The sequence below is a fragment of the Acidocella sp. genome, from assembly GCF_036489515.1.
GTDB lineage: Bacteria > Pseudomonadota > Alphaproteobacteria > Acetobacterales > Acetobacteraceae > Acidocella.
Map to the genome: position 1 here is coordinate 1 of NZ_DASXFO010000003.1, position 48,586 is coordinate 48,586.

A 48,586-nucleotide genomic window follows, 5' to 3' on the forward strand; every position below is an offset into this window, starting at 1 on the left:
TCGCTTGGACAACGCTAACGCGTTGCCCACATACCCACAGCCACAACAGCAGCAAGCAGCTTAATTTTTATGAAAGATGGAACGGCACCGACCCCACCTTAATCCCAGTCGGAAGTGGTCCTCACTACGGGGGCCAGCTCATTCCTCAGATCTAAGAAAGGCGGTGTTAGAATCGCTTTAATTGACTTTTACCAATTATGATAGTGTTGTGTTTTCCTGGGGAGTCACGCGCATTTCCACGTGAAGATCGGCTACTGCCAGCATATCCAAGCTAAAAAGCTCGATCTTGCCGCGCATAAGATCGGAAATCCGGGTCTGGGTGACGCCAAACGCCTTCGCCGCCTCGCTCTGGGTCAGCCCCCGGCGCGCGATATGGTCCTTGAGGGCCATCATCAGGGACGACCGCAGTTTCATATTTTCGGCCTGTGCGGGGGTATCCTCGATCGCGTCCCACACGCTCGAAAAACGATTGTTGGTCATAGCTTTAGCTCCTTCATCAATTCCTTGAAGCGACGCGTCGCCACTTCAAGGTCTCCTTTGCTGGTCTGCTGCGTCTTCTTCTGAAAGAAGTGCAGCACGTAAATCATGTCATCGAACTTCGCCACGTAGATCACCCGAAACGCATTCCTTATCTCTTTTCTCGTCCCAATCGTGATCTCATCCCTCATCTCTTTTTAAATCGCGGCTCTTTTGCCGGTCGTGGGGGGTGGAATCGGACGCTATCGGTGAAGCTGTTGGCCAATCGATATGTATTAAATTTGGCGGAAACCCTGCCCTTACCATTCGTAGCCAAAGCCTCAAAATCCTCGAGCCCTTATCGGCGATCCGGCGATATGCAAAGCCTAACCCACTGAAAAAACGGGGGAAGACGAGGTTTGTAGAAGTCTGCGAGTTTTGCAACACATTCTATACTGTCTCAGCGGCTGGGGTAAAAAGGGGGTGGGTTGATCCCAAATTGGGATCGCGCTACATAATGGCATGAGAATTATCGCCCGCAGGACCCTGATTGCCTATGTCGAAAGCCTCCAAGGTAACAAAGATCGAGCCGCGGTAAAGACTTCACTGGACGCCTGGTTCGCAGAAGCGAACAAAGCAAGCTGGGTGAATTCAGCGGAGGTGAAGCAATCCTACGCAACTGCGAGCATCGTCACTGCTTCTCGTGTTGTGTTCAATATCAAGGGAAATGACCATAGGCTCATTGTCGAAATCCATTACGCCAAGGGTCTTGTGTGGATTATCTGGATCGGGACGCACAAAGAGTACGATAATATTGATGCTGCTGGAGTAAAATATAATGGTTAATATCAAGCCAATTCACACTGAGGACGACTACAAAGAGGCTATGAAGACTCTTGCCACTCTCTGGGGATCTGCCGAAGGCAGTCCTGAGAGTGACCAGTTGGATATCCTTGCGACCCTCATTGAAAAATATGAGGAGGAGCACTTTCCGATGGATCTGCCAGACCCTGTTGATGCGATCTTGTTCCGAATGGATCAGCAGGGCCTATCTCGAAAGGATCTGGAGCCCATGCTAGGAACACGCAACCGGGTCTCTGAGGTGCTCAACCGCCGGCGTGGTATGTCCATCGAGATGATCCGAGCGCTGCACGACCGACTGCATATTCCAGCCGAGGTCTTGATCAAGCCATCAAAGATCTCTGCATAAAAGGGCAGCCGACCCATCAGCGGCTGGGGTATTCACTTGTGGTACAATATGCCGCTTCCGTAAGGCTTGATCGAGAGCTGGAACCCAGCGCTTTCGTCACCGCAGTTAGCGTTGAAAGGGTAGTGGCACAGCCGAAACGCGCGCCGGAGGCGATGACACGGTCGATCTCCTCAATCGCAATTTCCGGTTTTGTCAGCGTAGTCTGTTGATCCTTCGGCACACGGGCCCGCGCCATGCGCTCGGGATCGTCCGTCCAGGTCTCCGGCAGAAATAGTCGAAGCCCCACCATCACCGGCACCTCGCACGATGCGAGCGTCACCGAAACCAGAGACTGACAGTTGGCGGTCTTGCCAAGTGCCGAGGCGTATTGTGGCGCAACGCCGACCGAGTGGCGTCGCTTCTTCGGCAACGCCGTGTCATCGATGATCAACCATGCATCCTCGCCGCCAACCAACTTATTGGCTTCTGGAGGAGGCCATGGCACGCTTCGGCAAGCCGGAGATCTTCAACACCGACCACCGACCGCGATGGCCGCATGATATTTCGCAGCCAGGTTTTGGGTGCGACGCCGGTCGGGCTCCGCCCTCCCAGCCTCGCACCCAAAACCTGGCCCCCGCAACGAACGTAACCCGGCAGAAATCCACCTATCCTCCGCGGGGAACTGTTCAGACAACCGGGGCCAGCTCTAATTCTGCAGCAAAGCCATGCCGTGCTCCGGTCCATAGAAGCTGACGACGGATGCCTGGCTCTCCTTCATTATCGGTATGGTCGTCGAGCTGGCGTGAGGTCACCGCTTATGCAATCCAGCAGGCGGTATTTTCAAAAGCCAATCTGTCATTTAGTTAGCTGAACCGGTGGAACAATCAGGGTTCCCAAAACAGGCGGAACACATGGCATCTTTGCACGAACCAAACGGTAGGCTGCGGTCACGACATGCGGCACCGTTCGAGCTAGCTTTTGCTCTAGGTGTTTTCCTATGCAGTAGTTCCGTGTGCGCTGCCACACCGCCTGGCCAGGGTGGTATGACACAGGTTGGCCTGAATGGCGGTAACAGTGGCGATGGCGGCACCGATGGCATTGGCACTGCCGGGAGCGGCGGCAGCAATGGCGATGGGGGGGAGGGCGGTTCCAGCTCGGGGTCTCCCGTTGGCGGCAGTGGCGGTGGCGTGAGGTATGTCGCAGAAGGGACCAACTCCTTTGATGTGGTCGAAACCGGCGGCAACGGCAGCGCAGGCACCACTGCGGTTAGCAGTAGCACCATCAGCAGCGGCGGCGGTGGCGGCGGTGCCGCGGTTTTTGTGTCGACCGCAAACACCGAAGTGGCCAACGCGGGCACGCTGCAGGGTGGCAACGGCGGCAACGGCGGCTCGAGTGATTTCGGTGGCGGTGGCGGTGGCGGTGGCGGTGGCGACGGCATCATTTTTTCCAGTGGCGGCCTGTTTAACAATGCCGGTGGTGCTGTTGCCGGTGGCAATGGCGGCAATGGCGGCACCGGCCTCGGGCCTGGTCTTGGTGGTGGTGGCGGTGGTGGTGGTGCTGGTGTCGTCGGCGCAAACCTTACCATCTTCAACAGCGGCACTATCTCCGGCGGCAGCGGTGGCGCCGGCGACACACTCGAGGGCAGCCCGAGCGCAAATGGTGCCGCCATTCAATTTACCGGTGGGACCAACACGCTGATTCTGGAAAACGGTTCGGTGCTCATTGGCAATATTGAAATAGATGGCACCGGCAGCGTCTCCCTCGATCAATCGACCGCCCAGACCCTGAGCAACACCATCACCGGTGCCGGATCGGTGATCCAGGATGGTTCGGGCACGCTGACCTTGTCCGGCGCCAACACCTATTCTGGCGGCACGACGATTGAGGGCGGCAACACACTTAACGTTACCACCAGCACCGCGCTCGGCACGGGCGCCGTCACCTTCGAGGACGGGACACTGCAGGCAGGCGCGAACGGGCTCGACATTGCCAACGCCATGACCGTCGACAGCACCGGCACGATCGACAACAACGGCAACAGCACCACCCTGTCCGGTCCGATCGGGGGCACCGGCGCCCTAATTTTTACCGGTGCGGGCACAACCACCCTCGCCGGCAGCAACACCTATACCGGTGGCTCGACAATAGAAGGCGGCAGCACACTTAACGTTATCACCAATACCGCGCTCGGCACGGGCGCCGTCATCTTCGAGAACGGGACACTGCAGGTAGGCGTGAACGGGCTTAACATTGCCAACGCCATAACCGTCGACAGCACCGGCACGATCGACAACAACGGCAACAGCACCATCCTGTCCGGTCCGATCGCGGGCACCGGCAGCCTGGTCAAGCAGGGCAGTGGCTTGGCTATCCTGAACGGCAATTCTTCGGGTTTTGCGGGAACGACGACGATCGACGGCGGCACGCTTGAGGTGGGCGACGCCGCCGACCCCGGTGCGGTGCTGGGCGGCGACGTGGCGGTCAACGCCGGCGCGCAGCTGCGCGGCCACGGCACGATCGGCGGCAATGTCACCAATGACGGTGCGGTGTTCCCTGGCGGCACGATCGGCATTCTGACGGTTGATGGCAACTACACGCAAAACAGTGGCGGGACGCTGAACATCGAGATTACGCCGAACACGGTCGCCGGCACCGGCTACGACCAATTGCAGGTGACCGGCAGCGCGAACCTGGCCGGCACGCTCGCCGTGCAGGTCGACAGCGGCACCTACAGCGTCGGCAGCCAGTACGACATCCTGACCGCTTCCGGTGGCGTGACGGGCAAGTTCACGGCATACTCCTACACCCCGGCCTTCGCCGCCTATCTCACGCCGACGGTCAGCTATGGCGCGGACGACGTGACCCTGGAGCTGACGCCGACTCCGGCCTCGCAAAGCGCCGACCCATCGGCCGCCCTCGCTTTCGCGAGCGGGCGCATCTATGTGGCGAGCAACTTCGCGCAGGATGGCGCGCTGTTCGACGCGTTGAGTGCGCCCTTGAACGGGACGGAAGCGGCCGGCGACGGGACCGACCAGGGCTATTGGCTGCATGGCCTCGGCAGTTTCGGGCAGGCCAACGGCTACGACATCAACGCGCAGGGCTACGTGGTCGGCAAGGGATTTGGCGTCTCGCCCAACCTCGTGCTCGGCCTCGCGGTCTCCAACCTCTACACGGCGACGAATGGCGATGATTCCAGCGTCGACGGCACGTCCTTCGGGCTGCTGGGCTATGGCATCTATACCCGCGACCGGCTGACGGTCTCTGGCAGCGCCGGGGCCGGTCATCTGGCGGAGACTCTCAGCCGCGGTTTGCCAAGCCTTGGCGAGACGGCAACGGCCGCCAGCAACGGCGCCTACGAGGCGGCGGCGCTGCGGATGCAGTACGCCCTGCTCACCGGCCCGGGTTTCTTCGTGACGCCCTACGGATCGGCCGCCTACCTGCATACCAATCTGGGGAGCGCGACCGAGACGGGCGCCGGCATCCTGGACCTGCGCTACGACGCGATGACCACGAGCCTCGCCGAGCTGGGGGCGGGCGTGACGGCGGGCCTCGACCTGCCAGTGGCCTACGGCACGTTGACGCCTTGGGTCCAACTGGGCGGGGCGGGTACGCTCGGCAATCCCCATGTCCGGGATGTCGAGACCTTGGGAACCTTCACCGCCGGGGAAACCGCGCTCGCCGCACCAGTGGGCGCGTTCACGCCCGCGGTCGGCGTCGCGCTGACCGGGCACGGCCCCTGGCGTCTCGCCGCCATCTGGGGCGGGCAGTTCGGCAGCACCACCAGCGTAGAGAATTTTAATCTGGAGGGTAGATACGTCTGGTAGCATCCAGGGCCGCGGTGCTGTCGCACAATCACTGCGAAACACTGACCGAAGCAGCGTGGTGCATGATTCTTAATTGTTGGAACGAATATCACTGCCAGCGGCGCAGCTGCGCGTGTCGTTTGACCGCCTGAGGCGGAGTTGCCCAAATTGAGTGAATCACGCTCCTTTGGGCGTGCCTTCCGGGCTGATGGGCTCGGCTGTCATCGGCGGCTTGCCACCGTGCCGTACCGTAACCTTTTTAAAGGCCTCATCAGCCATGATTCCAAGGCTGTTCTGATCATCGGCCATTTCCAGAATGGCCGCAGCGAGGCGACTAGGTCTTTTCGTCGTCTTCATCGTCTATCTCCTGTATTGACCTCGTCACTGCGTACGTCCCCAGGCGTTCCAAGCCTCTGCAACAATGCTTTTGCCCGGGCTTTGGCCTGGGCCATGAAAGCAGGATCATCTCCCGCTAGTTCGGCGGCGGCCTCAAGGTAGCCCGCAATGTCCTCTTCGGTTTTGAGATAGTCCGCAGAATCGTAGCGGCTGAAAACTTCCTGGCTCATATCTCTCCCCTTCCACCGTTGGCAGGCCGACCGTTACCCCCGCTCACGTCCGAGACCGTTAGACGGTCTCCTCGATCTTACATAGGGTGCATGTCGTATCACCCTCCTGCCACTTCAGCGCCCCCTTTTTGACCAACGCCTTCAGATGAAACTCGATCTTGCTCTGGAACCAGCGCTCCCCATGCCGACGCAGATACGGCTTGATCTCGGCGATCGGCACCGCTTCCGGCCCGGTATCAAAGCTGGTCATCACCAGAGCTTCGAGAACCTCAAAGGTCGGGTGATGATAGCCGTACTTTTCGATGTACGGCGTTTCATAGGCCTCTCTCAGGGCCTCGTTCTTTGCCTCTTCCGGGGTAAGAGGGAACAGGTCCTCCCCATCCTCTAAGGCCTCTAATACCAATCCGCCTAAAGACTGACACATGCCCAATCGCGGCTACCGATTGAGTTGATGCGGTCTGGATCGGCGATGAACCAGTTCCATGCGGTTTTGCAGGCTTCCACGATATCGTCGTATGTGTCCCAGACCGTGGCGCAGAGCTTGTTCTGCCGAAGATAGTCCCAGACGTTCTCCATGGGGTTCAATTCGGGACTGTAGGGCGGCAGGGGCAGCAAGGTCATATTCGCGGGTATGTTCAAGAGCTCGCCCTTCTGATGCCAGCCTGCGCCATCGCAGATCAGCATGGCGTGGGCCCCCGGTGCCACTTGCGTGCTGATTTCGGCCAAGTGCAAGTTCATCATCTCGGTGTTTGCACCAGGCGTGATGATCGCAGCCCCAACGCCGCGCTGCGGACAGATCGCACCAAAGATGTAGGCGGAGTCATGGCGGTTATCGCGTACCATCAGCGGCCGTGAGCCACGTGGCGCCCAGATATAGGCGTGACCTCCCTTCTGACCGACCCTGGCCTCATCCTGGAACCAAATTTCTATCGGCGTGCCAGCCGCCGTGTCGATGAGTGCGGCGCGCACCAGACTGGCGAAGTTTTTTTAAAAGTCGCTTCCGCCGCAGCATCCTTCTTGGGATGCACGGGCCGCGGCTGCAATCGCGTCAGGCCGAGCTCACCCAGCCATTTGCCGATCGTGCTTTCATGCACCTCCACCGACCAGCGGCGCGCCACTTCCGCCTGCAGGTCCACGCACCGCCAACGCACCACCTTGTTGGTCGCCGGATCGGGCCCCTTGATCACCAATTCGCGCAGTTCGGCCATTTGTGGCGTTGTCAGATAGGGCTCACGGCCAGGGCTTTTGCGAGACTTCAGCCCCTCAATGCCAGCTTCGTTGTAACGATGTACCCAATCACGAAGGGTTTGCCGGTCCATGCCGTTCAACACCGCAGCCTCGCTCCGTGACCGGCCATCCAAAACCAGCGCCAACGCCAGCATGCGACGGACCTGCGCACCATCGGCGCATTTTGCCGACAGGGCCCGCAACTCTGCACCCGTATGATCCGGGCGTGTAATCGCTACTTTCGTCCCCATAACAGCCCCCCCTGATGCGAAGCTCCCCATCAGGGTATCGAATCGGAAATTCCCCGCCTTGGGAATCCCCCAGGGAGAGTCAGAAGCAAGGCGGGCTGGTATAAGCAGCCGCTTTTTGAAAAAAGCGGCGCAAAAACTTTTATTATGCTGGGCCCTGGGCGTTGTCGGTGACGCCGCCCAGGGCCCAGCATAACAAAGTTTTTTTGCTACTTTTTGTTCACAAAAAGTAGTCTCTTGCTTCTCCTTAAGACCGCTTCAACCAGCCGGCGATTTTCGGACCGCGCGCGGTCTCGGTCATGAAGTAAGCATCGCCCTCGCCCATCACCTGGCCTTCGACTTCATTGATGATGATGCCATGCGGCCGGTCCAGCGTTTCGACCAGTTCGTTATGAATGTTCAACGTCCGCTTCGGGGTATGCGACACGCTGACGACCGTCAGGATCAGATCCGCGAAGCTGCCGAAAATCATGCCATCCGAGACGGTCGGCAGCGGCGGGCTGTCGACGATGACATACTCGAACTGGCCGGACAGGCGGGCGAAGACCGGCGCCAGGGTCTTTTCGTTGAAATGCTGCTTACCGTGCAACGGCGCCGAGCCTGAGGCCAGAACCTTGAAATTTTCGTCCGGGCAGTCCTGGATCGGCAATTCGGCGTCGGTCTCCAGGCAGTCTGTCAGCCCGACTGTCGTTGGCAGCTTCAACACCTCATGCAGGCGGCTGAGATGCAGATCGCCATCCATCAACACGACCTTCTTGCCGTCATCCGCCAGGGTTTTCGCCAGGTTGACCGCGACGGTGGTCTTGCCGTCATCCTTGCTGGCGGAAATGATGAGGATCACCATCGTCTTCCCGGCCTTCGTGTTGCGGTAGATGCTGCGCCGCAGCAGGCGGAAGGATTCGGAGAACGGATTGCGCTGTTCCTGCCCGAATACGTTGGCCCCGATCTCGGATTTCAGCTGGCGCGGCACGGTGCCATAGACCGGCAGGCGGATCGACGAGCGGATCTGCTCTTCGCTCTCGTAACGGCCGGACATTGCGCGCTGACCGAACACTAGGCCGGCGCCAACCACCAGGCCGACCAGCGCGCCGAACACGATGGTGATCACCGCCCGCGGCGAGGTGACGAACAGCGGCGTGTTCGCCGGCGTAACAATGCGGGTGTTGATGATCGTCGCCGCCTTGGAGACTTGCGCCTGCTCCTCTTTCTCCATCAGCAGCACGTAGAGCTGGCCCAACACATCGGTGGAGCGCTTCAGCGAGATCACCCGCAGCGATTCCGCCGGCATCTGCTTAATCTCGCCCTGCAAGCGGTCGATGATCGTATTCAACCCGGCCAGGTTCTTGTCGGCGGCCGCGAGATCATTATGGACGATGGTGCTGATCGATTCTTCCATTCGCGCCACCTGCGCGTTCTGGATCTTCACCTCCTCCGCATAGGGCGTGTATTGCACGCGCAGCTGGTCCAGCTTGGTCTCGCCATCCGACAGGTCGCTGGTCAGGGTCGCCAGCACCGTGTCGTTCACCTGGCTGATCAGATACGGGTTCAACGGCCCGTTCCGATGGTGTAGCTCGTTGTCGAGCTGCTGCAGGGCTTCCTGCTGCAACTGCAGGGTCGTGCGCTGCGTCTCGTATTGCGCCAGTTGCGAGATCATCGACTGGGCATTCTCCGGCACATCGACGATGCCGGTCTGCGACTGGTAGTTGGCGAGATTTTTATCGGCATTGGCCAGCGCGGAGCTGACATTGGCGAGTTGCCCCGTCACGAAATTTTCGGTCGTCGAGGCGGACTCGGTCTTCCAGGAGAGCTGCGTAGCGATATAATCCTGCATCATCTGGTTGACGAAGGACTGGGCCTGGTAGGGGTTGTACCAGCGCAATTGCAGGAAGGCGATTTTGGTGGGCTGCGTCACCGAGCCGCCGGCCGACACGGTCAGGTCGCCGTCCAACAAACCCTCGGCCAGTGCCGCCGGCGAGGAGATTTTCAGATCATAGGCTTTGCCCGGTACGGGCGTGAAATTCGGTGACGCCCCCTCGATCAGCATCTGGCTGCCGTTACCCGAGGCCGGCTTGCCCAGCACGCCATGCAGCACCACCTGCGGCTTGGTGAACCAGCTGCCCCGCGACCACAGCGTGTAGTTGTTATCCTGGCCCAGCACGAGCCGATAAGCACCCGGCGTGGTGGCATAGAGCGCCTGCAGCGTGTCAGGCCCGGGCGCGAAGGCGCTGGTCTGGCCGCCGTGCAGGAAGCGCCAACGCCAATAGGTCATCGGCGGCGTCTCGGCCGGCGTGACCTGCGCGTTCAACCCGGTTTCCAGCACCGCGTGCTGCACCAGGGCCCCGGCTGTGATCAACTCAATCTGCGTGTTGACATCGCTTTGATTCGAATAGTCGGACAAGAAATTCAGGTCAGTGCCATTGCCCGAACTCGGCGGGACGCCGGCGCTGGCGTCGCCCAGATACATCGCGCCACGCGCGGTGAACTGCGGCGTCGCCAGCAGTACGTGAATAATGGCAAAGATCGTCGCGCCAATGACGAAGATACCGATGGTCCCGGCCCGGCGGCGCAGCAGCGAACGGACGTCGCCGAGATCAATGGTCTCAGTCGGTTGCGCGAAGGTCGTGGCCGGCAGAGTGGTCGCCATCACCGAACTCCTTAGTAGAGCACGCCAGTAGAAAGATATTTAATCGAGACGAACGGATTGAGAATGCTGTTGATCGTATTCAAGGACGGCAAGAGCAGGTTCATGACCTGGTTCCAAGACGCCAGGCCGTTCGCCGGCACGAACACGATATCCCCCGGCTGCAGCTGGAAAGGCAGTGCCTCGCCATCCACAATCTTGGCCGCATTGACAATGATGAAATTCGCGGTGTTGCCGTGCGACCGGATGATGTGAACCTGCCCGAGCTTGGAAGCAGAATAGTTCGTCAGATCCATATTCGCAACGCTGAGCGCCTGCAGCAAGGACAGCGACCCGGCCTGGAATGGCACCGCGCCCGGCTTGCCGACCGAGCCAAACACGAACGCATCCTCGGTGGAGGAAGGCGGAATGACAATGGTATCGCCGGAATCCAGCACAATGTTCTGGCTGAGATCGCCGTCGGCCAGCAAGGCGTGCAGGTCGACTGGCAGCTTATGCGTGCCCTTCGCCACATAGGCCTGGTACAGGTCGGCATTCGCCAGGTCCACGCTGCCCCCGAGCGACAGCGCATTCAGCAGATCCAGCGCATGGCCGGGATATTTCACCCCCGGGGAGCTGAATTCGCCCAGCAGATAGTAGCGCAGGCTTTGCGGGGCAACGAGCTGGACCGTAACGTTGGGGTTATTGATATAGGTCGAATAGGCATTCTGGATGCGCTCCTGTGCCTGGCCGATGGTCAGACCGCCGACATTGATATTGCCCACCAGCGGCAGACTGACCGTGCCGTCGCTGGTCACCATCACACCGCCATTGCCGGTCTGTGTGCCCAAACTAGGCGCCGACAATTCCGGGTGCAAATAGACCGAAACCGAAATCACGTCGCTCGCCCCCAGCTCGTAGGGACGGGTTTCGTTGTACTCGCCTGGCGTATGGGCGGGCGGCATCGGAATGGTTTGTGTCACATTCGAGACGACGGCGCTCGGTACGGTCGCCTCCACGGAAGGGATCGGATGCGACTGCATCGGCCCTTCGGCGCAAGCGCCCAGGACGGCACATAACGACACCGCCGCCAATTGTTTTTGGTAACGTTTTATTAACAGTGTAAAGAGTGTCTTCCCAGAACGAATATTATCCATTTTATTGCCTCGAACTGCTGCATCTCACCTTAGCTAACCATATCGCAGGTTTTGACGTTTAAATAAAGAAGACGCTTCACATTTCTGCGTTTAAACTTGATTGCCATACAGAAAATCTCATTAATAGGAAAAGCGCAACAACCTGAACAAGAGTTTCATTGCGTTGCCGGCATACAAAAAATCTGATATTCGACCAACATTCTCTTCAATCACAGAGACTTCGCGCTACATCTTAATTTCACCATGAGTTAGCTCAAGCCATCTCAGGGCCCTTGCCGCGCAACGCAAGCTCGCCACGCGCCAGGACCTGCCGCCGCCATCTGCCAGGAAAGGCTGACCAGTCTGGAACCGCTTTACATTAACGGCCGTTTTACCACACAAAACCTGTCCGGCGTACAACGTTTCGCTCAGGAGATAACCGCCGCCTTGCAGCGTGTCGCCCCGGACACACAGCTGGTGGTGCCCGCAGGCGGGGCTGCTTTGTATCATGGCGCCCAGGAGATCGGCCGTCTGCAAGGCCAAGCCTGGGAGCAATGGGACTTGCCGCGCGCCGCCGGCGACGGTTTTCTTGTCAACCTCGGCAACACCGCGCCACTGCTCGGTCGCCGGCAGCTGGTCGTGATCCATGATGCCGGCGTGTTCCGCACACCGGACGCCTATTCATGGAAATTCCGCACCTGGTACAAATTCATGCAGGCCTGGCTGGTGCGGCGAAAGGTCCCGGTCGTCGCCGTCTCTGAGTTTTCACGCCAGGAAATCATCCGCCACCTGCGCGTGCCCCCGGCGCAGGTCTCGGTCATGACCGAAGGCGCCGATCATGCGCTGCGCATCACGCCTGACGCGGGCATCCTGCAAAAACATGGTTTCCGGCATGGTGAATTTGTCCTGGCGGTCGGCACGCTGTCAGCACACAAGAATCTCCGGGCGCTCGACACGCTGGCGCGGCACCTGGCCTCGCGCAACATTCCGTTAGTCATCGTCGGCAACCTGGGCGGCCAGGCGTTTCAGACGAACGGAGCGGCCGGCTTGCCGCAACCGGCTCGCTATATCGGCCGCGTTACGGATGGCGAGCTCAAGGCCTTGTATGCAAGCGCCGGCTGCTTCGTCTTTCCCTCGCGCTATGAGGGGTTTGGGTTGCCCGCGGTCGAGGCAATGGCCTGCGGCTGTCCGGTCGTGGCCGCCGACATTCCAGCCTTGCGCGAGACCTGCGGCACGGCGGCACATTATAGCGATCCAACCCAAGAGGCGATCGCCGCCAAGGTGCTCGAAGTGCTCGACCATCCAGGCTTAAGCGCCCGGCTGCGCCAGGCCGGGCCCGCCCATACGCAAACCATGACCTGGGACCGCGCGGCCGCGATGCTCACCGCCATCATCACCCGCTATCGGCGGCCGGCGCCATGAAGGTCGCCATCGTTCACGAATGGCTGGAGCATTATGCTGGTTCCGAACGGGTGTTGGCGCAGCTGCTGAACTGTTATCCCGACGCCGATGTCTTCGCCGTGGTGGATTTTCTGCCCGCCGAGGAGCGCGACTTTCTCAACGGACGCAAGGTCACGACCAGCTTCATCCAAAACCTGCCTTTGGCACGCACCCGCTTCCGCAACTACCTGCAGTTGATGCCGCTGGCCGTCGAACAATTCGACCTGAGCTCGTATGATCTGGTGATCTCGAGCCACCATGCGGTGGCGAAGGGCGTGATCACGGGCCCCGACCAGGTGCATGTCAGTTACGTGCATTCGCCGATGCGTTATGCCTGGGATCTGCAGGCGCAATATCTGCGCGAGAGCGGCCTCGAACACGGGTTGAAAAGCTTGTATGTCCGCTGGTTGCTGCACCGGATCCGGATCTGGGACATCCGTTCCGCCAATGGCGTGGATGTGTTCGTGGCCAATTCCCGCTACATCGCCCGCCGCATCAAAAAAGCCTACCGGCGCGAGGCCGTCGTCGTCGCACCGCCCGTCGCACTGCAGGATTTCGTCCTCGGCCAGGGGAAGCGTGACGGCTTTCTCGTCGCCGCGCGCTTCGCGCCCTACAAGAGGGTCGAACTGATCATCGAGGCGTTCCGCCGCATGCCACAGCACCACCTCACCGTGGTGGGCACCGGCCCCAGCCAGGCGCTGGTGGCCAAGGCCGCGCACAATGCACCGAACATCACGCTACGGCCGCCAGCGCCGCCCGGCGAGCTGATCACGCTGATGCAAAGCGCCCGCGCGATGCTGTTCGCCGCCGAGGAGGATTTCGGCATCACCACCGTCGAGGCGCAGGCCTGCGGCACGCCCGTGATCGCCTTCAGCAAAGGCGGCACGCGGGATATCATCGTCGAGGGCGCGCAACCACAGACTGGCATTCTGTTCGACGCGCAGACGCCGGAAGCGATCATCGACGCGGTCGGCCGCTTCGAGGCCGTCGAAAGCCGGCTATCACCGGCTGCCTGCCGGCAGAACGCCTTGCGCTTCTCCGAGGAGACGTTCCGGCAGGCGATGCGGCGCGTGGTCGACACGGCCATGGCCCGGCAAGGGTGCCCCCGCTTTGTCGCTCGAACCGGATGACGTTAGAAAGTGGCCGCTTTTTAAAAAAAGCGGCGCAAAAACTTTTATTATGCTGGGCCATGGGCTGTGTCTGCGACAACGCCCATGGCCCAGCATTAATAAAGTTTTTTAGCTTCTTTTTGTTCACAAAAAGAAGTCTTCCGCTTCCTCTAACGCAACGACAAAATCGCCGTCGGGTCGAACCTGCCGCACAAAATATGCCAGAGTCCGAGCCAGTTACCGCGCACCCGCCCCAATCGGTCGATGAAGGGTTCCGGTTTCAGGGCGTGCACATGGTTGGCGATCAGGTTCCGTGCCATCAGCCGCGCGGCCTTTTTCCGCTGCATCGTGCCCTTGCGCACCAGATAGGCCGGGTTGACCATCTGCGAAAAACCCAGCGCCAGTCCCGGGCTACGCCCCTTGCTCACGCCGCGATGCACCCCGGCAAAGGCGTCGGTCTTCACCACGCGGCCTTTGCGCAGCAGCTGCCCGGCGAAATCGGCATCCTCTTGCCAGGCATAGAGCGGCAATTTCTCATCAAAGCGTAGATCCTGCACGGCACTGGCGCGGAACGCCATGTTGCAGCCGTAAAGCCCATCGGCCGGCGTGACGGAATAGACCGCACCGGCCAGCCTGCGTTGCGCGTTCACCTCCGCCATCGCGGCATCATAAGGTATGCCGCCTTGCTTCGCCCCATCTCTCAGCACCAGCCCCGTGGCACCCGCAATGTCGGGATACTTGGCGAACAGCCGGGTCACGCCCTCGAGCGCGGCGGGGGTCGGCAGGAAATCATCATCATAGAAGACCACGACATCGGTGCTACCTTGGAGCGCGTCCAACCCTCGATTACGCTGCGCCGTCAGCCCCTTGCGTCCCATGATTACCTGGACAAGCGGGCCTAACACCGGGGGCAAATCCTCCTGCCGTTCCACGGACAGGATGATTTTAGCCGGCTGCAGGGTTTGCCGGGCCAACTGCGCGAGGAGCTGGCCGATCTCCTCCCCGCGACTGACCGATGCCACGATGACTGCGACGTTCACTGCTCTCTTTCCAGAACGACTTTCTTCCCAGAATGGTTAGACACGACGTCAGATGCTTCCTGCGCCACCGCTATGCCGTCACGGTTGGACCACGGCGACCATCCACCACGCCGCAGCATGCCCAACTTGCTGCGGCGCAATCAAGGCGAAACGCCATCTTAAGTATCAGATCTTCGTGAAGCCGAAAAAAATTTCTACCAAAGATTGAAAACAAGCCGTTCGCTCGAACGATTTGGTTACCCAAGCAAACGAAGGGGAAGGCTTCTTTTTGTGAACAAAAAGAAGCCAAAACTTTGTTAATCTGGGCCTGAGGCGTTGTCGCCAACACCGCCCATGGCCCAGCATAAAAGAAGTTTTTGCGCCGCTTTTTTCAAAAAGCGGCCACTTTCTTTACCTGAAACAACCGCCCCTAACCGTGCGGATGATCATGGGCCGCATCCGGATGCGCCAGATCATGCAATTTGAACGCTCTTGTGAGGTCGGCGATCTGTTCGGGAGACAGCACACGCGGGTTCATGTTGCGAAGAAGCAGATATAGTTTCGCGGTTTCCTCGAGCTCCTCGGTGGCGAACACCGCCGCCTCCAGCGACTCTCCCGCCACCACCGGGCCGTGATTGGCCAGCAGCACCGCGGCGTGGCGTCCGGCCAGGCCGCGGATCGCATCGGCCACCGCCGGATCGCCCGGGCGGTGATACGGTACCAAAGCGGCATTGCCGACGCGCATCAGATAATAGGGCGTTAGCGGCGGCAACACCGCCTTTGGGTCGATGTCCGGCAGCATCGACACCGCGACCGAATGGGTCGAATGCAGGTGCACGATCGCCCGCGCCGCACCGCGTGATTCATAGAGCGCGCTGTGCAGCGGGATCTCCTTGGTCGGCGGGTCACCGCCGATCAGCTTGCCATTCGCATCCAGCCGCGACAGGCGTGCCGGGTCGAGAAAACCGAGCGAGGCGTTGGTCGGCGTCACCAGCCAGCCGCCGTCATCCAGAAGCAGGCTGATATTGCCCGACGAGCCCGGCGTCAGCCCCCGCTCGAACAGCGAGCGCCCGTACCGGCAGATGCTTTCGCGCAATTTGGCTTCTTCGTGCAGGTCCGTCACGGACAATCCTTCCCGGCAAGATAAGAAGACGGGTCGTCCACAAACGCCCCTCACCTTGCTTGCATGATAGGCCTGATATATTTTCTTTGACAATGCGTTCGAGACGCTCGGTTTTCTGGAATGTGCTCAAGGCCCCGACAAACGATCCCACTCCAGGGAAGCCCGCAGCGACGATATAACCTTCTAATACGGGACGGAGACCTCCAAGTGCTGCAATTTGCCGCCAATCTTTCCTTCATGTTCAACGAATGGGATTTCATGGACCGCTTCGCCGCAGCGGCCGATGCCGGGTTCACTGCGGTCGAATATCTGTTCCCCTATGATTTCGCACCGGAGGCGATTGCCACGGCGCTGCAGAAAAACCGGCTGACGCAGGCTCTGTTCAATTTTTACCCGGGCGATTTCGCCGGCGGCGATCGCGGCCTCGCCGCCCTGCCGGCGCGGGAGAAAGACCTGACCGCCTCGATCGCGCAGGCGCTCATTTACGCCCAGGCGACCGGTGTCAAACGCCTGCATCTGATGGCCGGCCTGGCAGAGGCGCAACATCCCGCGCTGATGACGTATTACCGTCATTCCGTGCGCCGCGTCGCCGAGGCGCTGGCGGCGCACAACCTCGACCTGGTGCTGGAGCCCATCAACAGCCGCGATATTCCCGGCTACTTCCTCAATAATGTCGATGTCGCCGCCGCCCTGATCAAAGAGGCCGAGCTGCCGAACCTGAAACTGCAGTTCGACATCTATCACTGCCAGATCATCCATGGCGACGTGACGACGCGGCTGCGCAAATATATCGACTTGACCGGCCATGTGCAGATCGCCAGCGTACCGTCACGCCACGAGCCGGACGGCGAGGAGCTGAATTATCCATTCCTGTTCGCGGAGCTGGAGCGGCTCGGCTATGCCGGGTTCATCGGCTGCGAATACCGGCCCCGGGCCCAGACACTGGACGGTCTCGCCTGGTTCAAACCCTATGCCGGAACACGCGCATGAGCCTGGTCCTGGGCGCCGTCGCCGACGACTATACCGGCGCGTCCGATCTCGCCAACACGCTGGCGCAGGCCGGCTTGCGCACCGTGCAGACCATCGGCGTGCCGGAGGCCGGTTGGCGCCTGCCGGATGTCGATGCCGTGGTCGTGGCGCTGAAAAGCCGCTCCATCGCCGCGGCGGAGGCGGTGGCGCTGTCGCGCCGCGCCGCCGTCTGGCTGCGCGACCAGGGCGCGCAGCATGTGCTGTTCAAGGTGTGCTCGACCTTCGATTCCACCGATCAGGGCAATATCGGCCCGGTGATGGACGCCCTACGCGAGGATTTTAGCGCTGGGCCGGTGCTTGTCACGCCGGCGTTTCCGGAAGCCAGGCGCACCGTGTTCATGGGCCATCTGTTCGTCGGCGAAGTGCCGCTGAACGAGAGCCCGCTGAAGGACCACCCGCTGAACCCCATGCATGACGCGAATCTCGTGCGCGTGCTGGCGCGGCAAAGCCGGCACCCCGTGGGACTCATCCCCTTCGCCACCGTGGAGCATGGCGGCTACGCGATCCATGAAGCAATGGAGGTGCTCCGCGCCGAAGGCAAAGGGGCGGCGATCGTCGACGCCGTGGCGGACCGGCATTTGCAGGAGATCGGCGAGGCGGCGTTGCAGAACCCGATTTCCGTCGGGGCCTCGGGCCTCGGCCTCGGCCTCGCCCGCGCTTTGATCGCGGGCCACTCTGTTGCGCCGCACCAGAGCGAAACAGCAGCGAACATGGTCGTGGGCGGACACGCCGCTTTGCTGGCCGGCAGCTGCTCGCAGGCGACGCTGGAGCAGATCGCCGCGATCGAGGCCGAAATCCCGGTGCTGCACCTGGACTTGGCGCGGCTTCTGGCGGGCGCCCCGGTGGCTAAGGATGCCCTCGACTGGGCCAGCGCAAGATTAGCCGCCGGGCCCGTGCTGATCGCCAGCAGCGCCGCGCCGAGGGAAGTCGCAGCGTTACAGCAGCAGCACGGGCGCGAGCATGCCGGCGGCCAGATCGAGCAGTGTTTGGCGGAAATCGGCGCCGGGCTGGTCGCGCGCGGCGTGCGCCGGCTGATCGTCGCCGGCGGCGAGACCTCGGGCGCCGTGGTTAACCGCCTCGGCATCCGCGCCTTTCTGGTGGGGCCGGAGATCGCCCCCGGCGTGCCGGTCCTGCGCACCGAAGGCGCCGACACCGACATGCTGCTCGCCCTGAAATCGGGCAATTTCGGGTCTAAGGATTTCTTCCAGCGCGCGCTTGCGATGATGCGTTAAGAAAGCAGCCGCTTTTTGAAAAAAGCGGCGCAAAAACTTTTTTTATGCTGGGCCATGGCTGTGTCAGCCACAGCGCCCATGGCCCAGCATAACAAAGTTTTTTTGCTTCTTTTTGTTCACAAAAAGAAGTCTTCCCTTCGCTTCAACTCATAATAAAGGTTCGTCCCCCATGCATGTTCTGATACTTGGCGCCGCCGGCATGATCGGCCGCAAGCTAACCACGGCGATCGTGAAAAATGGCGGTCTCAACGGTAAAGAGGTCGACACGCTGACGCTGGTCGACGTCATCGCCCCGCCGGCGCCGGAAGGGTTTTCCGGCCAGGTGAACGCCTACGCCGCCAACATCGCCGAGCCCGCCACCGCGCAGCGCGCCGTCACCGCCCGGCCGGACGTGATTTTCCACCTCGCCGCGATCGTCTCCGGCGATGCGGAAGCCAATCTGGAAAAGGGCTACACGATCAATCTCGACGGCACGCGCCTGCTGTTCGACGCGGTGCGGCTGGAGCATGAGCGCTCCTTCTATTGTCCGCGCGTGGTCTTCACCTCCTCGATCGCAGTGTATGGCACGCCGTTTCCGGATGTCATCGACGACGACTTCGCGTTAACGCCGCTTACCAGCTACGGCGCGCAGAAGGCGATGAGCGAGCTGATGCTGGCCGACTATTCCCGCCGCGGCATCATGGATGGCATCGGCCTGCGCCTGCCGACCATCTGCGTGCGCCCGGGCAAGCCCAACCTCGCCGCCTCCGGCTTTTTCTCCGGCATCATTCGCGAGCCGCTCTCAGGGCTGGAGGCGATCCTGCCGGTGGCCGATACGGTGCGCCATTGGTTCGCGAGCCCGCGCGCCGCGGTCGGTTTTCTGATCCATGCGGCCGGCATCGACCTTGCCCCGCTCAGCGCGCGCCGCAGCCTGATACTGCCCGGCCAATCGGTCACGGTCGCCGAGCAGATCGAGGCCCTGCGCCGCATCGCCGGCGACAAGGCGGTCAGCCTGATCCGCCGCCAGCCGGACGAGAAAATCGCCACCATCGTCAATGGCTGGGCCAAAGCCTTCGCGCCCCGCCGCGCCGAGGCGCTGGGCTTCGTCGCCGACAAGTCATTCGACGAGATCATCCAGGTCTATATCGAAGACGACATGCCGAAGGGCTGAGAAAGGAAGCAGCCGCTTTTTGAAAAAAAGCGGCGCAAAAACTTTTACTCCGCTGGGCCTGTGGCGCTGAAACAGCACGGGCCCAAAGGAGCAGAAGACTACTTTTTGTTCACAAAAAGTAGTCTTCCTTGCGCCTGCTGCGCCGCACCAAATCAGGCAGCACGTATGCCCGGCTTGCATTGGAAGTAAAGGCAATTCTGGCGCAAACTGCAGGTTGCAGATACCAGGACTCGCCGCCTTTTATGGAAACTACCCGCAACGCTGCCGCCACGACGCAGGCAGCGCCATCCGTCAGTGTCACCTGGCAAATCCTCGCCACGGTGTACTTCAATTTCATCATCTATTTCCTGATCGGCCTGCCGCTGGCGGTGTTTCCCAGCATCGTCCACAACCAGCTCGGGTTGAGCGCCACACTGGCTGGCTTCCTGATCAGCCTGCAATATGCCGCGACCTTCGTGACGCGCTCGACGGTGGGGCAAATCACCGATTCCTGGGGGCCGAAATGGGCAGTGCTCGGCGGCCTGGCCAGTGGCGCGGTCAGCGGGCTGTGCGTTCTCGAAGCCGCATTCCAGAGCAGCGCCACCGGCATCCTGATCTGGCTGTGCCTGAGCCGTCTGTTCCTCGGCGCGGCGGAGAGCGGGGTCAGCACCGGCTGCATCACCTGGGGCATCGGCCGGATGGGCGCTACCCATACCGCCGAGGTGATTTCCTGGAACGGCGTCACCTCCTATGGCGGCATCGCCGCCGGCGCGCCGATCGGCGTTCTGCTCAGCCATATCCACGGGCTGACCGCCGTTGGCCTGACCACCACCATCCTGCCGCTGCTGGGCCTGGGCCTCTGCGTCCTGAAAAAACCCGTGCCGGTGGTGCGCGGCATGCCGATCGCCCTCAGCACGGTGTTCCGCCGCATGCTGCCGTTCGGCGGGGCGCTGGCGCTGGGTTCGCTCGGCTTCGCCACCATCGTCGCCTTCATCACGCTCTATTTCTCCGACCATCATTGGAGCGGCGCCGCCTATGCGCTCACCGCATTCGGTGCGTCCTTCGCCTCGGTGCGGATTTTCTTCTCCGGCGCGATCCGCAAATTCGGCGGTTATCGCTGCAGCCTCATCTCCTTCATCATCGAATTCTTCGGCCTGGGCATCCTCTGGCTGGCGCCATCACCTTGGGTCGCGATCTGCGGGGCGATGCTGACCGGGTTCGGCTTGTCCCTGATCTTCCCGGCTCTGGCCGTGGAAGCGCTGAAGACCGTGCCGGTCTCCAATCGCGGGGCCGCGATTGCCGTCTATACCGTGTTTCTGGACGTGTCCCTCGGCGCGACCGGCCCGCTCGCCGGCATCGTCATCGGCCATTTCGGCTATCCCTCGGTGTATCTGCTGGGGGCTCTGGCGGTCGCGTTGGCCCAGGCCCTGACCTGGCGGCTTTCGGTCCTGGCGAAAACCCGGCGCCTCCCCGTGGCCGTCGAAAGTTCCCCCGCCGCCCGCACGCTGCCGGCACAAACGGCGCGCGCCCGGCTTTAGCAAGAAAGCAGCCGCTTTTTGAAAAAAGCGGCGCAAAAACTTTTGTTATGCTGGGCCATGGGCTTGTCACCGACAACGCCCATGGCTCAGATTAATAAAGTTTTTTGCTTCTTTTTGCTCCAGGAGGCTCTCGTGCCCGACCCTCTGCCGATTTCCGACGCAACGCTTGCCGCCGCCGAGCCCCTGTTCGGCATCTGCTACACGGACGCCGAACGCCAGCTGATGCTGGACAATCTCGCCGAGCAGATCGCACGGGCTCAGCAGCGCCGCGCGGTCGCCCTGCCCGCCGCCCTCGGCCCGGCCACGCGCTTCGACCCCAGGCTTCCGGGCTTTCTGCCGCCGCCGGTCGGGCCGTTCCAGATCACGCCGGCCGAGGCCGAGCTGCCGGCAGATGACGAGGACATCGCCTTCGCACCGCTCGCCGCGCTGTGTTTCTGGATCCAGACCGGACAACTGACCGCCACGCGGCTGACAAACATTTATCTCGACCGGATCGCCCGGCTGAACCCCAGCCTGTTCTGCTTTGCCGCCATCACCGCCGACGCGGCGCGGCGCCGCGCCGCCGAGCTCGACACAATGACGGCGCAGGGCAAAAATCTCGGCCCGCTGCACGGCATCCCGTATGGGATGAAGGACATCATCGACACGGCAGGCGTCGAGACCAGCTGGGGCGCCGAACCCTATCAGGGCCATGTGCCCGCGCAGAACGCCTTCATCACCGACCTGCTGCACGAGGCCGGCGCGATCATGCTGGGCAAGACCGCCGTCGGCGCGCTGGCCTATGGCGATCTCTGGTTCGGCGGGCGGACGCGCAATCCGTGGAATCCGCAGGAAGGGTCCAGCGGCTCCAGCGCCGGGTCCGCCGCCGCCGCAGCCGCCGGTCTGGTCGGGTTTGCGATCGGCACCGAGACGCTCGGCTCGATCGTCTCGCCCGCCACGCGCTGCGGCGTGACGGGGCTGCGCCCGACCTATGGGCGCGTCTCCCGCCGCGGTGCGATGCCGCTCTGCTGGTCGCTCGACAAGATCGGCCCGATCGGCCGCACGGTCGAGGATACGGCGATCGTGCTCAGCGTGCTCAACCAGCCCGACCCGCTGGATGAATTCCAGATTTTTGTACCGTTCGGCTACGCGTCCGGCACGTCGATCGAGGGGCTGCGGGTCGGCTACCATCCGGAAGATTTTGAAGCAGCGCAGGCGCTGGACCGGCAGGCGCTTGAGAGCGTGCGGGCGCTGGGCTTGGAACTCGTGCCCCTCACCCGCCGCAAACTCCCCTATGACGCGTTGCTCGGGCTGCTGCAGGCCGAAGCCGCCGCCGCTTTCGAGGAGCTGACGCTGAGCGGCCGCGACGACATGCTGACCTGGCAGGGCCCGGCTGCCTGGCCGAACGGCTTCCGCAAGGCACGCTTTCTCTCCGCCGTCGACCATGTGCAACTCGACCGGCTGCGCCGGCTGGTGATGACGGAGATGGACGCGGTGTTCCGCCAGGTGGATGTCGTGATTGGGCCGAGCCTGGTCGGGCCGATGCTGGTGATCACCAATTTCACCGGCCATCCCTGCCTGTGCCTGCCGGTGGGCTTCTTCAACTCAGAGACAAGGGACCCGCACGGACTGTCGCGTTACCAGCCGACCGCAGCGCCGCCGGGCGACGCGGCGCCGCGCGAGGTGCCGCATTCAGTGTGCCTCTGGGGGAGACTGTTCGACGAAGGGCCGATGCTCGCCCTCGGCCGGGCGCTGGAGCAGAATTTCGCTCCCCGCCGCCCGCCGGTGGCCTCAGGCAAGTGAAGGAAGGCTACTTTTTGTGAACAAAAAGTAGCAAAAAAACTTTGTTAATTGGGGCCATGGGCGTTGTCGGCGACAATGCCCATGGCCCAGGATAGTAAACGTTTTTGCGCCGCTTTTTTCAAAAAGCGGCCGCTTTCTTAATTGGCATATTTGATTTGATTTCAAAACGAATTTTTGCTTAACACATTCACATGATCGTCCGCTCGCGTGCGCCGCTTCGGTTGGGGCTTGCCGGCGGAGGGACTGACGTTTCGCCCTATTGCGACCACTTCGGCGGCGCCGTTCTGAATGTCACTGTCAATCTCTATGCCTATACCGTCCTGGAGCCGACTGACGACGGGCAGATCTGCTTCTCTTGTGCCGACATCGATGGTGCATTTCAGACCCAGGCTGATCCGTGTCTTGAGGTGGCGTATCCGCTGATCCTTCACCGCGCCGTCTACCGGCGCGTCGTCACGCAGTTTAACAGCGGCCGCCCGCTATCCTGCCGGATCACGACCTATTGCGATGCTCCTCCCGGATCGGGACTGGGCGCCTCGTCGACGCTCGTAGTGTCGCTGCTGAACGCCTTTGTGGCGTGGTTTTCCCTGCCGTTGCGCGACTATGAGATCGCGCAACTCGCCTTTGAAATCGAGCGGGGCGATGCGGGGCTCCAAGGCGGGCGGCAGGACCAGTATGCGGCGACGTTCGGCGGGGTGAATTTCATGGAATTTTACCCGGAAGAGCGGGTCGTTGTGAACCCGCTGCGGGTGAGCTCCTGGATTCTCTCGGAGCTTGAAGCCTCGCTGGTGCTGTTCAACAGTGGCGCCTCGCGCTCCTCGGCCGCCATCATCGAGACGCAGACCACCAATCTGGCGTCCGGTACGGGAACCACGCTGGAGGCGCTGCATGAGATCAAGGCGGACGCCTTTCGCATGAAGGAATGCCTCCTGAAAGGCGATATCGGCGACTTCGCGCGCGTCATGGGCAAGTCCTGGGAAGCAAAAAAGCGGCTCGCCGACAGCATCAGCAATCGTCAGTTTCTGTTGCAGAAGTCCGGTTTATAGTCAGAGCATGATTTAAGCCTATGCCAAGATCTTGGGGGGAGGTCGCCCCCGGTGGTTCGTATATAATATAGGCTTTTGGCAATGAAATAGCCTTGGAAACCAGCGGCTCCTTGCACTACTGCGGAAAAGTAGGGGCCTAACGCCTCATCGACATTTGTTGAGCTCCGTAGCATTCTCCTGGCAAGGAGTGGTGCGGCATGGGGTGGGTAAGGGACTGGCTGGAAACAGTTAATAACGGCCTGAGTGTTGGTGTCGCACTTGGATTGCCGATCGGCGGGGTGGTTAGTGCTGGCGCCGGGATATGGGCTTACGTCCGCCATGGGAGCTTTCTATTTCTTGGCGTAACGGCGCTTCTTGTCTTTGCCCTCTCTCTTTGGTCCTGGATTGGGGTCGTATGGCTTATCGACCGGGCAAAGCGAACAAAAAAGGATTACGATTGCGCGTGGGGAATGGCAGTTGATGCCGCATTTGTCGGCTTAGACCCGCCTGGAGCTATAATAGAGATCCAAGTGTCACTTCAACTCCGGAACACCCTTGCCTGGCCGTTGCGATACGAAATCGTTTCCCAGTCAATCGAGATCAATAACATGCTCCCCGATATCCAGACATCAATGCCCGCCCCGAGCATAGTGGCCGCGGGACGCGACATATCAGTTAATTTCGCTGGATACTCCCACGGCCGGGTTAACCTAAAAAACAGCTTTGCAGGGAATGCCAGACTAACGCTGCGCTATGGTCACCCAGAATCGGGCTTTAGTCGCGAGATGTCACGTTCGTATAGTTTTCACCTGAATTCTCCTCAAGGCCAGCTCTCGAAGTTGGCGGGGATGACCCCACCGATGAGCCATAAACTGACGCTTTTGTTTACACCAAAAGAGCAAGACGATGATAAACCGACAAAGGTCCGCCGATAGGCGATTAAAGAGCACGGATCAGCTCGCGCTCAAATTCAGCCAAGCCACCAAAAACGGTAAGCATAAGCCGGCCGTGAGCCGTTGTTGTATTCGCCCAGGCGTCATTTAAAGGCCAAAATCCGGCCTTTTTGCCGGTGATCGCGGAGAGGGCATTTAGGAGGCCACGGGTTGAGCGGGCCAGCCGATCCAACCTGGTCCTCATGAGTACGCCGACCTAATAGTAATACCCTCAGGTTGTGCGGGCCGGTCATGATTTTGCTCGGAAAGGAGAGAACCGCTGATCTGGGCAGGCCGGCAGACGGCGGGTGTTGCGCTCTCCTCCCGTAAGCTGCCTGTCCGCTATCGGCCCTAAGCCGAAGGTCTGGTCTACTCTTGGACCGCCTGGGAGTGGTCCGGCAGAAAACCACCCAAAGCCGCATTTCGAACTGACCCACTACCAAAAAACTCTTTTTGCTCCTGGGCCATGGGCGCTGTCGCCTGCAATGCCCATGACCCAGCATAACAAAAGTTTTTGCGCCGCTTTTTTCAAAAAGCGGCTGCTTTCTTCTCGCCGCACCAAGCCAGCACCCCCCGCCCCGCCGCCCGGCCGGTGGCCAGGCAGGCTTGCAGCAAATACCCGCCCGTTGGCGCCTCCCAGTCCAGCATTTCGCCTGCCGCGAACACCCCGGGATGGCGGCGCAGCATCAGGCGCTCGTCCAGATCTTCGAGCCTGATCCCCCCGGCGGTGGAAATGGCGCGCGCCAGACCGACGGGCGCCACCAGGCGCAATGGCAGGGATTTGATGAGGCCTACCAGGGATGAGGTGTTGCCGGCATGGCGCGCTTCCTGAACCAGGCCGATTGCCACGGGCGACAGGCCCGCCCGCTTGCGCAAATGGTTGGACAGGGATTCGCGAACCGCCCCCACCAAACGGGCGGTCAACGCCTCGGCACTCAGATCGGGGCGCAGATCGACGCGAAGCTCGGCCCCGCCGTCACGTGCGATCATCTCCCGCGCCCGCGCCGACAGGGCATAGACCGCGCCCCCCTCTATTCCGTCCTTGGTGATCATCATTTCGCCCGGAACCGTCACATCACCGCATGACAACGCGATGCGTTTGAGCGGTGTGCCTGCGAAGCGTTGAACAAAATGAGCCGACCAATCGACCCTGAAACCGCAATTGGCCGGGCGCAGCGGCGTGATGCCGATATCGGGCAGCAACGCGGTCCAACCGCCATTCGCCCCCAACCGTGGCCAGGAAGCGCCCCCCAGGGCCAGCACCACGGCATCGGCGGCATTGACGGTGCCGTCGGCGAAGCGCAAGACCTCCGGCTCCCAACCGGTCCATTCCGCGCGGGTCACCAGCGTAACGCCCAAACCCTCCAGCCGCCTGATCCAGGCGCGCAGTAGCGGGCTGGCTTTCATCGCCGTGGGGAAGATCCGACCACTGCTGCCCACGAAGGTGGGCTGTCCCAGCCCCGCACACCATTCCCGCACCTCCTCCGGCGGAAAGGCGGCGAGCCAGGGCGCCATCCAGTCCGCGGCCTCGCCATAGCGGGGCAGGAAACGCGCCATCGGTTCCGAATGGGTGATGTTGAGGCCGCCCCGTCCGGCCATCAGCAGCTTGCGCCCGAGGCTGGGCATGCGGTCGAACACGGTCACCGCCAAGCCATTTTGCGCCATCACCTCGGCGGCCATCAGCCCCGCAGGACCGCCACCGATGACGGCGACGCGATAAGGAGAAGAAATTTGTTGATCCACGCGCCCTTATGCACCGCGGGGGGAAGGAAAGGCCAGACAAGGAAGGAAAGCAGCCGCTTTTTGAAAAAAGCGGCGCAAAAACTTTTGGCTATGCTGGGCCGTGGGTGTTGTCGGCGACAACGCCCACGGACGCGGCCGCTTTTTATCAGTACCGGCGATAAGGCAGGAACTTGCCGCTCATGGTGATCTTCACGCGGTCACCCTTCTGGTCCGGCTGGCGCTCCAGAGTCATGTCGAAATCGATGGCGCTCATGATGCCGTCGCCGAATTCCTCCTGGATCATTTCCTTCCAGGTGGTGCCGTAGACGGAGATCAACTCGTAGAACCGGTAGATCAGCGGGTCGGTCGGCACCGCGGTCGGCAGCGAACCGCGATATGGCGCTTCGGCGAGAAGCGCCGCCTCTTCGGCGTTCAGCCCGAATAAAGCAGCGGCCTTGTCGGCGGTTTCCGGCGTCATCGACATCTGGCCGAGACACGCGGCGCAGGTCCAGACCGGGGAATAGCCGAGCCGCTCCGCGACCTGATTCCAGTTCAGCCCCTTCTCACGCTTGAGCCTGAGGATCTTTTTGCCGAGAGCGGTTTTTTCGTCGTTCACTTCGATATGTCCTTCTCGATCGGATCGAATGTCGTTGCTCGCTCAAACAAATAGAGCAGGTTCCGTGCACAAAGGCGAACGGAACCTGCTCTATTTAGCGACAAGGAAGACTTCTTTTTGTGAACAAAAAGAAGCAAAAAAACTTTATTTATGCTGGGCCATGGGCGTTGTCAGTGACAACGCCCATGGCCCAGCGAAGAAGAAGTTTTTGCGCCGCTTTTTTCAAAAAGCGGCTGCTTGTCTATGCCCGCCCAGGAGAGAGAGAGCTCCCGGGCGGGCTTCTGCTTACTCGGCCTTCAGGCCAGCCGCCTTGGCGACGCCAGCGCCGTAGGCGGGGTCCGCCTTGGTGCAGTTGGCGATGTGGCGCAGCTTCACCTCGACACGGGCGTCGCCCATGGCGCGCGCGGTGTTCTCGAACAGCACCTGCTGCTGTGCCGGCGTCATCTTCCGGAACAGGTTGCCGGGCTGCTCGAAGTGATCCTCTTCGAGGCGATGATCGTAGTGCGCGGCTTCGCCTTCGATCGGCAGCGGCGGTTCGGTGGCCGCCGGGTTGTTGTCGATCCAGGTGTCCTTGCTGTTCGGCCAGTAGCTGACCTTGGCGCCCAGATTGCCATCGGTGCGCATCGCGCCATCGCGGTGATAGCTCTGGAATGGGCACTTCGGCGCGTTGACCGGGATGTGGTTGAAGTTCACGCCCAGACGGTAGCGCTGCGCGTCACCATAGGAGAACAGGCGTGCCTGCAGCATGCGGTCAGGCGAGAAGCCGATGCCCGGGACGACGTTCGCCGGCGAGAATGCAGCTTGCTCGACCTCGGCGAAGTAGTTCTCCGGCCAGCGGTTCAGCTCGAGCACGCCCGCTTCGATCAGCGGGAACTCGGCCTTCGGCCAGACCTTGGTGAGATCGAACGGGTTGTGCTTGTGCGTGCGGGCCTGCTCTTCGGTCATCACCTGGATGGACATCGTCCAGCGCGGGAATTCCTTGCGCTCGATCGCCTCGAGCAGATCGCGGCCATGGGTCTCACGATCCTTGCCAACGTCCGCGGCGGATTCCGCATCGGTGTAATTCTGGATGCCCTGCTGGGTCTTGAAGTGGAACTTCACCCAGACGCGCTCGTTGGCCGCATTGATCATCGAGAAGGTATGGCTGCCGAACATGTTCATGTTGCGGAAGGTCTTCGGGATGCCGCGGTCGGACATGACGATGGTCACCTGGTGCAGCGCCTCGGGCAGCAGCGTCCAGAAGTCCCAGTTGTTGTCGGCCGAGCGCAGACCGGTGCGCGGGTCGCGCTTGACAACGTGGTTGAGGTCCGGGAAGCGCATCGGGTCGCGGAAGAAGAACACCGGCGTGTTGTTGCCGACGATGTCCCAGTTGCCTTCCTCGGTGTAGAACTTGATCGCGGCGCCACGGATGTCGCGCTCGGCGTCAGCCGCGCCGCGCTCGCCGGCGACGGTCGAGAAGCGGACGAACATATCGGTCTTCTTGCCGACCTCGGAGAAGACCTTCGCCTTGGTGTATTTGGTGACGTCCTTGGTGACGGTGAAGGTGCCGTAAGCGCCCCAGCCCTTGGCGTGCATGCGGCGCTCGGGGATCACTTCACGACCGAAGTGCGCGAGCTTCTCCATCAGCCAGATGTCCTGCAACAGGACCGGGCCGCGCGCTCCCGCCGTCATCGTGTTCAGATTGTCCGCTACCGGCGCCCCGGTCGCATGGGTCATGCCTTTGGATTCAGCCACCGCTTTTCTCCGTTTAATTCAAACCTGCGCTCATCACGACTACCGTGACACTCGCGCCTCTATCATTGGCTACCCCCGACTACCCGCGATTTATAGGCAAAGAAAATACAATCGCTGGATGGCATAAATAGGTAATACCTATGACTCGGCGCAATCGAGAGGCGCCAGCTTCGTTGGTGGCGGGACGCCGCGCGCCAAGGTCACCGCGATGCGGCAAAGGGCGGACACAGTAAGACAGACGTCACGAAAGTTTGAACCGTAGGGAGGGCAATCAGGCCGCATCCCAGAAAAAGGGAAGCGGCCGCTTTTTGGAAAAAGCGGGGCAAAAACTTTTATTCCGCTCGGGTATGGGCGTTGTCAGCGACAACGCCCATACCCGAGCATATAAAGTTTTTTTTGCTACTTTTTGTTCACAAAAAGTAGCCTTTCCTTTCTTGCGGCTGTTGCACCAGGCGTTCTGCCGCGTGATCAGAGATTCAAGCGAATCGGCACCTCTATGATGATCTTGGCCACGGGATTGTTCGGACCGACGCCGATCCCCGCACCGATATTGACGGCGATGTTCCGCGCGACCTGCAACCCAACCCCGAAATTGAACGTCCCGAAATCATACGAGGAGCCGCCGAGCCCCGCGCCGTCCTCGGTCGTTTGCCAGACATGTTCCTGCTGATAGCTGAATGTCATCGAGGTCTTGTCATTCAGGGCGAAGCCGATCCCGAAGGTGAGCGAGAGAAAGTTGCCGGGGTCAATGGTCGCCGGCGACGGCGCCCCGCCCGCACGATTCGCGATCTCGACATCGCGGGAGAAATTGACGCCGTAGAGGATGTTCGCAAACAACACGCCCGGTGATGTCGGGATGAGCATCGTGACGTTCGGCTCGAGCGAATAGAAGCCTGTGCCGGTCGGCAGCTGGCCCTGAGCTTCGAAAGCTCGGCGTCCAACAGGTTCTGCTGGTCGTTAAGGCGCAGGCTCTGCAAGTGGAGCTGCTGCTCCAGGACATGAATTTGCTGCTGCTCCTGGAGGATCTCGGCGCGGACTTTTGCCGCGTCCTGCGGCGTGAGCAGGTCAGGCTGCGTCGTGGTCTGCGCATGGACTGGCGCCGCCAACCCGGCGCAGCAAATCGCGCCGACGACGACACGTTGCGCCAGGATCTGCCGTTTTTCCCCCCTTCCGCCACAACCGCGCACGAAAGTCAGCCCAGCAACCGATGAACGGATGTGACGCATTATTATTGTCTCCTCAGACGTGGACGGACCAAACAGCCACCGTGCGGAACGACTGCAATCGCCACGCTGACCTATTATGATTTGTTTATCGCAGAGATAATACGTTACGCAACAAAAATGACTTCAACTTGTTGTTTTAATCATATGTTGCGAACTCGATCCCATTATGAAGTCCCGCCAATTTGCACGGCAACGGGAGCATTTCCGAGCATTTGTGGTCGCGGTTCACTGAACTCGTCCCAGAGCTGCACTTGGGGCTGCGGCGCTGGCAACTGCACGCCACCGCCCGGCGTGAACCCGCGCGCCTTTTCGTTCTCCAGCGCCCCGTTGGGAAGTTGCAGCGCCCCCGCGAGCCAGGGCGTGGCCTCACCCTGCGTGCCGGGTTGCCCGGCACGCGCCACCGCTGCCGGCAGAGCGGCGCCCACCAACAGGAAAGCACAGACGAGTGCCGCGGTCATGACCCTTCGCTGCCCTACCGCCCCGGCATTGCCTGTCATTCGCCTGTCCTTATCTCTCTCTATCTCTCTCTATCTCTCTCCCGTCAGAGCCCGCAACTTTATCCGTTCGAATGAGTCGATCCGATGTTGCTCTCGGACTCTCACTCCCGCCCGCACGCGGCGCCATTTGTTTGCGCGTCTCCTGTCAGGGCAACCTGACGCCGAGCGTTCCCGCGCTCAGCACGCGGTTCGCCACCTCCGCGGCGGCGGCAGCCGCGGCCAAGCCGGACACGGAGATGCTCATCTGCGATACCTGCTCGATGTCTTGGTTATTGACTGAATTACTGATCGAATTGACAATGCCGCCGCTGCTCAGCGTCGTCTGGATCGCGGTCGCCCCCGCGTTGGTCATGGTTGTGACCGTGATCGGAATGTTGGCCGCTGTGCCGCCAACCGGCAGCGACAACGCCTTTGTCTGATCGACATAGACGGGGATCTGGGTGAGGTTCGCGGTCAGCGCAGTGTCCGGCACGATGACGCTCTGGATCACCGCGCCGTTCACGCTGGTCTCCTGCTGAAACCCGAAGCTGAAGGAGATGCCGTTCGGCAGCGAGAAGCCCCCACGGATCTTCCCAAGCTGCGCGTCGGTCAAGCTGTACTGGGCGAACCCGGCTGACGCGAGAAGCCCCACCGGGTCGGCCGCCACGCTCTGCCCCCACGCGCCCCCGGGCCAAGCCGCCACCGTGAGGAGCCAGACCGACGCCACAAGGCCAGGCGTTCTGTGGCGCGACAATGTCTGTGCGTACATGCTGCCCTCGTTTCAGACGATCGTTTCAGAAGACCGTCGAATTCCCGGCACCGGTCTGGCGCAAGGTCGATAGATCCACCATGAAGCGCGCGAGCCCCAAGGGCGCTGACGGCGCGTTCGTCCAATTGCGTTCCTGATCGAAGCTCGCTTGCGCTTCCGTGACGTGATCGAGGATCACAAAGAAGATCCCGCTCCATTGCTGCGCGAAGGCGGCGCGCGAAACGCTCCTGATGCCGACCGCCTGATCGGCCAGCAGCACGCGGCCGTCCCGGATGCCGGTCACCACGACGAAATGGCGGTAGCCGGCCACGTTGATCAGGACGATCGCCGGCAGCCGCACCGAGGCGAGGGTCGAAAGCGGCGCCCGAAAGCCCCCGGAGGCGAGCCCTTGGCGCTGCAGATAGAGTTTTATGTCGAGCAGTGAAAAGCCCGACTGCTCGATCGCCGCCTTGTCGCCATGCTGGACCATGCTGCGAAACACCACCATCTCGGTGATCGGCATGTTGTAGCTATAGGTGAGGAGTGTGGCCAACGCCGCGGAGCCACAGGAATAATCGAACTCCTGCGGAACCACCGCGCTGAAGCGGCGCGCCTGGAAGCTTTGCACCGGCAGTTGCGGCGAGATGCCGGGCAACCCGGCAACCGGACCGCTGATCTGCAACTCCGAGGCATCGGCCGGCGCCCCGACCCACAGCCCGACCGGCGCGCTCGCCACCATCAGGCCGACCATCCGCCGCGACAGGTTCTTTCCGACCTTCATCTCCACCCCACGCTTTTATTGTGCGTTGATAAAAATCGCCGTGCTGCTGTTCATCATCACATTATTGCCTGTGTTTGACAATATATTTGTAAATCCCGAATTGGCTTCGATGGTGTTGCTCGCGACACTTCCGGTCACCGAAAGACCCGAAACAGAGCCGCTCAAGGTGCCCGAACTCGACGAGGTGACGTTGAGCTGGTTGTTGGTCGTGTTCATGGAATCCGTGATGGTGACGTTCCCTTCGCCGCGGATCTTGGCGAGGTCGCCGAGCGAAAGCTGACGTCCCGACAACACCGCCCACACGCCCGGCGTCCCCGCCTCACCCAAGTTCGGATTGCCGGCCCACGCGAGACCATGCGTTCCACAAATTGCCGACATCGCAACAATCGCGAAGATGCCGCCCAACTTTGCGTTCCCCATAGGCTTTCTCCTTGCGTCCAGAGCTCGTTCCAAAATTGCGCGCGTCATGGGTCGACTGCACCACCTGGTTTGATCCGAGCGGTGCAGCCCCCACGGCTGGAGAAAGTTTCAGCTAATGCCCGGTCGAGGAGCCGGCGGCATTGAACCCAACGGCCGACACCGCCATGTTCTGCTGCAGGATACCGGTGTTGGAGGCGCTCGTAACGATACCGATATTGCCGTTCACCTCGTTGCCGTCGACCCTCGAGCCGAAATATGCCCCGCCGAACGGCGCGGCAGACCCGGCATTGGTGCCATAACTGTCGAGGCTGCCGCCGGCACGCGCGGACGACAGCGTGCTGCTCACATCGACATGGTTGTCGGAGTTGACATTAAAAAGTGAGCCGTTGGTCACAGCGTTGTCGTTGAGACCAAGCGCCGTTGACGCATTGGTCCGATTATCGCTGTCCTTCAAAACGCTCGTATCGCCGACGCTGCCGCCGTTACTTGCAAGCGTATTGCCGGCGTTGCTGCCATTGGTCGCCGCGTTCGAAGTGCTACCGTCCAAGGCGACGGACACCGGAACGTTGCTGACGCCGACCGCCAAGCCATCGCCGTTGCTCGTCGTGTTCGTCGACTGCGCCTGCGCGAGGCCGATGCCGAGGGCGAGAAGCGCTGAGGAGGCGAGAAGAAGCTTATGCATAAAACGATCCTTTCCGTTGTTCTGTTTCGTGTCTGGCAACCTCGGCCATGCGACGGCAGGGACCGAGGCGTCAGGGTTGAGAGCGCGGCGCAACCGGTTTTCTTGCCGGCACCTCTGCCGCCGCAAGGAATAGAGCAAACGCCATGCCAATCTTTTGATTTCAATATCGTTATAAAATGGCTTTGATTTCTAAACGATTAACGACGCGACAAATAAAAATATGAAGAACGGATGTGTAACGTGTCCTGTTACCTTTACATCACGTTATCGGATTGCCATTCCGGTCAGCATCTGCTGCACCTCTCACGAGACCGTGACATCCGTTCCGGAAGAGCACGTCCTTGTCTGCACGATCCGGATCGACAAAAATTTCAAGCGGCTCCGGTCGCCACATCAGGCCGGCAATCGGACCTTCCATTCCGCGAACCGCCGCTCTCCGGTGCGGGCCACTTCACAATCCCGTCATCACCCCGCCGCGAAACGCGCGCCCCCGCATAGGCCCGATACACGCTTAAATTGTCCTGCCTATACCCGGAGGAACATGAATATTTTGTTTTTCTGCCAGTTGCTCGACGCGCCTATGGCACAGAAAAACTTTCCCGCCCTTAAAAGAGCTGAACAGCTCTCAGCCGTGATGAAATAGCAACTTGCGCCGCGCGACATAATTACGTTACGACCGTAAACAACAAATGGAGCGCGCTACAGTCGCGTCATTCGTTTTGTTAGTTAACAGTTCCTGCGTTGCAGGTTTGATTTTTCTTCAATCAACTGAATCAAGAATTTTGTCGGCTTTGTGGGGGCGGAGATTATTTCAATGAGTCGCTGGGAGACGGAAGGCATCGGTCTCAAGGCCCGCGCCGAGGACAACCGATCAGACGTGGACGCCCCGCTTGCCCCCGGCGCACTGACGGGCGCGCGCCAATATATGGTGGGGAACAGCCCGGCGATGTGTCGGGTTTTCGCGATGATCCGCCGCGTGGCGCGTACCGGGGCGCCCGTCCTGATCACCGGCGAAAGCGGCACGGGCAAGGAACTGGCGGCGCAGGCGATCCACGATCATTCGATCCGGCGCCAGGGGCCGTTCATTCCCGTCAATTGCGCGGCTCTGCCGGCAGATCTGATCGCCTCTGAGCTCTTCGGTTACGAAAAGGGCGCCTTCACCGGCGCGACCGCGCGCAAGCATGGCCTCATCGAAGCAGCCAACGGCGGCACGCTGTTTCTCGACGAAATCGGCGACTTCAACATCAATGTTCAGGCCTATCTGTTACGTTTCCTGCAGGAATCGACCATCGTTCGCATCGGCGGGCATACTCCGATCCCGGTCGATGTCCGCATCGTCTCCGCGACCCATGTCGACCTCGCCCAGGCCCTGGCCGCGCAACGCTTTCGCGAAGATCTTTTCTATCGGCTCAACGTCCTCACGCTTCATATGCCGGCTCTGCGCGAGCGGGACGACGACATCCAGGTGCTCGCGATGTTCTTTCTGCACCGAATCGCCGCGGAATTCGGCCGCGAGGTGAAAGGCTTCGACCCGGACGCGCTCGCCGCGATGGCCCTGCATCCCTGGCCCGGGAATGTGCGTGAGCTGATTGCCTCGGTGCGGCGTGCCGTCGTGGTCGGCAACGGCCCCTGGATCTCGGCCGCAGAGCTCGCGCTGACCCCGCGCCCCGCGATGTCACGCGCGCCGCAAAGCCCCCGGCTTGCGCCCGGCTCCGCGGAGGAGCGCCAAGCGCTGCTGGCAGCCCTCGAGCGCCATCACCACATCATCTCCCGTGTGGCGGCGGCATTTGGCGTCTCGCGCGTCACGCTGTACCGCATGCTCGAGCGTCATCATCTGTGCGCCCAGGATCTGCGCGCCAAAAATGCCGCGCCGGTCCTGGATGCGATCCATTAGAAAAAGCAGCCGCTTTTTGAAAAAAGCGGCGCAAAAATTTTTTGTGATGCTGGGTCATGGGCGTCGCCACCGACAACGCCCATGACCCAGGTTAGCAAAGTTTTTTTGCTACTTTTTGTTCACAAAAAGTAGCCTTCCTTTTGCTTCTCAGAACGGTCTCAGCGGGACGCCTTTCCTGGCCAGGTCACGTCCGTATAAGATGCCACGACCAACGCAGGAGACCTATCCCATGATGCACACCGGACACCGTTTCGGCCAGTACGACATCGTCCCTCTGCTCGACGGCGTCTTCGAGGCGCCGGCTGACGTCCTGATCCATGCCGCTGGAGATGAAGCGCGCCGCCGCCTGATCGAAAAACGCGGCGGGAAGGGAATCAGGGTCGACGTCAACTGCTTTGTCCTACGCGGCCCGGACGGGATTACCCTCATCGACGCGGGTGCCGCCGACGCGTTCGGCCCGGCACTCGGCAAGGCCCGCGCGGCGCTGCAGGAAGCAGGCATCCGGCCCGAGCAGATCGACCGCGTGCTGCTCACGCACATCCACGGCGATCATGCCCTCGGCCTGTTCGACGGCACCGCCCCCTGGCTGCCGCGCGCCGAGATCCTCGTCCCGGAGGTGGATCTCGCCTTCTTCACGGACCCGGCGGCCCGCTCGGCACAGCCGGAGGGCAAACGCGGCCCGTTCGATATCGCCGCCAATCTGGTCCGCGCCTATGCGGGTCGGCTGCGTCCCTTTCCGAACGGTCAGGTGCCGGGAATGCCCGGCATCGAGGCGCTGCCGCTGCCCGGGCACACGCCCGGCCATACCGGCTATCTCTTGCGGGGCGCCGAGGACAGCCTGCTGATCTGGGCCGATACGCTGCACCTTCAGGACGAGCAGACGGCCGACCCCGACATTGGGCTGATCTTTGACACGGACCCGACGACGGCACTGCGCACGCGACGCGCTTTGCTGGAACAGGTGGCCCAAGAGGGCTGGCTGGTCGCCGGCAGCCACATCACCGGGTTCGGCCGCGTGCGGCGCGCCGGGGCTGCGTTCAGCTTCGTCACGGAAGGTTAGAGGAAAGTGGCCGCTTTTTGAAAAAAGCGGCGCAAAAACTTTTGACTCCGCTGGGCCATGGGCGTTGTCCCCGACAACGCCCATGGCCCAGATTAACAAAGTTTTTTTGCTACTTTTTGTTCACAAAAAGTAGCCTTTCTATCCTTCCTCGGCGTTAGGATCGCCCGGCGCCGTCGCCCAGGCCAGTTCCACCAGCGTCACAATCCGCCGTCCGCCGCCGTCCAGCTGGCACACGATCAGCCCCTGCTCCTCGATATAAGTCAGCACGCGCCGCGCGCGGCCCAAGGACCGGGTGCCATAAGCGCGGGCGATCGCCGCATCGCCCGGGCAGGGCAGCCCCTCCCGCGCGGCGCCGGCGAGCATCATGAAGATGCCCTGCATATCCTCGGGCAGGATCGCGGCGCGGGAAGCGACATCCTGCCACACATCATCCTCCATCTCGGCGCTGACGCCGGCGCGCGCGCGGGTCAGCATGCGCCGGAAGGCACCGAGGTCCGGCGCCCCGGCGCCCAACCCCTCGATCCGGCAGCGGACCAGGAAATCCTGATAGAGCACGCCGATGGCGCGGAACCCGGCCTCGGGGTCGGCCAGGATCGCGCTTAAAATGCGGTCCAGCCGCGCGCGCCGTTCCGCCAGTTTCTCGGGACTCGGCGGCGCCTCCGTTGCTTCGGCGCGGCTTTCCACGGCGGCGGGTGCGGCGGCCATCAGCTGGTTCAGCAGATCGGGCGGAGGGGGCGGCGGGCGGCGCAGGGGCCGGGCGGCCTCAGGTGGCGGGGCAGCCAGGATCACGGCGTGCGCATCCTCCAGCATCGCCTCCGGCAGCGGCATGAGCCGTGGCGTCGTCGTGGGCGGCTCCGTCTCCGTCGCGCCGATGCGTAAGCCCAGGGGGCGGCGCGAAAGGGCGGGGCCCAGCGCCATGAAATGCCCGCGCTCCAGGTCCCGGAATGCTTCCGCCTGCCGCCGCTCCATGCCCAGAAGGTCGGCGGCGCGCGCCATGTCGATATCCAGGAAGGTGCGGCCCATGAGGAAGTTGGAGGCCTCGGCCGCGACATTCTTGGCGAGCTTGGCCAGGCGCTGGGTCGCGATCACCCCCGCTAGCCCGCGCTTGCGGCCACGGCACATCAGGTTCGTCATGGCGCCCAGGGATAGCTTGCGCGCCTCGTCCGACACCTCCCCGCCGGCCGCCGGCGCAAAAAGCTGCGCCTCATCCACCACCACCAGCATCGGGTACCAATGATCGCGGTCAACCTCGAAAAGCCCCCCCAGGAAGGCGGCGGCGCGGCGCATCTGGTTTTCGGCGTCGAGCCCTTCGAGATTAAGCACGGCGGAGACGCGATGAATGCGCGCCCGCTCGCCCGCCAGCTGCAGGCCCTGCTCGGTATGGGCCTCGGCATCGATCACCAGGTGGCCGAAGCGCCCGGCCAGCGTCACGAAGTCGCCTTCGGGGTCGATGATCGCCTGCTGCACCCAGGGGGCGCTCTGTTCCAGCAGCCGGCGCAGCAGATGGGACTTGCCAGAGCCCGAATTGCCCTGAACCAACAGGCGGGTGGCCAGCAGCTCCTCAAGGTCAAGCGTCGCCGCGGCGCCTGCCGTCGTGTGTCCCATCCCGATCGCAATCGTCATATCTCGAACTCAAAGCCCCCTTGCGCGGAGGGGCTTATCAACCTGACCGCAGCCCGTCGAGCAGTCTCCGCCCCGCCGCTTGGCAAAAGAGAGGAAAGCGGCCGCTTTTTAAAAAAAGCGGCGCAAAAACTTTATTTATGCTGGGCCATGGGCGTTGTCGCCGACAACGCCCATGGCCCAGCATAAATAAAGTTTTTTTGCTACTTTTTGTTCACAAAAAGTAGCCTTTCCTTCGCTCTGACCAAGCGATTGGCAATAGCGGTCGCGACACTATATTCGGGCGAGATCGTCACCCGCCCTGCTGCTGCGATGGTGTGATCAAATCGAGAGGGTTTCTACAGATGGCAATCGAAATCAGATCCGAGCAGCTTTGCTTCGGCGGCGTCCAGGGCTTCTACAGCCACGCCTCGGTCGAAACCGGCACGGAGATGCGTTTTTCCGTCTTCGTGCCGCCCCAGGCCAAAACGGCGCCGGTGCCGGCGCTCTATTATCTGGCCGGGCTGACCTGCACCGAGGAGACCTTTGTCATCAAAGCGGGCGCCCAGCGTATGGCTGCGGCACTCGGCCTGATGCTGGTGACCTGCGATACGAGTCCGCGCGGACTGAACCTGCCGGGCGAGGACGATCATTGGGATTTCGGCAGCGGTGCCGGATTCTATCTCGACGCCACGGCCGCGCCCTGGTCGGCGCATTATCGCATGGGCAGCTACGTCGCCGCGGAGCTGCCCGCCCTCATCGAGGTGCATTTTCCCGCTGCCCCCGATCGGCGCGGCATCTTCGGCCATTCCATGGGCGGCCATGGCGCGCTGGTGACGGCCCTCAAGAACCCGGACCGCTACAAATCCGCGTCGGCCTTCGCGCCGATTGCCAATCCCGTTTCCGTGCCATGGGGCCAGAAGGCGTTCTCGAATTATCTGGGACCCGACCGGAGCGCGTGGGAAAACTATGATTCGAGCCTGCTGCTGCGCCACCGCCCCCTGCCCTACGCCATCCTGGTGGATCAAGGCGACAAGGACCAGTTCCTGAAAGAGCAGCTCCACCCGCAGGCCCTGGAGGAAGCGGCCTCAGCCTCCGGCCAGGAGCTCGTCCTGCGCCGCCACCAGGGCTACGACCATTCCTACTATTTCATCCAGACCTTCATCGAAGACCACCTCCGCTGGCACGCAGCGCGGCTGATTGGGTAACGGCCAGGCTAAAAGGAGCGAAAGTTTTTGCGCCGCTTTTTCCAAAAAGCGGCCGCTTCCTTTCTCTGAAAGCCCGCGAACCCATGCTGGCCTCGGCTCACCAAACATGGTACTGATTTTGCCCTGAGGCTTTTGGACAGAAAGCTTTCCAGCGCCTCAGTCCCTGCATCCAAATAAACCGGCCCTTATGCCCATGGGTAACCGCAGGTTGACATCACGAGCCTTTCGTTGCCCCGGCGGTTGGTTGCCCCATGGTTGCGCCACACATCGGAGGAAAGAACCATGTTTGTTCGGGAAGTGATGACTGCACACGCAGAATGGATCGCGCCGACACTGTCTGTCGCCGAGGCCGCACGGAAGATGCGTGACCACAAGATCGGCTGCCTGCCCGTTGGCGAGAATGATCGCCTGGTCGGCATGCTGACCGACCGCGATATCGTCTGCCGTGCCGTCGCGGACGGCGCCGATCCGGCGACGACCAAAGCGGCGGATGTCATGACCAAAGGCATCACATACTGTTTCGAGGATGACACGGTTGATACCGCCATCGACCAGCTGGAGGCCAAACAGATCCATCATATCCCCGTTCTGAGCCGGGAGAAGAAGCGCATGATCGGCATCCTGGCGCTCTCAGATCTTGCCTTGCGTGGCCCGCAGAATTTACTGACGCGCGTGTCGCAACTCGCATCGCGCGATTCGCAGACCAGCGCGACACATTAAGGCCGACTCTCGGAGAAAAGAAAGTAGCCGCTTTTAAGAAAAGCGGCGCAAAAATTTTTACTATGCTGGGCCGTAGGCGTTGTCAGCGACAACGCCTACGGCCCAGCATAGTAAAGTTTTTTTGCTTCTTTTTGTTCACAAAAAAAAGCCTTCCTTTTCGCTTGGCTTACTGCGCGGGCGTCCAGGCGAGCGGTGTGGCGCCTGGGCGGGCGGCTCTCCAATTGCCTTTCACGCCCTGGCCCGTGACGTCACCCGGTTTGACGTCCTTGCTCCAGGTGTAAAGCGGGTAACCCTCATAGGTGAGCTGTTCCGTACCATCCTTCCGGGTCGTGGTCCCCCAGGGGACGCTGGGCACAAAACCGGTCGGGGCGGCCACCGGCGGCCATAATGTCGCACAGCCGGCAGTGCAGATGGAAACCTGCGTTTGCGGATTGTCCCTCTTGAACTCGTAGATCGTCATGCCACCGGTGGTGGCATAGACGGTGCCAATTTTGGTCTGCGCCGTCTTGATGTTGGCCGGCGGCGTCGCCGCAAGCGCCAAGCCGGCGGAAAACATGACGCCGATACTGGAGAGCACGATGGTTAGCTTGGAAGAAGTCATGGGTCGATCCTCATTGGGTTGACGCAACACAGTATAGTCCTTTGCTGGCACAGAATAAATGCACGATCGCCCGCCCGAGGCCAGGCGCTCTTAAAAAGGAGGAAGCGGCCGCTTTTTGAAAAAAGCGGCGCAAAAACTTTTGTTAATCTGAGCTATGGGCGTTGTCCCTGACAACGCCCATAGCTCAGATTAACAAAAGTTTTTTTGCTTCTTTTTGTTCACAAAAAGAAGTCTTCCTTCATCTCGAGCTCCTACGTTTGCCAGCCGCCCCCCAAGGCCCTGACGAGATCGACGCTGCTGACAAGGCGCCTTGTGGTGATCATCAATGCGGTACGCTGCGCGCCAAGATCCGCCGTTTGCGCTGTTACCACGTTAAGATAAGTGACCGCCCCTTGAGTATATAAAGCGAGCGAGAGAGTCTCCGTATGATCCGCCGCGGTGACGGCCGCGTTCTGTTGCGACGCTTCCACGGCAAGATCGTTGCAAAGCGCCAGCTGGTCCTCCACTTGCTCAAACGCCGTCAGGACGGTCGCACGGTAGGTCTCGCTCGCCTGGTCGAAATTATCGATCGCGATCTTTACCGCCGCCCTGCGGCGTCCACCGTCAAAGACGGTCAGCGCCAGCGAGGGGCCCAACGCCCAGAAGCTGTTCGAGAGGTTAAACAGATTAACCCCGCCGCCATCATCCTCAAAGCCGCCAGCGGCATCAATGCTCACGGTCGGGAAAAACGCCGCCTTGGCGACACCGATCTGGGCATTTGCTTCAGCGGCGCGCCGCTCCGCGGCGGCGATATCGGGACGCCTCTCAAGCAACACCGAGGGCGCCGTCACCGGGATCACCGGAGGGCCAGGCAATGCCGGATTGACCGGCATCGAAAATAACGGGGCCGGCACGCCGACAAGACTGGCGATCTCATTCTGAAAAAGGGCCCGCGCAGCGATCACGTCCGTTAATTGCGCCTTCGCCGTGTCATACTGGGTTTGTGCCTGGCCCACATCCAGGCCGGATACGATACCGCCGCTGTGCTGCACCTGTGTCAGCTGCAAAGCCCGGGCATATGCCGCGACCGTCTTTGTCAGCAGATCCTCCTGAGCATCCAGTCCGCGAAGATTGAAATAGGCCGCGGCGAGCGTCGCCTCGAGGCTGAGCTGGATCGAAGCGGTGTCATCTTTGGTCGCCTGCGCTTCATCTTTGCCGGCACGCACAGAGTTTCTAACACTCCCCCAAAGGTCGAGTTCGTACGAGAAGGATCCCGCCAAGAAATCATCTTCATAGACATCAGGCCCACCGACGCGAAGCGGCCTGTGGGCAGACTGACGGATCTGACTAGCACCGCCGGCAACACCAATTTCCGGATACTCCGCCGCCGCCGCCTGGGTCACGAATTGCTGCGCCTGGTCATAGCGCGACAATGCGATCGCGAGCGTTGGATTCCTGGCATCAACTTCTGTCTCAAGCTGATCCAAGGCAGGATCATTATAAATGAGCCACCAATCTCCTCGTGACTGAACATCGGCCGGACTGGCTGGCGTCCATGGCCCCATATTCGTGTAGGCGACAGGCGTCGTCAGCGACGGCGGCACATAGTTCGGGGCCAGTGAGCAACCCGCGAGCAGCGCCAAAAGTGGCGTCGATCCCCATCTGATTTTAGCTGCCAGCATTGCCACTCGACGCATTGGAAGACTTCAATTTCACAGCCTGCACGACATCCCCCGCCTCAAGCGTATCCGGGGGATTATCAATGACCCAGTCGTCTGGGTCGATGCCGTTCTCAATCTCGACGGTGGCGCCAAAATTCCGCCCGAGAGAGACAGGGCGTATCATGACGTGATTGCCCGGCCCCAAGACCGCGACCTCCATGCCGGCATCACGGAACAGCAACGCACTGGCCGGCACCGTAATCGCGCGATCGTTTTGTGAGAGGGCGATGTGAACCTGGGCGTAGTCACCCGGCCGCAGAAATCCACCCGTGTTAGTCATCTGAAATTGAACCAGCAGCGTACCGCTGTTCGTCGCAATGGCATCTGCCGTCGACGTCAAGACCGCGTGAAAGATTTTCTGAGGATATTGAGGAACCGTAAAACTCGCCTGCATGCCAGATTTCACATCGGCCGTGTAGGACTGCGGCACATTCACATAGATGCGTAACCGCTCCTCATCATCGACCGTAAACAAAGGCGTCTGATTCGGAGTCCCAACGGAAATCAGAGCGCCAATATCGGTCGAGCGGCTCGTCACAACACCATCGAAAGGGGCGACGATCTTCTTAAAGACTTCCATCGCCTGCAGGCGTTGCACATTGGCCTTTGCCGCCGCAACCTCAGCGATCCTGGCCTGCCAATCGCTGTTACGATTATCCGCATCTTGCTGCGAGACCGCGTCCTGGGCCAGCAGAGCATTCCATCGCTTCGCGGTCACAGCCGCGAGGCGCTCGTTGGCCACCGCCACTTGCAAATCAGCCTGCGCCTGAAGCAATTGCTGGTCGAGATCCGGCGTGCTGATGTCTGCAAGAAGTTGTCCTGCTTTGACCCTCGTGCCGATATCGGCGTCCCAGTTCTGCAGATAACCGCTGACCTGGGCATAGATTGGCGCCTCGTAAAAGGCGCGTATATCGCCGGGAAGCACCAGGACACGTTGGCCGCTCAGCGCCGGCTGGACAATATTCACGGTCGGCACGGCTTCCGCCGTCGCCACGGCGACGAGGCGTTGACTCGCGCGCGACCGGTCCCACAAACCGAAAGCGATGACGCAGATCGCTAACAGTAAAACCAAAACGCCGAAAAGCTTAAGCCGTTTCGGCGGCGTATAGCGCAGAGCGTCTGGCTCAGGCATGAGAACCTCCGGTGGTCTCTTCCTTAGATGTCTTGACATGGCGATCGCCCGATCGGCCGTGCACGATGCTGAATACGACGGGCACAAACAACAAGGTCGCACAAGTGGCAAAAATCAGGCCACCAATCACGGCGCGCCCGAGCGGCGCGTTCTGTTCGCCCCCCTCCCCCAACCCCAACGCCATTGGCGACATGCCAATAATCATCGCCAGCGCGGTCATGAGGACCGGACGAAAACGCGTAACACCGGCCTCGACGGCCGCAACCGCTGCGCTGCTTCCCGCCGCCAGACGCTCCCGGGCGAAACTCACCACCAGGATCGAATTTGCTGTGGCCACGCCCATACACATGATCGCACCGGTCAGAGCCGGCACGGACAGCGTGGTGTGCGTGACAAAGAGCATCCAGACGATGCCTGCCAACGCCGCCGGTAATGCCGTGATGATCACGAACGGATCGAGCCAGGACTGAAAATTCACGACAATCAGAAGATAGATCATCACGATCGCGCCGAGCAGTCCCAACAGAAGCCCGGTAAAGGCGGTGTGCATCGTGGCCACCTGCCCGCGAATGATGACCTGAGATCCCCTGGGCACGTCTTTTGCGGCCTTGTTCACCAAGGCCTGCACGTCCGCTGCCACGCCACCGAGATCTCGGCCCTGGGTCGTGGCAAAAATGTCGATCACCGGCTGCACATTATAATGGCTCACCACGGCATCGGATTGCGTGCGACTGACCTGCGCCACGCCGCCAAGCACCTGAGGAACCCCGGTCTGCCTCGCGCCGGTGATCGGTACATTCTCGAGGTCAGATAGACTATCGACCCGATATTCGGGTGTCTGCACGGCGATCGGGTATTCCACACCGTTCGCCTGGTTCAGCCAATAGGCCGGCGCCGTCTGCGACGTCCCGGCAAGGGCTGTGGCGACGCTGCTCGTCACGTCGAGCTCGGTCAGACCGAATTCATCAATCCGCGACCTGTTAACATCAACATTCAGCTGCGGATTATCAGATGACTGCTGGATACGCACATCCGCAATGCCAGGCACCTGGCGCATCTGCCGCAACAGCGCGACCGCATAAGCCTGATTTGCCGCCATCTTCTGGCCGATAATTTGCACATCCAGCGGCGCGGGCGAGCCAAAATTCAGGATCTGGCTGACAATATCAGCCGGTAAGAAGGAAAAGGTCGTGCCTGGAAAAGCGACCGGCAAACGCTGCCGCAATTGCCTGACATAGCCGGCCGTCGGATGATGATTCTGCTTGAGGCTGACAAAAATATCGCCGTCCTGGTAACCAATCTGGCCAGAATTGTTATAGATCATGTTGATCGAGCTGTTCGGCAAACCGATGTTATCGACGATCGAATCAAGCTCCGACGGGGGAATGACCTGGCGAATCTTCTGTTCAACCTGACCAAACAGAGTCGACGCATCTTCGATGCGCATGCCGATCGGGGGGCGGACATGAATGGCGATTTGCCCGGAATCAACGGAGGGGAAGAAGTTTTCCCCCAAAAACGGCGCCAGTCCCAGTGAACCGAAGGCGACCAACAGGAAGCCGGGAATAAATATTTTTCGATGTGCCAGCGCCATCGCCAGCAGGTTACGATAATTCTCCCGGAATCGTTCGAACCTCCGGTCAAACCCATTCCTGAACCGCGCAAAAATAGTCCAAGACCCCTGGGTTTTTACGTCGCTCCCTTCATGCGCCTTGTCATGCGGCTTGAGTAGATACATCGCCAAGGTCGGGACCAGGGTGCGCGACAAGCAGAACGAGGCGATCATGGCGAAAACCACGGCCTCCGCCATCGGCGCAAACAAAAACCCCGCCACGCCCTTCAGCATGAACATCGGCACAAACACAATGCAGATGCAAAGCAACGATACGAAAGCGGGCGTCACGATCTGCTGGGCGCCATCCAGGATCGCGGTCTTGACGTCCTTGCCGTGCTCGAGATGCCAGTTGATATTTTCGATGGTGACCGTGCCATCGTCCACCAGAATACCCACCGCCAAGGCAAGACCGCCCAGCGTCATGATATTCAATGTCTGCCCGATCGCGGAAAGTGCTGCCACGGAACAGAGAACCGATAGTGGAATTGAGGTGGCGATGATCAGCGTCGAGCGCCAGCTGCCCAGAAACACCAGGATCATCAGGCTGGTCAGGGCCGCGGCGATAACACCTTCACGAATGACACCCGACACAGCTGCTTTGACGAAAATCGACTGATCATTGATGGTGCCTATGTTGAAGCCGGCCGGCATCATCGCCCGAACGGATGGCATCAGGTCCTTGACGCCCTGCACGACGGCGAGGGTGGATCCCGATCCCGTCTTCAGGATCGACGTCAGGACGGCTGCTTGACCGTTGACATGCACGATATTCGTCTGCGGCGGCGCGCCATACCGCACATTAGCCACATCCCGCACATAGATGGTTGCGCCATCGATCGTCTTGATCGGCAGGTTGTTGAGCGCCTGGATGGTCGAGGCAGCGTCATTCAGGTTAACGGTATACTGAAATGAGCCAATCTTGACGCTACCTGCCGGCAAAATCTGGTTTTGATCGGTGATGGCAGTCTGCACATCCTGGGCCGACAACCCCCGCGCCTGCAGCGCCTGCGGGTTAAGATCGACCTGCACCTGGGGTATTTGGCCGCCGTAGGCAAAGGGAATGGCGGTCCCCGCGACCGTGCTGAACACCGGGCGCATGAAATTTTGCGTCAGGTCGAAGAGCTGCTGCTGGTTGAGCGTCTTGCTTGACGTCACCACCTGGAGCACGGGCACGGTCGAGGCGTCGTAGTTCAGGATCAGCGGCGGGGTAGTTCCCGGCGGCACTTGGCGCAGGATCGTCTGCGAGATCGACGTTACCTGGGCGGTTGCGGTGCGAATATCGACGTTCGGTTGAAAATAGATCTTTACGATGCCCATGCCAAGCACGGATGTGCTTTCTATGTGCTGAACATCGTTCACCGTGGTGGAAATCGAGCGCTCATACGGCGTGATGATTCTCGCCGCCATCTGATCCGGCGACAGATTGGTGTAGGTCCAGGCGACGCCGATCACCGGCACCCGTATGCTGGGAAAGATGTCGGTGGGTGTGGTGAGTGCTGCCAACGGCCCCAGGATGAGGATAACAATCGCCAGGACAATAAATGTATAGGGGCGCGCAAGCGCGATACGAACCAGCCAAGTCACAGAGACGCGCTCCGGCAGGGTTCGCGCGCACCGACGGCGGCACCAAGAAATACAGTCAGTTTAACTCGACACAAACATTTATGACGCACGATGGCCGCGCTGCACCAGTTACAAATTTCCCTTGATTTTCAATTCGTTACGTTTTCTCTACAGAGGTTTTCAGGCATCACAGTCCTCAAGTTCTTTAAGCTTTCCGCGCCACTATCATAAATAGGACCGGACTGTCACCTCGGAATCATTTCCCCGGCTCATTTGTTACATATCGTTTTTTTGTGCGCCTCGTCAGGCCGTTTGTTACGACGACGCGGAAACCATCCGTTATTCGACCTGTCAAATTTGTCTCACGGGAGGTGTGGGGCGGGGGTGGCACTCAGTGCGTCAATCATACGGCAGTGCCGACCGGCGTCGCCGCACATCATGCTTCAGCCCCTGGCAATACCAAGCCAACCAAGCGGCTTTGAGATGCAGCGTGGCTTTCGTTTACAATCCCATATGACCGGTGTTGGCGTCAAGCGGGCCCAGGCCTCAACGCGGTTTCAAACCTATGCGACACGCAATTCCAAGTTGCGCCGCATATTTGTGACGCTTGTGCTGCTTTCATAAATTCGAATAATCTGCTTCCTAATAGCGAGGTGGAAACTTCACATGTGGCTATTGATCATAATGGCGGGCGTTGTGGCTGCGGCCCTCGTCACCTGGGCGTTGCGGACACAGGTGAACCGCTGGCGCCGCCTGTGCCGCGAGCTTGACGGCATCGTCCATGCCGCCCGCCGAAATCAGGCCGACATGGCGACGCAAAACGGACTGGAGCAAAACCTCGCCATGCTGCGCGGCGCCCTGTTTGGCTTCGGGCGGCCACGACGCCAGGGAACAAATTTGTACTTTGGGAACCACCTGATCAATGGCAACACCGCCATCGTTGATCGCGTCCAAGCCGAGCTGGGCGGCGTCGCCACCATTTTTCTCGGCGATCTGCGCATCGCCACGAACGTCAGGCGCCCCGATGGTAACCGCGCACTCGGCTCCCAGCTTACCCCGGGACCTGCCTATGACAGGGTTCTGGGCCAGGGCCTTTCCTTCCGCGGCAAGACGACGATTCAAGGGGAACGATATATCGCACTCTACGAGCCTATTTTAGAGCAGGACAAAGTCATTGGCATCATCTTTGCCGGCGTTAAGGAAACGGAGGCAGGCGCCGTCCTCGCAGCACCGGCCGGCCTGCGGAACAGCATCGATGCATTGCGCGACGTCGTCCGGGCGCAGGAGGACGCCGCCGAACAGGCTATGAGTGCGCGCCAGGAAAATGAGGACCAGCGCCGCAGGATCGAAGCGGAGCAGGCCGCCGCCGCCGCGCAGCGGCAATTCGTGGTGGACTCGGTGGCGGCCGGGCTGGAAAAACTCTCCGGCGGCGACCTGCTGTTCCGTCTGACCGAGACGTTCTCCAGCGAGTATGAAAAATTGCGCGGCGATTTCAACGCGGCGATGGCCAAGCTGCAGGAGACGATGCAGGCGATTGCCACCAACGCGCAAGGCGTGCAGATGGGCGCCGGCGAGATCACCCAGGCCTCGGACGATCTGTCACGGCGGAGCGAGCAGCAGGCGGCGAGCCTGGAAGAGACGGCGGCGGCGCTGGACCAGATCACCGCCACGGTGCGGCGCACCGCGGAAGTGGCGAACGAGGCGCGGAATCTGGTGTCAACCTCAAAAACGGATGCGGAGCATTCCGGCGATGTGGTACGCCAGACGGTGGGGGCGATGGACCGGATCGAGACCTCATCCAAGCAGATCGGCAACATCATCGGCGTGATCAACGAGATCGCCTTCCAGACCAATCTGCTGGCGCTCAATGCCGGGGTCGAGGCCGCCCGCGCCGGCGATGCCGGGCGCGGCTTCGCGGTGGTAGCGACCGAGGTGCGCGCTCTGGCGCAGCGCTCGGCGGATGCCGCCAAGGAGATCAAGACGCTGATTTCGGCCTCCGGCACGCAGGTCGCCACCGGCGTGAAGCTGGTCGGCGAAACCGGCATCGCTCTGGGGCGGATCGTCGAGCAGGTCGAGCAGTTGAACGGGCTGGTGCGCGATATCGCGGGCTCCGCGCAGGAACAGGCGACCGGCTTGGCCGAGGTGAATTCGGCGGTCAACCAGATGGACCAGGTGACGCAGCAAAACGCCGCGATGGTGGAGCAGTCCACCGCCGCGAGCCACAGCCTGGCAAGCGAGGCCGAAGCCTTGGGACAGCTGGTCGGGCAATTCCAGATCGGCGGTCAGGCAAGCACGCCCTATGCCGCAGCACAGGTTCGCAAGGCAGCGCCGGCCGCCCGCAAGCCGGCACACGCGCCGGTCGGTAAATTCGTGCCGGTGGCGCGCCCGGTCCAGGTCGGCGCGGCGGAAGACTGGGATGAGTTCTAAAAGCTGCCCTTTAACGAAAGTTCGTGACGCATGATGGAATTATTTGAAGACGCGCCAGG

General features: G+C 61.1%; 43 protein-coding genes and 1 pseudogene. 18 read left to right on the plus strand and 26 right to left on the minus strand.

From position 1 onward, the window contains the following. Window positions 1–195 precede the first annotated feature (195 nt). Both VGG47_RS00230 and VGG47_RS00235 read right to left on the minus strand, forming a co-directional pair. Window positions 196–480 (minus strand): helix-turn-helix domain-containing protein, encoded by a 285-nt coding sequence (locus VGG47_RS00230; RefSeq protein WP_331534839.1) that lies wholly within the window; start codon window positions 478–480, stop codon window positions 196–198. After that, window positions 477–668 (minus strand): type II toxin-antitoxin system RelE/ParE family toxin, encoded by a 192-nt coding sequence (locus VGG47_RS00235; protein WP_331534840.1) that lies wholly within the window; start codon window positions 666–668, stop codon window positions 477–479. Before VGG47_RS00235 ends, VGG47_RS00230 begins: the two co-directional genes overlap by 4 nt. A 310-nt stretch (window positions 669–978) precedes the next feature. Here VGG47_RS00235 and VGG47_RS00240 point away from each other — a divergent pair, with 310 nt between their 5' ends. Both VGG47_RS00240 and VGG47_RS00245 read left to right on the plus strand, forming a co-directional pair. Next, window positions 979–1,302 (plus strand): type II toxin-antitoxin system HigB family toxin, encoded by a 324-nt coding sequence (locus tag VGG47_RS00240; RefSeq protein WP_331534841.1) that lies wholly within the window; start codon window positions 979–981, stop codon window positions 1,300–1,302. Then, complete coding sequence (locus VGG47_RS00245) at window positions 1,295–1,666, plus strand: helix-turn-helix domain-containing protein (RefSeq protein WP_331534842.1); 372 nt, start codon at window positions 1,295–1,297, stop codon at window positions 1,664–1,666. The genes VGG47_RS00240 and VGG47_RS00245 overlap by 8 nt, the downstream gene beginning before the upstream one ends. A gap of 127 nt (window positions 1,667–1,793) precedes the next feature. Here VGG47_RS00245 and VGG47_RS00250 read toward each other — a convergent pair. Then, window positions 1,794–2,132, minus strand: a pseudogene (locus tag VGG47_RS00250) (transposase); the annotation flags it as partial. A 556-nt stretch (window positions 2,133–2,688) separates the two neighbouring features. Here VGG47_RS00250 and VGG47_RS00255 point away from each other — a divergent pair. Then, window positions 2,689–5,469, plus strand: a complete 2,781-nt coding sequence (locus VGG47_RS00255; protein ID WP_331534843.1) for an autotransporter outer membrane beta-barrel domain-containing protein — start codon at window positions 2,689–2,691, stop codon at window positions 5,467–5,469. Between the two features lie 156 nt (window positions 5,470–5,625). Here the strand turns inward: VGG47_RS00255 and VGG47_RS00260 are convergent, their stop codons facing one another. The 6 genes from VGG47_RS00260 to VGG47_RS00285 form a co-directional block, all read right to left on the minus strand. Beyond that, window positions 5,626–5,805: a hypothetical protein gene (locus VGG47_RS00260; protein WP_331534844.1), complete on the minus strand. Its 180-nt coding sequence runs from the start codon at window positions 5,803–5,805 to the stop codon at window positions 5,626–5,628. Next, window positions 5,802–6,014, minus strand: a complete 213-nt coding sequence (locus VGG47_RS00265) for a DNA-binding protein (RefSeq protein ID WP_331534845.1) — start codon at window positions 6,012–6,014, stop codon at window positions 5,802–5,804. Before VGG47_RS00265 ends, VGG47_RS00260 begins: the two co-directional genes overlap by 4 nt. A 58-nt stretch (window positions 6,015–6,072) precedes the next feature. After that, complete coding sequence (locus VGG47_RS00270; protein WP_331534846.1) at window positions 6,073–6,417, minus strand: hypothetical protein; 345 nt, start codon at window positions 6,415–6,417, stop codon at window positions 6,073–6,075. A 5-nt stretch (window positions 6,418–6,422) separates the two neighbouring features. Beyond that, a protein-coding gene (locus VGG47_RS00275) for an IS630 family transposase (protein ID WP_331534847.1) occupies window positions 6,423–7,492 on the minus strand; the annotation gives its coding sequence in 2 pieces (ribosomal slippage) (window positions 6,423–7,003 and window positions 7,003–7,492; 1,071 coding nt in all). Window positions 7,493–7,736: 244 nt separating this feature from the next. Beyond that, the gene (locus VGG47_RS00280) at window positions 7,737–10,133 is read right to left on the minus strand and encodes a GumC family protein (protein ID WP_331534848.1); all 2,397 of its coding nucleotides are present in this window, start codon (window positions 10,131–10,133) and stop codon (window positions 7,737–7,739) included. 11 nt (window positions 10,134–10,144) lie between these two features. Further along, window positions 10,145–11,152 (minus strand): polysaccharide biosynthesis/export family protein, encoded by a 1,008-nt coding sequence (locus tag VGG47_RS00285; protein WP_331534849.1) that lies wholly within the window; start codon window positions 11,150–11,152, stop codon window positions 10,145–10,147. 540 nt (window positions 11,153–11,692) lie between these two features. On the opposite strand from VGG47_RS00285, the gene VGG47_RS00290 reads away from it, so the two are divergent. Next, on the plus strand, window positions 11,693–12,667 hold the full coding sequence (locus VGG47_RS00290; protein WP_331534850.1) for a glycosyltransferase family 4 protein: 975 nt from the start codon (window positions 11,693–11,695) through the stop codon (window positions 12,665–12,667). Then, complete coding sequence (locus VGG47_RS00295) at window positions 12,664–13,815, plus strand: glycosyltransferase (RefSeq protein WP_331534851.1); 1,152 nt, start codon at window positions 12,664–12,666, stop codon at window positions 13,813–13,815. The genes VGG47_RS00290 and VGG47_RS00295 overlap by 4 nt, the downstream gene beginning before the upstream one ends. A gap of 149 nt (window positions 13,816–13,964) precedes the next feature. Here VGG47_RS00295 and VGG47_RS00300 read toward each other — a convergent pair whose 3' ends face one another. Further along, window positions 13,965–14,834, minus strand: a complete 870-nt coding sequence (locus VGG47_RS00300) for a glycosyltransferase family 2 protein (protein WP_331534852.1) — start codon at window positions 14,832–14,834, stop codon at window positions 13,965–13,967. A 409-nt stretch (window positions 14,835–15,243) separates the two neighbouring features. Continuing rightward, entirely contained in the window at window positions 15,244–15,936 is a 693-nt protein-coding gene (locus VGG47_RS00305; RefSeq protein WP_331534853.1) for an aldolase, read from the minus strand. 207 nt (window positions 15,937–16,143) lie between these two features. Here VGG47_RS00305 and otnI point away from each other — a divergent pair, with 207 nt between their 5' ends. The 7 genes from otnI (at window position 16,144) to VGG47_RS00340 (ending at window position 24,606) form a co-directional block, all read left to right on the plus strand. After that, complete coding sequence (gene otnI, locus VGG47_RS00310; RefSeq protein ID WP_331534854.1) at window positions 16,144–16,926, plus strand: 2-oxo-tetronate isomerase; 783 nt, start codon at window positions 16,144–16,146, stop codon at window positions 16,924–16,926. Beyond that, window positions 16,923–18,197: a 3-oxo-tetronate kinase gene (gene otnK, locus VGG47_RS00315; protein ID WP_331534855.1), complete on the plus strand. Its 1,275-nt coding sequence runs from the start codon at window positions 16,923–16,925 to the stop codon at window positions 18,195–18,197. Before otnI ends, otnK begins: the two co-directional genes overlap by 4 nt. Window positions 18,198–18,366: 169 nt before the next feature. Further along, window positions 18,367–19,347: a D-erythronate dehydrogenase gene (gene denD / locus VGG47_RS00320; protein ID WP_331534856.1), complete on the plus strand. Its 981-nt coding sequence runs from the start codon at window positions 18,367–18,369 to the stop codon at window positions 19,345–19,347. A gap of 242 nt (window positions 19,348–19,589) precedes the next feature. Then, a complete protein-coding gene (locus VGG47_RS00325; RefSeq protein ID WP_331534857.1) occupies window positions 19,590–20,864 on the plus strand; it encodes an MFS transporter in 1,275 nt (424 codons plus the stop codon). Between the two features lie 132 nt (window positions 20,865–20,996). Beyond that, on the plus strand, window positions 20,997–22,646 hold the full coding sequence (locus tag VGG47_RS00330; protein ID WP_331534858.1) for an amidase: 1,650 nt from the start codon (window positions 20,997–20,999) through the stop codon (window positions 22,644–22,646). Window positions 22,647–22,837: 191 nt separating this feature from the next. Then, window positions 22,838–23,692 (plus strand): hypothetical protein, encoded by an 855-nt coding sequence (locus VGG47_RS00335; RefSeq protein ID WP_331534859.1) that lies wholly within the window; start codon window positions 22,838–22,840, stop codon window positions 23,690–23,692. A gap of 197 nt (window positions 23,693–23,889) precedes the next feature. Further along, on the plus strand, window positions 23,890–24,606 hold the full coding sequence (locus tag VGG47_RS00340; protein WP_331534860.1) for a hypothetical protein: 717 nt from the start codon (window positions 23,890–23,892) through the stop codon (window positions 24,604–24,606). A 4-nt stretch (window positions 24,607–24,610) separates the two neighbouring features. Here the strand turns inward: VGG47_RS00340 and VGG47_RS00345 are convergent, their stop codons facing one another. From VGG47_RS00345 to VGG47_RS00365, 5 genes are all read right to left on the minus strand, one after another. Further along, entirely contained in the window at window positions 24,611–24,808 is a 198-nt protein-coding gene (locus VGG47_RS00345; RefSeq protein WP_331534861.1) for a recombinase family protein, read from the minus strand. A gap of 323 nt (window positions 24,809–25,131) precedes the next feature. After that, complete coding sequence (locus VGG47_RS00350) at window positions 25,132–26,346, minus strand: NAD(P)/FAD-dependent oxidoreductase (RefSeq protein WP_331534862.1); 1,215 nt, start codon at window positions 26,344–26,346, stop codon at window positions 25,132–25,134. A gap of 145 nt (window positions 26,347–26,491) precedes the next feature. Beyond that, window positions 26,492–26,941: a cyanase gene (gene cynS, locus VGG47_RS00355; protein WP_331534864.1), complete on the minus strand. Its 450-nt coding sequence runs from the start codon at window positions 26,939–26,941 to the stop codon at window positions 26,492–26,494. 285 nt (window positions 26,942–27,226) lie between these two features. Next, window positions 27,227–28,657: a catalase gene (locus tag VGG47_RS00360; RefSeq protein WP_331534882.1), complete on the minus strand. Its 1,431-nt coding sequence runs from the start codon at window positions 28,655–28,657 to the stop codon at window positions 27,227–27,229. A gap of 486 nt (window positions 28,658–29,143) precedes the next feature. Next, entirely contained in the window at window positions 29,144–29,539 is a 396-nt protein-coding gene (locus VGG47_RS00365) for a hypothetical protein (RefSeq protein ID WP_331534865.1), read from the minus strand. 113 nt (window positions 29,540–29,652) lie between these two features. On the opposite strand from VGG47_RS00365, the gene VGG47_RS00370 reads away from it, so the two are divergent. Then, window positions 29,653–29,886 carry a hypothetical protein gene (locus tag VGG47_RS00370; RefSeq protein ID WP_331534866.1) on the plus strand — a complete coding sequence of 78 codons (234 nt, stop codon included), beginning with the start codon at window positions 29,653–29,655 and terminating at the stop codon, window positions 29,884–29,886. 179 nt (window positions 29,887–30,065) lie between these two features. On the opposite strand, the gene VGG47_RS00375 is transcribed toward VGG47_RS00370, so the two are convergent. The 5 genes from VGG47_RS00375 to VGG47_RS00395 form a co-directional block, all read right to left on the minus strand. Further along, window positions 30,066–30,398, minus strand: coding sequence for a hypothetical protein (locus VGG47_RS00375; protein WP_331534867.1), 333 nt, complete (start codon window positions 30,396–30,398; stop codon window positions 30,066–30,068). 145 nt (window positions 30,399–30,543) lie between these two features. Next, entirely contained in the window at window positions 30,544–31,146 is a 603-nt protein-coding gene (locus VGG47_RS00380) for a hypothetical protein (RefSeq protein ID WP_331534868.1), read from the minus strand. A gap of 25 nt (window positions 31,147–31,171) precedes the next feature. Further along, complete coding sequence (locus tag VGG47_RS00385) at window positions 31,172–31,906, minus strand: C39 family peptidase (protein ID WP_331534869.1); 735 nt, start codon at window positions 31,904–31,906, stop codon at window positions 31,172–31,174. A gap of 15 nt (window positions 31,907–31,921) precedes the next feature. Beyond that, a complete protein-coding gene (locus VGG47_RS00390) occupies window positions 31,922–32,326 on the minus strand; it encodes a hypothetical protein (protein WP_331534870.1) in 405 nt (134 codons plus the stop codon). A gap of 112 nt (window positions 32,327–32,438) precedes the next feature. After that, window positions 32,439–33,008 (minus strand): hypothetical protein, encoded by a 570-nt coding sequence (locus VGG47_RS00395; RefSeq protein ID WP_331534871.1) that lies wholly within the window; start codon window positions 33,006–33,008, stop codon window positions 32,439–32,441. A gap of 814 nt (window positions 33,009–33,822) precedes the next feature. Between VGG47_RS00395 and VGG47_RS00400 the strand changes: the two genes are divergently transcribed. Further along, the gene (locus VGG47_RS00400; RefSeq protein ID WP_331534872.1) at window positions 33,823–34,902 is read left to right on the plus strand and encodes a sigma-54 interaction domain-containing protein; all 1,080 of its coding nucleotides are present in this window, start codon (window positions 33,823–33,825) and stop codon (window positions 34,900–34,902) included. Window positions 34,903–35,131: 229 nt separating this feature from the next. Next, on the plus strand, window positions 35,132–35,962 hold the full coding sequence (gene aidB, locus VGG47_RS00405; protein ID WP_331534873.1) for an AidB family quorum-quenching N-acyl homoserine lactonase: 831 nt from the start codon (window positions 35,132–35,134) through the stop codon (window positions 35,960–35,962). A gap of 138 nt (window positions 35,963–36,100) precedes the next feature. On the opposite strand, the gene VGG47_RS00410 is transcribed toward aidB, so the two are convergent. After that, complete coding sequence (locus VGG47_RS00410) at window positions 36,101–37,585, minus strand: ATP-binding protein (RefSeq protein ID WP_331534874.1); 1,485 nt, start codon at window positions 37,583–37,585, stop codon at window positions 36,101–36,103. 341 nt (window positions 37,586–37,926) lie between these two features. Between VGG47_RS00410 and fghA the strand changes: the two genes are divergently transcribed. Together fghA and VGG47_RS00420 are read left to right on the plus strand one after the other, a co-directional pair. Beyond that, complete coding sequence (gene fghA / locus VGG47_RS00415) at window positions 37,927–38,769, plus strand: S-formylglutathione hydrolase (RefSeq protein ID WP_331534875.1); 843 nt, start codon at window positions 37,927–37,929, stop codon at window positions 38,767–38,769. Between the two features lie 300 nt (window positions 38,770–39,069). After that, a complete protein-coding gene (locus VGG47_RS00420; RefSeq protein ID WP_331534876.1) occupies window positions 39,070–39,489 on the plus strand; it encodes a CBS domain-containing protein in 420 nt (139 codons plus the stop codon). A 166-nt stretch (window positions 39,490–39,655) separates the two neighbouring features. Here the strand turns inward: VGG47_RS00420 and VGG47_RS00425 are convergent, their stop codons facing one another. The 4 genes from VGG47_RS00425 to VGG47_RS00440 all read right to left on the minus strand — a co-directional run bounded on the left by VGG47_RS00425 (window position 39,656) and on the right by VGG47_RS00440 (window position 46,121). Continuing rightward, window positions 39,656–40,090 (minus strand): hypothetical protein, encoded by a 435-nt coding sequence (locus VGG47_RS00425; RefSeq protein ID WP_331534877.1) that lies wholly within the window; start codon window positions 40,088–40,090, stop codon window positions 39,656–39,658. Between the two features lie 251 nt (window positions 40,091–40,341). Further along, complete coding sequence (locus VGG47_RS00430; protein ID WP_331534878.1) at window positions 40,342–41,751, minus strand: efflux transporter outer membrane subunit; 1,410 nt, start codon at window positions 41,749–41,751, stop codon at window positions 40,342–40,344. Beyond that, window positions 41,738–42,922, minus strand: coding sequence for an efflux RND transporter periplasmic adaptor subunit (locus tag VGG47_RS00435; protein WP_331534879.1), 1,185 nt, complete (start codon window positions 42,920–42,922; stop codon window positions 41,738–41,740). Before VGG47_RS00435 ends, VGG47_RS00430 begins: the two co-directional genes overlap by 14 nt. Continuing rightward, window positions 42,915–46,121: an efflux RND transporter permease subunit gene (locus tag VGG47_RS00440; RefSeq protein ID WP_331534880.1), complete on the minus strand. Its 3,207-nt coding sequence runs from the start codon at window positions 46,119–46,121 to the stop codon at window positions 42,915–42,917. The genes VGG47_RS00435 and VGG47_RS00440 overlap by 8 nt, the downstream gene beginning before the upstream one ends. Before the next feature lie 675 nt (window positions 46,122–46,796). On the opposite strand from VGG47_RS00440, the gene VGG47_RS00445 reads away from it, so the two are divergent. Beyond that, window positions 46,797–48,527: a methyl-accepting chemotaxis protein gene (locus VGG47_RS00445; RefSeq protein WP_408841215.1), complete on the plus strand. Its 1,731-nt coding sequence runs from the start codon at window positions 46,797–46,799 to the stop codon at window positions 48,525–48,527. The last annotated feature ends 59 nt before the right edge of the window (window positions 48,528–48,586 follow it).

What these genes read in the sequence shown, in the direction of transcription:
- VGG47_RS00230 (WP_331534839.1), bottom strand. Translation starts at nt 480, where the DNA reads ATGACCAACAATCGTTTTTCGAGCGTGTGGGACGCGATCGAGGATACC.
- VGG47_RS00235 (WP_331534840.1), bottom strand. Translation starts at nt 668, where the DNA reads ATGAGGGATGAGATCACGATTGGGACGAGAAAAGAGATAAGGAATGCG.
- VGG47_RS00240 (WP_331534841.1), top strand. Translation starts at nt 979, where the DNA reads ATGAGAATTATCGCCCGCAGGACCCTGATTGCCTATGTCGAAAGCCTC.
- VGG47_RS00245 (WP_331534842.1), top strand. Translation starts at nt 1,295, where the DNA reads ATGGTTAATATCAAGCCAATTCACACTGAGGACGACTACAAAGAGGCT.
- VGG47_RS00255 (WP_331534843.1), top strand. Translation starts at nt 2,689, where the DNA reads ATGACACAGGTTGGCCTGAATGGCGGTAACAGTGGCGATGGCGGCACC.
- VGG47_RS00260 (WP_331534844.1), bottom strand. Translation starts at nt 5,805, where the DNA reads ATGAAGACGACGAAAAGACCTAGTCGCCTCGCTGCGGCCATTCTGGAA.
- VGG47_RS00265 (WP_331534845.1), bottom strand. Translation starts at nt 6,014, where the DNA reads ATGAGCCAGGAAGTTTTCAGCCGCTACGATTCTGCGGACTATCTCAAA.
- VGG47_RS00280 (WP_331534848.1), bottom strand. Translation starts at nt 10,133, where the DNA reads ATGGCGACCACTCTGCCGGCCACGACCTTCGCGCAACCGACTGAGACC.
- VGG47_RS00285 (WP_331534849.1), bottom strand. Translation starts at nt 11,152, where the DNA reads ATGCAGTCGCATCCGATCCCTTCCGTGGAGGCGACCGTACCGAGCGCC.
- VGG47_RS00295 (WP_331534851.1), top strand. Translation starts at nt 12,664, where the DNA reads ATGAAGGTCGCCATCGTTCACGAATGGCTGGAGCATTATGCTGGTTCC.
- otnK (WP_331534855.1), top strand. Translation starts at nt 16,923, where the DNA reads ATGAGCCTGGTCCTGGGCGCCGTCGCCGACGACTATACCGGCGCGTCC.
- denD (WP_331534856.1), top strand. Translation starts at nt 18,367, where the DNA reads ATGCATGTTCTGATACTTGGCGCCGCCGGCATGATCGGCCGCAAGCTA.
- VGG47_RS00325 (WP_331534857.1), top strand. Translation starts at nt 19,590, where the DNA reads ATGGAAACTACCCGCAACGCTGCCGCCACGACGCAGGCAGCGCCATCC.
- VGG47_RS00335 (WP_331534859.1), top strand. Translation starts at nt 22,838, where the DNA reads ATGATCGTCCGCTCGCGTGCGCCGCTTCGGTTGGGGCTTGCCGGCGGA.
- VGG47_RS00340 (WP_331534860.1), top strand. Translation starts at nt 23,890, where the DNA reads ATGGGGTGGGTAAGGGACTGGCTGGAAACAGTTAATAACGGCCTGAGT.
- VGG47_RS00345 (WP_331534861.1), bottom strand. Translation starts at nt 24,808, where the DNA reads ATGAGGACCAGGTTGGATCGGCTGGCCCGCTCAACCCGTGGCCTCCTA.
- VGG47_RS00360 (WP_331534882.1), bottom strand. Translation starts at nt 28,657, where the DNA reads ATGACCCATGCGACCGGGGCGCCGGTAGCGGACAATCTGAACACGATG.
- VGG47_RS00365 (WP_331534865.1), bottom strand. Translation starts at nt 29,539, where the DNA reads ATGCTCATCCCGACATCACCGGGCGTGTTGTTTGCGAACATCCTCTAC.
- VGG47_RS00375 (WP_331534867.1), bottom strand. Translation starts at nt 30,398, where the DNA reads ATGACAGGCAATGCCGGGGCGGTAGGGCAGCGAAGGGTCATGACCGCG.
- VGG47_RS00380 (WP_331534868.1), bottom strand. Translation starts at nt 31,146, where the DNA reads ATGTACGCACAGACATTGTCGCGCCACAGAACGCCTGGCCTTGTGGCG.
- VGG47_RS00385 (WP_331534869.1), bottom strand. Translation starts at nt 31,906, where the DNA reads ATGAAGGTCGGAAAGAACCTGTCGCGGCGGATGGTCGGCCTGATGGTG.
- VGG47_RS00390 (WP_331534870.1), bottom strand. Translation starts at nt 32,326, where the DNA reads ATGGGGAACGCAAAGTTGGGCGGCATCTTCGCGATTGTTGCGATGTCG.
- VGG47_RS00395 (WP_331534871.1), bottom strand. Translation starts at nt 33,008, where the DNA reads ATGCATAAGCTTCTTCTCGCCTCCTCAGCGCTTCTCGCCCTCGGCATC.
- VGG47_RS00400 (WP_331534872.1), top strand. Translation starts at nt 33,823, where the DNA reads ATGAGTCGCTGGGAGACGGAAGGCATCGGTCTCAAGGCCCGCGCCGAG.
- aidB (WP_331534873.1), top strand. Translation starts at nt 35,132, where the DNA reads ATGATGCACACCGGACACCGTTTCGGCCAGTACGACATCGTCCCTCTG.
- VGG47_RS00410 (WP_331534874.1), bottom strand. Translation starts at nt 37,585, where the DNA reads ATGACGATTGCGATCGGGATGGGACACACGACGGCAGGCGCCGCGGCG.
- fghA (WP_331534875.1), top strand. Translation starts at nt 37,927, where the DNA reads ATGGCAATCGAAATCAGATCCGAGCAGCTTTGCTTCGGCGGCGTCCAG.
- VGG47_RS00420 (WP_331534876.1), top strand. Translation starts at nt 39,070, where the DNA reads ATGACTGCACACGCAGAATGGATCGCGCCGACACTGTCTGTCGCCGAG.
- VGG47_RS00425 (WP_331534877.1), bottom strand. Translation starts at nt 40,090, where the DNA reads ATGACTTCTTCCAAGCTAACCATCGTGCTCTCCAGTATCGGCGTCATG.
- VGG47_RS00430 (WP_331534878.1), bottom strand. Translation starts at nt 41,751, where the DNA reads ATGCTGGCAGCTAAAATCAGATGGGGATCGACGCCACTTTTGGCGCTG.
- VGG47_RS00435 (WP_331534879.1), bottom strand. Translation starts at nt 42,922, where the DNA reads ATGCCTGAGCCAGACGCTCTGCGCTATACGCCGCCGAAACGGCTTAAG.